This window comes from Verrucomicrobiota bacterium (assembly GCA_019247695.1).
In the GTDB taxonomy this organism is placed as follows: Bacteria; Verrucomicrobiota; Verrucomicrobiia; order Chthoniobacterales; family JAFAMB01; genus JAFBAP01.
The window spans coordinates 1-47,172 of record JAFBAP010000047.1 but is presented as its reverse complement, the minus strand read 5'-3'; the positions used below and the strand labels follow the sequence as shown (position 1 = coordinate 47,172).

The 47,172-nt window shown below is 60.4% G+C and carries 25 protein-coding genes and 2 pseudogenes; 13 read left to right on the top strand and 14 right to left on the bottom strand.

Annotation, left to right across the window (positions count from 1 at the left end):
* Positions 1-2: 2 nt before the first annotated feature.
* The 4 genes and pseudogenes from JO015_05055 to JO015_05040 all read left to right on the top strand — a co-directional run bounded on the left by JO015_05055 (position 3) and on the right by JO015_05040 (position 9,556).
* Positions 3-1,124, top strand: a pseudogene (locus JO015_05055) (IS4 family transposase).
* 1 nt (position 1,125) lies between these two features.
* On the top strand, positions 1,126-1,272 hold the full coding sequence (locus tag JO015_05050) for a hypothetical protein (protein MBV9998466.1): 147 nt from the start codon (positions 1,126-1,128) through the stop codon (positions 1,270-1,272).
* A gap of 342 nt (positions 1,273-1,614) precedes the next feature.
* A complete protein-coding gene (locus JO015_05045) occupies positions 1,615-3,576 on the top strand; it encodes a DUF4071 domain-containing protein (GenBank protein MBV9998465.1) in 1,962 nt (653 codons plus the stop codon).
* Positions 3,577-4,093: 517 nt separating this feature from the next.
* Positions 4,094-9,556, top strand: a complete 5,463-nt coding sequence (locus tag JO015_05040) for a PEGA domain-containing protein (GenBank protein ID MBV9998464.1) — start codon at positions 4,094-4,096, stop codon at positions 9,554-9,556.
* A 486-nt stretch (positions 9,557-10,042) separates the two neighbouring features.
* Here the strand turns inward: JO015_05040 and JO015_05035 are convergent, their stop codons facing one another.
* The 4 genes from JO015_05035 to JO015_05020 all read right to left on the bottom strand — a co-directional run bounded on the left by JO015_05035 (position 10,043) and on the right by JO015_05020 (position 17,590).
* Positions 10,043-10,918: a hypothetical protein gene (locus JO015_05035; protein ID MBV9998463.1), complete on the bottom strand. Its 876-nt coding sequence runs from the start codon at positions 10,916-10,918 to the stop codon at positions 10,043-10,045.
* A 146-nt stretch (positions 10,919-11,064) separates the two neighbouring features.
* Positions 11,065-12,306, bottom strand: coding sequence for a hypothetical protein (locus JO015_05030; protein MBV9998462.1), 1,242 nt, complete (start codon positions 12,304-12,306; stop codon positions 11,065-11,067).
* A gap of 203 nt (positions 12,307-12,509) precedes the next feature.
* Positions 12,510-16,103, bottom strand: coding sequence for a S8 family serine peptidase (locus JO015_05025; protein ID MBV9998461.1), 3,594 nt, complete (start codon positions 16,101-16,103; stop codon positions 12,510-12,512).
* A gap of 317 nt (positions 16,104-16,420) precedes the next feature.
* A complete protein-coding gene (locus JO015_05020) occupies positions 16,421-17,590 on the bottom strand; it encodes a DUF2236 domain-containing protein (protein ID MBV9998460.1) in 1,170 nt (389 codons plus the stop codon).
* A 269-nt stretch (positions 17,591-17,859) separates the two neighbouring features.
* Here JO015_05020 and JO015_05015 point away from each other — a divergent pair, with 269 nt between their 5' ends.
* The 4 genes and pseudogenes from JO015_05015 to JO015_05000 all read left to right on the top strand — a co-directional run bounded on the left by JO015_05015 (position 17,860) and on the right by JO015_05000 (position 25,575).
* Complete coding sequence (locus JO015_05015) at positions 17,860-21,510, top strand: protein kinase (GenBank protein ID MBV9998459.1); 3,651 nt, start codon at positions 17,860-17,862, stop codon at positions 21,508-21,510.
* 216 nt (positions 21,511-21,726) lie between these two features.
* Positions 21,727-23,430, top strand: a complete 1,704-nt coding sequence (locus JO015_05010) for a carbohydrate porin (GenBank protein ID MBV9998458.1) — start codon at positions 21,727-21,729, stop codon at positions 23,428-23,430.
* A 27-nt stretch (positions 23,431-23,457) separates the two neighbouring features.
* Complete coding sequence (locus JO015_05005; GenBank protein MBV9998457.1) at positions 23,458-23,643, top strand: carbohydrate porin; 186 nt, start codon at positions 23,458-23,460, stop codon at positions 23,641-23,643.
* 265 nt (positions 23,644-23,908) lie between these two features.
* A pseudogene (locus tag JO015_05000) lies at positions 23,909-25,575 on the top strand (IS1634 family transposase).
* Between the two features lie 238 nt (positions 25,576-25,813).
* On the opposite strand, the gene JO015_04995 reads toward JO015_05000, so the two are convergent.
* From JO015_04995 to JO015_04985, 3 genes are all read right to left on the bottom strand, one after another.
* Entirely contained in the window at positions 25,814-26,512 is a 699-nt protein-coding gene (locus tag JO015_04995; protein MBV9998456.1) for a hypothetical protein, read from the bottom strand.
* 154 nt (positions 26,513-26,666) lie between these two features.
* Positions 26,667-26,834, bottom strand: a complete 168-nt coding sequence (locus tag JO015_04990; protein MBV9998455.1) for a hypothetical protein — start codon at positions 26,832-26,834, stop codon at positions 26,667-26,669.
* 52 nt (positions 26,835-26,886) lie between these two features.
* Positions 26,887-27,930: a TlpA family protein disulfide reductase gene (locus JO015_04985; GenBank protein ID MBV9998454.1), complete on the bottom strand. Its 1,044-nt coding sequence runs from the start codon at positions 27,928-27,930 to the stop codon at positions 26,887-26,889.
* A gap of 345 nt (positions 27,931-28,275) precedes the next feature.
* On the opposite strand from JO015_04985, the gene JO015_04980 reads away from it, so the two are divergent.
* The 3 genes from JO015_04980 (at position 28,276) to JO015_04970 (ending at position 33,640) form a co-directional block, all read left to right on the top strand.
* Entirely contained in the window at positions 28,276-31,032 is a 2,757-nt protein-coding gene (locus JO015_04980; GenBank protein ID MBV9998453.1) for a hypothetical protein, read from the top strand.
* A 611-nt stretch (positions 31,033-31,643) separates the two neighbouring features.
* On the top strand, positions 31,644-31,934 hold the full coding sequence (locus tag JO015_04975) for a hypothetical protein (GenBank protein ID MBV9998452.1): 291 nt from the start codon (positions 31,644-31,646) through the stop codon (positions 31,932-31,934).
* Between the two features lie 206 nt (positions 31,935-32,140).
* Positions 32,141-33,640, top strand: coding sequence for a phosphate--AMP phosphotransferase (locus JO015_04970; GenBank protein ID MBV9998451.1), 1,500 nt, complete (start codon positions 32,141-32,143; stop codon positions 33,638-33,640).
* A 15-nt stretch (positions 33,641-33,655) separates the two neighbouring features.
* Here the strand turns inward: JO015_04970 and JO015_04965 are convergent, their stop codons facing one another.
* Positions 33,656-34,441: a hypothetical protein gene (locus JO015_04965; protein ID MBV9998450.1), complete on the bottom strand. Its 786-nt coding sequence runs from the start codon at positions 34,439-34,441 to the stop codon at positions 33,656-33,658.
* Positions 34,442-34,445: 4 nt separating this feature from the next.
* A complete protein-coding gene (locus JO015_04960; protein ID MBV9998449.1) occupies positions 34,446-35,645 on the bottom strand; it encodes an oligosaccharide flippase family protein in 1,200 nt (399 codons plus the stop codon).
* Positions 35,646-36,047: 402 nt separating this feature from the next.
* Between JO015_04960 and JO015_04955 the strand changes: the two genes are divergently transcribed.
* The gene (locus JO015_04955; GenBank protein ID MBV9998448.1) at positions 36,048-38,684 is read left to right on the top strand and encodes a TonB-dependent receptor; all 2,637 of its coding nucleotides are present in this window, start codon (positions 36,048-36,050) and stop codon (positions 38,682-38,684) included.
* Positions 38,685-39,082: 398 nt separating this feature from the next.
* Here the strand turns inward: JO015_04955 and JO015_04950 are convergent, their stop codons facing one another.
* From JO015_04950 to JO015_04930, 5 genes are all read right to left on the bottom strand, one after another.
* Positions 39,083-41,998, bottom strand: a complete 2,916-nt coding sequence (locus tag JO015_04950; protein ID MBV9998447.1) for a beta-propeller fold lactonase family protein — start codon at positions 41,996-41,998, stop codon at positions 39,083-39,085.
* 142 nt (positions 41,999-42,140) lie between these two features.
* Positions 42,141-43,601: a heavy metal sensor histidine kinase gene (locus tag JO015_04945; protein ID MBV9998446.1), complete on the bottom strand. Its 1,461-nt coding sequence runs from the start codon at positions 43,599-43,601 to the stop codon at positions 42,141-42,143.
* Complete coding sequence (locus tag JO015_04940) at positions 43,582-44,253, bottom strand: winged helix-turn-helix domain-containing protein (GenBank protein ID MBV9998445.1); 672 nt, start codon at positions 44,251-44,253, stop codon at positions 43,582-43,584. Before JO015_04940 ends, JO015_04945 begins: the two co-directional genes overlap by 20 nt.
* 161 nt (positions 44,254-44,414) lie before the next feature.
* The gene (locus tag JO015_04935) at positions 44,415-45,338 is read right to left on the bottom strand and encodes a CHAD domain-containing protein (GenBank protein ID MBV9998444.1); all 924 of its coding nucleotides are present in this window, start codon (positions 45,336-45,338) and stop codon (positions 44,415-44,417) included.
* A 310-nt stretch (positions 45,339-45,648) separates the two neighbouring features.
* Complete coding sequence (locus JO015_04930) at positions 45,649-45,957, bottom strand: hypothetical protein (GenBank protein ID MBV9998443.1); 309 nt, start codon at positions 45,955-45,957, stop codon at positions 45,649-45,651.
* Positions 45,958-46,129: 172 nt separating this feature from the next.
* On the opposite strand from JO015_04930, the gene JO015_04925 reads away from it, so the two are divergent.
* The gene (locus tag JO015_04925; protein ID MBV9998442.1) at positions 46,130-46,912 is read left to right on the top strand and encodes a UDP-2,3-diacylglucosamine diphosphatase; all 783 of its coding nucleotides are present in this window, start codon (positions 46,130-46,132) and stop codon (positions 46,910-46,912) included.
* Positions 46,913-47,172: the final 260 nt, after the last annotated feature.

Below are 47,172 nucleotides of genomic sequence, written 5' to 3'. Positions count from 1 at the left end.
CTGTGGTCGATGAGGATTGGGAACTGCTACGGACCTTTTTCCCGGCCGATTGGATGACGCTGGCCCAGCAGCATGGCGCCTTAAAGGGCTTGCGTCCAGACAAGTCGGCCGAAACGCTCTTACGGGTGCTGCTGCTGCACGTGGGCGCGGGCTTTTCGCTGCGCGAAACCGCCGGGCGGGCCCGGGCGGCCCACTGGGCCGAGCTATCGGATGTGGCCTTGCTCAAGCCGCTACGCAAAAGCAAGGCTTGGCTCTACCAACTCTGCTGTGCCCTGTGGCGGGAGCGGGGCGTGCGGCTGGAAGCGGCCGGCACCCCCGCCCTACGGTTGATCGATTCGACCCTGGTGCAAGAACCCGGCCAGAGCGGCAGCCTCTGGCGCCTGCACTACAGCTTTCAATGGCCCACGCTGGCGTGCGATTTTTTCAAGCTCACGGCGCGGGAAGGCAAAGGCAACGGCGAATCGCTGCTGCAGTAGCCCTTGAGGGCCGGCGATCAGGGGGTGGCCGATCGGGGCTATTGCCACGCGCGGGGCTTGCATTATGCCGCCCAGCAAGGTGCGGCGCTCACCGTGCGGCTCAACGCGCAAGGCATCCGGCTCCAGCAGGCCGACGGCTCGGCCTTTGAGCTGGAAGCGCGGCTCCAAAGCCTCTGCCACACGGGCCAAGTAGCCGAGTGGCCCGTCTGGATTGCCCACGATGGCCGCCCGGCGCTGGCGGTGCGCTTGTGCGTGGTGCGCAAGACCAAGGCGGCCATCGCCCTCACGCAGGCCAAGCTGCGGCGCGAGGCCACCAAAAACGGCTCGCAATTACAACCCGAAACGTTGTTCTCTGCCCAGTACGTCCTGGTGCTGAGCACCTTTGTCGCTGCGGCCTTCAGCGCCGGCCAAGTGCTGGAGGCCTACCGCTACCGCTGGCAGATCGAGTTGGTCTTTAAGCGCCTGAAGCAAATCGTGCAACTGGGCCACTTGCCCAAGCGCCAGGACGACAGCGCCCAAGCCTGGCTGTACGGCAAAGTATTTGTGGCGCTGCTAACCGAGAAGCTTTTGGCGCACGCGCGCGCCATTTCCCCCTGGGGTTTCGTCTCGCCCGAAGCGACGGGCGCCCAGTTCGTGGCGGGAATTTAGCTTGGCCTTTCCTCAAATCGTGCGGGCGATCGAACCGCGCCTGAGCCTGCGCGAGTTGATCGAAAATTGGCACGACTTGGCCGCGGCGCTACGCGAGTCCCCTCGGAAACGCCAGTCCCAGGCGCAGAATTTTCTCAAAACAAGTTAGCGCTTACGGGTGCCGGCCTCTACTACTTACATTTCTATATCAAGGATCAAGGAACGCTCGCTAAGCAGCTTCTTTTCGAGTGCCAGGAAGGAACCTCCATGGGAAAACGGCCTTCGCATGAGGTTCGTCCCGGTGGCCGGTACCCGGGTGCTATTCTGTCTCTCCGATTCGGCCCTGGCTTTGCTTGAAGAATCCATGATTTAAATCGAGGCGAGATATTCGGCCCGAACGCCTCTCACCTTCAGCCCTAAACTTGCAGTGCCCGGTTTATCCGGCTTAGCCTGCGTGCGTGGAGGCGACCGATTGAGTGCTGATCTTACGGGGATACAGGCGTTTGTGGTGATGCCGTTTGGCACCAAGCCGGGCGTGGACGGACGGCCCATTCACTTCGACGCCATCTTTGCCGAGGTGATCCAGCCCGCCTTGATTGAGGCCGGATGTGCGGTCATGCGTGCTGACGGGGAACAGCGCGCCGGCAACATTCGAACCGACATGTTCCAGGAGCTTCTGCTCGCCGATTTGGTCGTAGCGGAGCTGACGCTCGATAACCCGAACGTGTGGTACGAACTTGGCGTGCGCCACGCCCTGCGCGCCCGGGGCATGATCGCGCTGCAAAGTGGCCGCGGTCATCTGCCCTTCGATGTGGGGCCGGACCGAACGTTGGCTTACGCGCTCAAGGATGGCAGGCCTGACCCGGACAGGCTCACGGCGGATAAGGCCGCGCTGGTGACCATGGTTAAAGCGACCATGGCGGCCTGGCATGGCCGTAAGGTCAGTCCGGTCTACCACCTTCTGCCCAACCTGCAGGAGCCGGACTGGCGTTCGTTGCGCGTTGGCGACGTCAACGAGTACTGGCAGAAGCTTGAAACGTGGCAGGATCGGGTCGAAGTGGCGCGCCAGCGCGGCCGGCCCGGGGATGTGCTGGTGCTCGCGGGGGAAATGCCCACCCGTGTGCTGCGGCTGGAAGCGCTACGCACCGCCGGCAAGGCATTGATGCGTCTGCGCAGTTTCCGTTTTGCCTTGGAGGTGTTTGAGCAGGCGCTCGTGCTTGAACCGAAGGATCTCGCCTGCCGGCAGCAGAAAGGTTTGGCGCTTGAGCGCCTGGATCGGCACGAGGAAGCGCGCCAGTGGCTTCAAGCCGTTGCCCGGGACCACCCCGAAAATGGTGAGACTCTCGGGCTGATCGGGCGCACCTACAAGGACGAGTGGGCGGCGCGCTGGCGGCGGGATGGCGTGGCGGCTCCGCAAAGGCGCGAGGAGGCCATTTGGGAGGAAGCGCGCCTGCATGAGGCGGCGCGCGCCTACTCGGCTGCGTTCCGCGCGGACCCGCTTGGCTTCTATCCGGGCATCAACGCGGTCACGCTCGGCTGGCTCTGGCAGGAGCTCACCGGTCAGCGTGACCTTGAGCTGGACGTCCCTGCCATGGTGCACGGCGTGCGCTGGGCGGCCAGTTGCCGCCTGCGTCGCGACTCAAACGACTACTGGGCCAGGGCCAGCCTGGCCGAACTCGAGGTGCTCGAGGTGCTCGCTGCCGATAATACGACGGTCCAGCGCGCCTACAAATCGGCGGCTGCCGTCGCCAACAACGACTGGTTCGCGCTTGATTCCTCCAAACAGCAGTTGCAGCTGCTGCGAGACCTCGGGATTCGACCCGAGCTGGTCGGAGCGGCCATCGAAGTGCTCGAGCGTGAACAGGCCCGCACGAGCGCGGGGAATCCAAAGCTCGAGCCCGAACGTGTGGTCCTGTTCAGCGGGCATATGATTGATAAGCCCGGGCGGGAAACGGCGCGCTTTCCCGAGAGCAAGGCGGCGGCTGCGGCAGAAGCGATTGCGGCCGAACTCGACCAACTTGGGGTCCGGGAGGGGGATCTGGGGCTGTCGCAGGCCGCCTGCGGTGGCGACCTGCTGTTTGCCCGGGCATGCCTGGCCCGGAAAATGCATCTGGAGGTTCGGCTGCCGAAGCAGGAACCTGAGTTTCTGGCAGATTCGGTTTCTTTTGCCGATCCGCGGTGGCAGGCGCTTTACGATGAGGTCAAGGCGCATCCGGGCGCCGCCTTCTTCATTATGCCGGATGAGCTCGGGCCAGCGCCGGCGCACGTCGATGTGTACGAGCGCGCCAACTTATGGATGCTTTACAACGCGCTGGCGCGCGGGGCCACGCGCGTGCGTTTCCTTTGCTTGTGGGATGGGCAAGGGGGTGATGGCCCGGGCGGAACCCAGCACATGTTCGAGTTGGTCAGGAGACTCTCGGGCCGGGCGCCGACGGTGATCAATCCCGCTCATCTGCCGTCAACCGGCTCATAAATCTACCTTTTTAGCTTGGTCCGGCTTCGCTTATCAGACCAGCCGGACCCACCACGGCATTTCCTGGGCGGGTACACGAGGTGCAATCCCCAGCGGGCATGGTGGATCTCGGGCTGCGCGCTCGCCATTGGCTGCAGACTTCAAGTCCAAATGCACGAGGAATGGGAACAGGTTCCGATGGCGAACCTGACCTGAATGGGTAATGGACAGAGGCACCTCAGGTGGGGCAGCTTCCCGCTTTAATGCGGTCAATGGAGTGAATAAACGAGGATGGAACAACCGAGGCGCAATCGCGGGACGCGGACTTTGAGGCCGGCAGATCTCTGACTTGACGAGATAGCTCGGTTTTCGCTAGCTTCACGCTGGCGGTTTCTGCTTTAGATGCGTTCTTATCCGTTGCAAATGGCGAACGTGATTCTACTCTGCAGGAAAACCGCCGGCCGAGACGTGTACGTGATTCAAACCTGGATTTACTCAAACTGAACGGTTAGTTCGGAATCATCGCCGTAGGACTGTCATGCCAGAGGATAACCGCTACCAGCATTACGAGGTGCTCAAGCGGGCTGACGGCAGTTTGTGGGAACTGGGTCACGGCGCCATGGGCATCACCTACAAGGCCTATGACACCAACCTGCGTTGCCCGGTGGCTTTGAAGGTCATCAACGCGACGTACTTGGAAAACGAGACGGCGCGGCAACGCTTTTTGCGCGAAGCGCGGGCAGCGGCTGCTCTGCGCCAGCAGAACGTCGCGTCGGTGTTCCACCTGGGCACGGATCACGGCACCTATTTTTACGCCATGGAGTTCGTCGATGGGCAGACCGTCGATGAATACATGAAACAGAAGGGCCGGTTCACCCCGCTGGAAGCCCTAAACATTGCCTTCCAGGTCGCGCGCGCGCTCGCCGCCGCGGCCCGGCAGCAACTGGTCCATCGTGACCTGAAGCCGACCAACCTCATGCTGGTCGACGAGGACGGCGAACAGGTAGTCAAAGTCATCGATTTCGGCCTTGCGAAGAGTGTCAAGCGAGAAGGTGAGGATTCCGGGTCCCTGACCGTGGGCGGAGGTTTTGTCGGGACACCCCATTTCGCCAGCCCGGAACAGCTCGAGGACCGCGATCTTGACGTTCGATCCGACATTTATTCGCTGGGCAGCACGCTGTATTACCTGGTGACGGGACGGCCACCTTTCTCCGGTTCGGTGGCTCAGATCATGAGCCAGCACCTGTACAAGCCGGTGCCGGCCGAGCCGCTGCAGGGCCTCCCGCCTCCCTTTATCAACCTGATCCTTTGGATGATGGAAAAGGATCGGGACAAACGGCCCCAAAGCGCCACGGAGCTGCGGCGGGCCATCCAGCGCTGCGTTCGAGAGTTGGGCGTCACGGCGCTCAACGGATCGGCTTCGGCCGTCATCCGTGCCTTGCAATCCGACGTGACGGCGACCATGGGTTCAAGCCCCGCTTCCGAAGCGACGGTCGAGGCCGGCTCGGTCTTTGCTCGCAAGTACCGCGTGGATGAACCGTTACCGGACCACGTCGCCGGCAAGCGTTATCGAGGGGTTGACCTTGAGCGCCGGCTCACGGTGAGCCTTTTGGTCCTCAGCCGCGAGTTCCTGGCCGACGCCCTGCATTTTTCCGCTTTGGAAAGGGCCGTCGATCAGGCGCGCAGCGCGCCGCACCCGGGCTTGCGCCAGGTCATTGCTCTGGAAACGGCCGGGAACCAAACCGTTCTCGTGGAAGAATTCCTGAACGCACCCAGCCTGCAGGAGATCCTGCGGGTCCGTGGACGATTGCCGGCGGCTGAGGTCGTTGCGGCATTGGAACGGTTGGTGCCGGTTGCCGACCACGCGCGGCTCAAGGGATTGGAGTACCTGGATTTTACCCTGAGCGGGATCCAGTTGAGCGATCCGGGTCAGAGCCGGGATGGTGCCGGCCTGGAGCAATGGATTCAGCAGCCCCTGACGGAGTGGCCGGACCTGACGCCGCGGGTTGCACCGATTGACTTTGCGTTTCAGGCTGAGGATCCACTTCATTGGGCCGGTGAAGCAACCGTGGTGCAACCTTCGGGACCCCTGGCGGGACCGAAAGGCTCGTACGTCCGTCGGTTGAGCTTGTTGGCCTACGAGTTGTTAGGCGGCCCGCGCGGCGCGCTGGAGACCCAGGGGCGGTACATTCCGCTGGCAGCGCTGCCGGAAGGGGGTAACCAGGTGCTCCGGCGCGGTTTAGCCGACGAGGCTGGAACGGCGGACGAATTCGTGCGTACCCTGGCCGGGTGCCTGCCCGGCCGGGTCGCGGCTGCTGCAGGCCGCCCGATTCCCGCTCCTGCGACTGACCGGCCCGCTACCGTTGACCTGGAGCCAACTCCCCTGCAACCGTCAGGTGGACCAACCGATGCGGCTGAAACGAATTTACCAACTGTAAACGATCCCGCGTTGCCGCTGCCGGCACCTTTGGATGTGGAGACCCTGCTTGCGCAGCGTTACCGACTGGTCGACCGGCTAAGTGACACTCCTCAGGGGTGCCATTTCCTGGCGGACGATCTCCGGCGGCAGCGCCGGGTGAGCTTGCAGGTGTTGAACCGGGAGGTCGCCTCGGAGGCTGGCGGGGTGGCGCGACTGCAGGAGGCGGTGAACCGTGTATGGGAGGCACCGCACCCGATGCTTCGTGCAGTCTACGACTTGGAAACGATCGCCGGTTACTGTGTTCTGGTACAAGAGGACGTGGCGGGGGCATCCTTACTGGACGTGCTTCGGATCCGCAACGCGCTAAGCGCGCCGGAGATTGTTCAGTTGCTAAGCCTGCTGGCGCCGCTCGCCGACCACGCACACGGCCACCGGTTGCAGCACGTTGACTTCACCTTAAGGGGAATTCATTTAACCAATCGGCATTCTACAGGGGGCGGGACTCACGTGAACGCTTTAAAGCGGCCCCTCACGGCTTGGGAATCCCTGGGGCTGAGGGTGGACGCGATTGACTTTTTGTTTGTGCTTTCCCCCTCCGGCACGGGGTCAGGTCCGGCAACCCGGGTGCACGGCGCGGTGGAAGGTGGCTCCCGGGGCAGTTACGTGCGTTTGTTGAGTCTACTGGCGTACGAGTTGCTGGGGGGACTGCGGGCCCGGCTGGAGGCAACGGGGCAGTACACGCCTCTGGCAACGTTGACTGAAGGTGCAAACGCTGCGTTGCGGCGTGGGGTGATCAATGAATGGCCGTCTGCAAGCGAGTTAGCCCGGCAACTGGCGGCCGTAGTTGGCGTGACGGGGACGGCGGCATCCGCCTCTGAAAGCGTGAGGCGCGTCCCCCCGGGGCCGCCCCGGATAGCGCCGGTGGAAATTCCGGCCGAGCGCCCAGCCAAACCCAAGAAAGCGGGCGCGCGGCGTTTGGCGTTGGCAGCCGGCCTGATGGCGTGCGTGGGAATTGGTGGTTACGTCGTTTACCGGTCTCAGGCACCGCCACCGCCGCTTCCCGAGTTTGCGGATCTCGCGGTTGAAAGCGATCCGCCCGGCGCCGCCATTACCCTGGACGAAGGGCCCTCGTTAAGCGCACCGCACCGTTTTGCCCGTGTCCCGTTCGGGCACCATCGGCTTACCGCCAACCTCAAGGGATACCTGCCGGCGCGTCAAGACGTGCAGGTGGATGGAGTGACCCCACGAAAACTCGTTCTGGCGCTGCGGCCGGCTCCGATTGAAGTTGCCGCGCTTACGGTGCAAACGGAGCCGGCCGGCGCTTCCATTCTGCTGGACGGCAAACCGCCGCAGCAGGCGCCCGGCACTTTCACCCATGTGCCCTTCGGGCGTCACCGGCTGACGGTTAGGTTGGACCGCTACGAGCCGCTCAGCCAGGAGCTGGAAGTCCGTGCGGGCATGAGCCCGGAGCTGCGCCTGGCGCTGCAGCCCGTTCCGACTGAGTTGCCGGCCTTGGCGGTGCAGACCCAGCCGGCCGGTGCCTCGGTGTTGCTGGACGGCAAGCCGCCCCAGCAGCCGCCAAATACCTTTACCCGCGTCCCGTTTGGGCGCCATGAACTCACGGCCACTTTGCCGGGGTACCTGCCGGCGCAGCAGGAATTGCAACTGGATAGAGCGACCCCGCCCCGGATCGTCCTGACGCTTCAGCCGGTTCCGACGGAGGTTGCCGCGGTCTCGATCCAAACGGAACCGGCGGGCGGTTCGGTGTTACTGGACGGCAAGCCGCCCCAAAGCCCGGCCGGCACTTTTACGCACGTCCCGTTCGGGCGGCACCGGCTCACCGCCACGCTGGACAACTATGAACCGTTCAGCGAGGAGCTGGAGGTGCATGAAGGCATGAGCGCGGAGTTGCGCCTGACGCTGCAGCCCGTTCCGACCGAGTTGCCGGCCCTGACGGTGCAAACCGAGCCGGCGGGCGCTTCGCTCCTGCTGGACGGCAAGCCGCCCCAGCAGCTGCCGAACATTTTTACCCACGTGCCATTTGGGTACCACCGGCTCACGGCTGCGTTGAAAGGTTATTTGCCGGCGCAACAAGAGTTGAACCTGGATAGAGCGACCTCGCCCCAAATCGTCCTGACGCTCCAGCCGGTTCCCACCGAACTTGCAGCCTTATCAGTGCAAACGGAGCCGGCCGGCGCCTCGGTGTTGCTGGACGGCAAGCCGCCCCAGCAGCTGCCCGATACTTTCACCCATGTGCCCTTCGGGCATCACCGGCTCACCGCCACGTTGGACGGCTATGAGCCGCTCAGCCAGGAGCTGGAGGTTCGTGAGCGAATGAGCCCGGAGTTGCGCCTGATGCTGCAGCCCGTTGCGACTGAGTTGCCGGCCTTAGCGGTGCAGACCCAGCCGCCCGGTGCCTCGGTGTCGCTGGACGGCAGGCCGCCCCAGCAGCCGCCGAACACCTTTACCCGCGTCCCGTTTGGGCGCCATGAACTCACGGCCACTCTGCCAGGGTACCTGCCGGCGCAGCAGGAATTACAACTGGATCGAGCGACCCCGCCCCGGATCGTCCTGACGCTCCAGCCGGATCCCATCGAAGTTTTACGGAATGAGGTCAAAAAGTCTGAAAGAGGTTCTCCGCAATTCCTCAATGCTTACGTGCGGCTTGTGCAGGCCCTGACGCGGCCTGGACAGCCCAATCCCCAAGAGTACAACGAGCTTGGACAGGTTATCGAAGAGCTCCGAACCAAGGTGCCTCCGATCAGCGGGGATGAATTCAGCCTCTCTTACGGATCAAGCATCAGAGACGCGGCGAACTTGAATATTCTCCCGGCCATTCTGTGGCTGGCCGCCAACGAGAATGGGCCCGAGGCGTTTGACTTGTTCCTTCGCGCGGCCAACCTGGGCGATTCCTATGCTATGATGAGAGTCGGCCGATTCTATTTCAGAAAAGGGACTCCGGACGACGACAAAGAAGGGTTTGCATGGCTTAACCGGGCCTATACCGCCCCAAAACCAAATCTGGAAGCCGGCGCATACATCGGCGACTGTTACTTAAGTGGCAGGGGGACAAAGCAAGATGTACAGAAAGCTGAAAAGATCATCCTGCCTCTGGCCAGCCAAGGCGTCGTTCCCGCGATGGTGTTAGCCGGCCGGATACTCCAATACAAGGCGGAAGACAAACAAGTCGAAGCGGGACACAGTACAGGGTCACTCAAACAGAAGCTCATGGCCCAGGCAGACGCGTTTTACAGCCAAGCCAAGCCGTGGTGGGAACGGGCGGTCGCGGAGGGGGACTGGAACGCCGCGGCGCACCTTGGCCAGTTGTATGAGAAAGGCTTCGGCGGCATGCAAAAGAATGAAGGAAAGGCAGAGGAGCTCTATAAAGAAGGCATAGAGCATAGCAACGTGTTAAGCATGTATTTCTATGGCCTTCTGATCGCCGAGAAGCCGGGCCGCCGCACCGAGGCCGTAGGCTGGATAAAACAGGCGGCCACCGCGGGGATTCCGTCCGCACGGGAATGGTTGCGAGTGCATGAGGTAACTTTTTCTGAGGTGACGCCCCAGGAGGATCATCAGTAGGGCCTGGATGGGCTAACTGCAGTTGTCCGCCCCGGAAGAATGCTGCCCGGTTAACGATGATTCGGCTCCATTCGCGGTACTTGCACGTCAGGGTTACATGCGGCTGTTCATTTGGTTTTGTGCACTTTGTGTGCACCGCAGTCCGGATCGGTTCCTACACCCCTTCTCAGGATGGTTGAGCCGGCTTTAGCCCCGAAGGGGCGGCCCTCTTGCTCGTCCGAGGTCTGAAGGGCCGGCAGAAGGGGTCGCTCGCATTTTCTGCCGCCCCTTGAGCAAATCCAACCCGGCGGGGCGGGCGTTTGTCAGGATGGGCGTACGGACGTGGCGCCTTAGGAGGGCTCAACGGTGAGGGGGGTGGCGTTCCCCGGGTAAACCCTGGGCTAAGATCTCCCCGGCCCGTTGGGTCTACGAGCGATTCAACCGGCTACGGAGCAGCCTCGGGCGGCGGCACCCCCCTAGCCGACATTCTACCTTGTCGTACTCGACTTACAACGTCAACTCGATATCGATAATGGTACCCGCTGCAATCGCGTAAGGTCCCCAGAGTCTTGATTGGATGACCGCTCCATTCCGGTCGACTCCTTCGAGTTGAATCGCCCACGTTCCCGGCACAAGGGTGTGGCCGCCAGATCCCGGAAACCGGGCACGATCCTGGAAGAAGAATCGAAGGAGCGGATTGGCCAGTCCGGGGCCGGAAATCGTTCCGATCAGGCTGAAGTTGCCGTCCGGCCGGGCAAGGACGTTAACCATCCCCTCTGCTTTTACTCGCTTCAGAGTGACGGAAATCCACGCTACCGCCGGTGGAACCCTCGGCGGCGGCTGGGATTCCGTCTGGACAGACCGAAAACCCAGGGCCTGCAGCAATCTGTTTACCCCGGCACTACCACCCGCAATCACCAGGGCCGTCAGGAACTTCCCGGCAAAATTTATCGGGTAGCCTGCATTCGTGTAGATATTTACCAACCTGGTGACGATGTCCAGTTTATACCTGAAGACAAAGAGGCTCGCGACGAGGACGGCGATCAAGGGCTTGGTGGCCTTGGCGTCAAAAGTTGAGATAAACAGCTTCCAGTTAAAAATGATGGCGAGACCTGACTCAAGGAGTACGGCCAGGATGAAGAGAGTGAACAGCGCCTGAAATGAGGGCGTATAGACATCGTGAGCCGTGAGCGTAGGCGGGGTTTGCGCATCTTGAGCGCGGATCCCCGGCGTCGTTACGGCGAGGAGAACGGCGGGAAGGAGGAAGCTCCTGATCGACGAAAGGCCGGCGGACAAGGACCTTAGGGCTGAGCATTGACGGCTACCGGCCTGCCGATGCATGGTAGCATTGGCCTGCTGACGCCTGGTAATTTGGAGGTTCATTGTGCTTGGGAAGTCTTGGTGCGCCCTGGCGGCGGGTCGGGCGGGTGCCTCGAGTCACAGAAGAAGGATCCATGCGGGCGACCGCCCAGGTGATCCGGTTGAGCAGGAGGTTGTTTATCGGCCGGCCGTTGAGGAACATTGGGCGGTCAAAGCGTAATCTCAAAGTAGAGCGGGTCAACTTCCACCCCTTGGATCGGCTCTTTGGGATCTTCATCGGACCTCAGCACGCCTTTGGCGGCCCTCTCGCGCAGAGCATCGACGAGTTCAGGCAAAGGCATTCGCCCCCACCTCTTTTTGAGAGCCATCTCGTGGTTCACCGGAATGACGGCGGTTGCGAGCCGCTCCATCTGTTCGAGACCTTTCTGGCGAAGGGTGGCGTTATGGCTCCCGTGATGCCCGACTTTATAGAAGACGGTGCGCCTCAGGAGTTCAGGACCCGTGACCTCCCGGCCGCCCACGGTCCACTTGAGATCCTGCCACGAAAGCCAGTTGCCGACTTGCGCGTCGGCAGCAAATAACAGCACATCACCGTCTCGTAATTCGATGGCTAGAACGAGGCTGGTGTTGTTCGTTGCACTGTCCAGCGCCAACGCGAGCTCGGACGAACCGTCGAGCCAACCGCTGTCGATCCGGCGCCACTCGTCACCGCTGCGGCTTGCGCCAAAGTAGTGATTTTTGAAGAACGGTAAGCTGGAGGCCACGTTCATCGGGATCGCATGAAGGGTGCCGAACGGGCTCGCCGGCTCGTCTTTCAGCGTTTCCAAAGCGGCCGCCGCAGCGGACATTTGAGCCCTGATCCCGTACGTCTCCGGATCGCGTTTGGTATCCAGGGTTTGTCTGATGAGCTTGGGATCGTGGGGAGGGCCCAGTACGTACAATCGGACGTCCGGGGCTTCCAGATGAACGGGGCCATCCGTCGGATAACAGTAGCGAACGGGCGCTTTAGCCTTCTTTCGGAGCCGCTCGATGGCGTCTTGGGTGGACGCGCCGCCGGCAACGCCGAAGAGCCCCGCAAAGTCAGCCACCTCATCGGCTCCGTCCAAATCCCCTGAAATGAGCATGCCGCTTCCCGCAGCACGCAACGCCGTCAGGGCCGCATCACGGTCCCCTGCAAGTTGTTTTGCCAAGTCATCATCCGGGTTTTCGGTCCACGCCATCCAGACTTTTTTAACTTCCAACCGATCAAAAGTGTCGGCCGCTTGAATAAAGCCGGAAAGATGATCCCAGTGCTGATGGGTGGCAAGCAAGAGGTCGATCTGACCTTTTGATACTGCGACAACGTCTTTGAGGACCTCAGTCATCTTGGCCACGGCATCCGGGGTACCGAGGATGACGCCGCAATCTATAAGGATTCGATAATAAGCTTCCGGGGTACCGGATTTCGGCAAAGTGATAAGGAAGCAATCGCCTAATCCCTGCCGATACATCCGGATCGTGGCACGGAATGCGTTTTTTCGTCGCCGCGCGGACGCTGATGCTTTCCCGGTTGAGGCACCGGCATGCGGCTTTGAAGGCGTCGCGGTCCCGGCCTGACGGCCTTTCGGCGTCCGGGTTGCGGCTGCAGGTTTGGCCATATTTTCTATGTTCCTCTTCAAGCGTATCGATGCTGATGCAGCAGCGCGAACGGTTCCCGTCCGCCGTCCGGATCGTCAAAATAGGTAGCCCGGTGATTCTGGGTTATGGCTTGGGTGTAGTTTTGCTGACTTTGGATCCGGTCGGGGCTGCCGACCCGCTTACGAACGAAGTAACGCACTTTGAATTCCGGGTTCGTCTCCTCGAGATTGATCAGGAGCGTGCATCCGCCCCGGAACGTACCGTTTTTGGGTGGGGATGGCCGAAAGGTCTGAGTAAGTTCGACGACGAGATCCGTCCGGCTCTGGCCGTCGGGGCCGATCCGGCGTGCGGGCCTCACCGAGTGGACCTCAATACCGCCGAGCTTACCCGGTACGTCGCCGATGCTCATGTCCTGTGCGTCCCGGAAAAAGCCGAGCGCGGTGAGTTCATCATCCGGGACCTGATGCGGCGAGCGGAGCCAGTGCCAGAATTTACGGGCATTGTCTTCCGAGGTGTGATACGCTACCTCCCGCTGCGTGTTGAGATCCCACGTTAAGGTCATGTCACGCAGAACGTTGTCGATGTTTCGCAATGGCAGGGGCGGAGGTTCCCAAATCAGGCTTCCCTCCGAAAGGTGTTTAACCTCCGAGGGATAGATGCCGCGATCGCGGAAGGCAGAGACGAAGGCAACGCGATAGCCGCGCGTGTCGTTCGGCACGATGTCTCGATCGGCGGTGATGAGCGCTCGCAGGTACTCCCCGAACCTGAGGTCCACCGGAGGGCAGTAGTCCAAGGCCCGGATACACATGGTTAGCACGTGGCCTGCCACTTTTCCGGCTTCCTCCGTCAGGCGGTCGGCAAGGAATTCCGGGATCTCGCCTTCGGGCAGAATACCGCTACCTCCCGTGGCGAGCCTGACAAATTCGGCAGCCCGGCTGCGATAGATCTGCAGAAACGCGGCGAATACCGCGGATACAAGCACGGAGCCGCGCGCGTGAGGTTCACTGGACGCTTCGTAATCATTGCGGCCAGGTTCATGGGGAGTCCAAACCTGTTTGCCGTCTTTCTCCTCGAATTTGCCGATCGCATCACGAAGGGCTCCATAGCCGCCCTGGGTTGCCTGGCCAAACTCGACGGCAAGTTCAGCCAGCAGGCTGTGCCGTTGCAGGTCGCCGCGGGTACGCCGAATCTGGTGGCGCAATGCCTCTTTGATGGTGAAATGCTGAAACAGCGCAACGATGTCCGCAAATGCCTCATGGAACGCCAAAACGTCAGGGTTAGTCGGTTCGCTAAAGCGCCGGTGCAGCCCGTCGAGCAGTGCGTGCGTCGTCTCGTGAGCCACGATGTCGTGTGAGAGCGCGCCGAAGACCAATCCGCCGGGCAACACATTGGCCGGATCCTTTCCGGCGGCGGAAAAGTAGCCAAGCAGCAGCGCCTTACGGTCCGGGCTATAGAACGCATTCGCCATTCGGAGGGCATGGGGGTAAATCCGCAGGCGCCGCACAAAACGATTTTCACAGACGTGCCCGTCAGAGCCCCGCAACCGGCGTGGTGCCCACAAGGCCTTGCGGCCGAGTGCACGCTCGAACCGTTCGATCGTCTGCATGGCCACCGCGTAGGCCATTTGCTGGTGGAATTGCGGGTTTCCTTCGGACGGGGCCAAGCCGTTCTGGGTCAGCAGGTGGGGATGATTCAGATCAACCGGTGCATAGCAGCACCCGCTTGCAGGGTCCACGTCAACGACCTCGATGTACTCGCCTACCGGGCCCGGTTCCAGGTCTTCCCAAGGGATCTCGATCGTCGCCTCGTTGATGCCGAACGTTTCGATGCGGGTTGCGAGTGAGGGATCGTACGCATAGACCCGGAGCGGGCGGCGGGCGGGCACCGGCGGTCGAGGCTCGATGGCGTGCTCAAGATGAAGCTTCTCGACTGAGTTGGTGATAGGATGAAGGGTAGGTGGAAGGGCTACCACCGTCCGGTTTTTCCGCTCGGCGGCCCCGAGCGCGTCCCGCAGTGCGGTCGATGCGCCCGGTTGGGCGGCAAGCGCTTCGGCCAGTTGCTGCAGTTGGGTGCGTGTGACCGCCTCAGGCGGTAGTGCCGGGTCCGGTAAGACCGCCTCCAGGTCAGCCGATTGCGACAGTTGCAGCGCCTCAAGCTCGAGCATGCGAAGTTTCGGGTCCGTCTCCGCCTCAATTCCGAGGCCGGCTAACGTGCGCAGGAGGGGAAAGTGGGCGTTATCCGCCGGTTCCGGGTGAAGCTCTGACGCCTTGGCGGGAAGAACGTTGAGCGCGTCGCGCGCGCGCAGTTCACCTTGGCCCAGCCACCGCTCTTCGTCCGCAATCGCGTGCGCACTGCTGAAGAGCGCATGGCGGACGGCGGCCACCCGCATCCAGCCTTCCGGATAAGCCTCCCAGGCCCGCAGGTTTCGCTGAATCCAGAGAGCTGCGGTCGCAGCGATTTGCGGGGTGGCCGACGAGGTGCCGCTGCCGTTGTGGTCAACCAACTGCGGGCAACCCAGCCGCGCCCACGGCAGGTTCGGCGTGCACGCAGACAAGGCGGTCTTCATCTTGCTCTCCGGCCCGTAATTCCCCGCCATCAGCTTGCGATCCAGGTCCGCATACGGTTGATGGTTTTCCATCACCCCGCAGGCCGCGATCACCCGGCCAAAACGGGCGGGGTACACGATATTGCGAGTGGGAAGGTTACCGAAGTTGTTCCCGGCGGCCGTCACGACAAACACGCCGGCCTCGTAGAGGGCGTTCACTGCGTCCGCCCACGCCTGGGACGCCAAGCCCCCCATGCTCATCGTGATCACATGGATACGAGTGGCGGGATCCCGGCACAGCCCGTGAACGTAATCAAACGCTTTGGCAATCGCGCTGTTGTAGAAGAGCACCACGCGGTTGGCGACGCGAATAGGAACTACCTCGATGTCCGGTGCGGCGCCGATCGGTTTGCCCCCGTCCGGTGCTGAACCTGCCAGGATGCCCAAGGTGCCGGTGCCGTGACCAAGGTTGTTGAATGGGCCGGTGGTGTCGTCGGAAGCATCGTCCGGACGGCCGGCATCGACAAAATTACGTTGGAGGACCTTGTTCAAGCGGCGGGGCAGGGTGCGGTGCTCGGCGTCGTACCCCGTGTCAAGATGGGCCACACGGACTCCGGCCGCGCCGGTGGCATTCGTCCGAGCCGCGAGCGCAGCGTCGAATTGTGAGTGGTCAGCGTCACGGAACCAGAGAGGATCCGGTGCGGTCGGGTAGTGTTGGTCCTGATCCTGCGCGACCGCGCACGTCCTCGCCGTCGCGATCCCAAGACCTGCCTCTTCGCCCACGATCCATTGTTGCTGCAGATCGGGCTCCGCGAACTCGATCGCTCCGTCCGCAACGCCTAAACCGTTTTGCACCAGCGAGTGGCACAGGTCCCACAAATTCGGCTGATCCACCGGAACTGAGGGTTCGAACGCGTACCACGTTGTGTCACCGGCTGCGGCCCCCAGCGCACCATCTTGACCGATGCTTCGGAAAAGGGGTTCAACTCTAACGTTCACAGAGGATCGTCCCAGCGCAAGCTTGGTTTCTTTAAGGCCGGGCCGGGCTTTAACGAGAATGTATTGGGTGGAGGTTCTATCTGCCATGCTATCTTTCAACTCCCAGGCATAACAGGAGCCACCGGCCCGCAGGAATACGCAAAAATACGTATTGGCCCGAAACGTTTCGGCCAATTTCCGACAAGCCCGGAGGCGCCGGGCTGCTACCCTCGTGGGCTAAGGTCTGCCGGCCCGTTGGGCCTGAGACCAATTCAACAAGGTGCGGAGCATTCTCCGGCGCCGGCAACCCCTCTGAGCCGGCGTTCTACCAACATAACTGTTTGAATGGTACAAGATCATCCGGAAAGCATCTGAAGGCGGAAAACCGCGCACGAAGCGAGGCCCCGCGGCCGCGGGTGCTCGAATCAAGAGCGCCAGTTGATGCCCCAGCGCTGCCGAAGTTCCGTCGGGATGCTGAAGCTTGGCCGGTTGCCGCCTCGCGCGGTAAATTGGAGCCCCTCGAGGAGGTGCCTGGAAACGAGCGCGACCAGTTGTTGCATCCACCCTGAACTTTCGAGAAAATCATCCGCGATCAGATTAGCCGACTGCAGCGGCCGGAGTAACGCACGCTCGAACGGAACCGGTTTAACTCCCAGCAGGTTGGCGGTATTGTCGCCGATAAAATAATACGTAAGTGCTCCGGAAAGGCCGTCAAAAACGTTTCCCGGAAGAATGTGATCCATCGTCTCAAGCAAAGCCGTGGTCATGGACCGGCCTTCCTCACACGCCGCAAATTGCCGCCTTTCGAAGGCTGCCGTCAGCGCTTCAGCGTCCGCTAAATCAGCCGGGAGCAACTCTTGCCGAATCCCGAGAATATGCCCAATCGCATTCCAACAATGGAGGTAAGCTTCGGCTTCAGCCTCGCTGACATGGATCCCCAGCCGCCGTAGTCCGTCCAAGGTGATCCAGGTAAACGACATCAACGTTCCCGCAAGATCTTCCTGATTAAGCGGGTGGTCGAAATCCGGCTTCCATTGGTTCGAATGCAATAGCTGGTAACGCACGCCCGCGTGCATCAGTCGAACCTTCTGGACGGTTCGAATGCCGGTACCGGGACCGGTGAGCCCGCCTGGTGACAGTACATCCATCAACATTTGGGCGGTCTCGGTAATGCGTCGGCTGGGATTGGTATTCAGGCGTCCGGTCAGCGCCAAGGCCTGGACCCCTTTTCGGGCGGCATAACAATACGGCAGCGAGTAGCAATGCAAAAGGAGGACAATGGCCGGGCCATGCTCCCAGAACAACTGCTGCCCCGCCTGGATTTTCGCGACGTCCGCCCACGGCGGCAACACGGCGACGGATTCCAGAAATCGGCGGAGATCATCAGGAATTGATCCTGGCGGAATGGCTTCGTTTCCGACCAGGACACGCATCATTGAATTAACGGCGTCAACCTGCTGCGCGGCGAAGAGTGCCCGTACAAGTTGATCTGCGGGCTCGTCCCCAAGGCGTCGCATGGGATCGAGGAATTCATCGGTCCACCTAAAGTAGGTCATAGTCAGCGGGTTGAGTGCGATTGCAGATCCGCGATCCATTGGTGTTATTTGCCAAGCGGGACAAGCCCACTAATGTTGAATCGACGGCTCAAGGATTACAAAGTAATCGGGCCGGCAAGGTTTCAGCTTTTCAAAGAGGTTGTACCCTTTTGGGGTTGCGGCGGCGTTATGAAACGACCGGTTAGATCTGGTATATGGGCGATGGCCCGGGACCGAATGCGCAGGCGGGTCGGCGTGGGCCATGTCAAAAGGCGGGGGCCAACGCCAGGCCGGTCGTCGAACCTGGCAGTTTGCGGACAGCTTGCGCCATGATGAACCCGAGCCGGCCGCATTCGACCAAGCCCGGGGCATCTTCGGAAGCCTTAGGGATCGGACGGACCCGCTGCTGCCCAGCGTGCGGCACGGCCTACCTGCAGAAGAATGACGGGCCGGGTTGTCCCGTGTGCCTGTTCCGGCAAGCTTTCAACCCTGCCGCCGTCCCGCCCTCAGGCGGTGCTGCCTTTGACGAAGGTCGCTTTGACCATTACGAGCTTGGTGTACGCAAGGATGGGGCGTTTGATGAACTGGGTCGGGGCGCCATGGGGATTACGTACCGTGCGCGCGATACCATTCTGGATCGCGCCGTAGCTCTCAAGGTGCTCGACGCGCGGGTGGCGTCCCGCCCGGAGGCGCGGGAACGGTTTTTGCGCGAGGCGCGTGCGGCCGCACGGCTCCGGCACCCTCATGTGGCTTCGGTCTTCTATTACGGGGTGCGCAAGGCTGATGGCCAATGTTTCTACGCGATGGAACTCGTCGAGGGCGAGACCGTCGAAGCGCGCGTGCGCCGTGGCGGGCCTTTGCTAACATCGGAAGCTTTGGAGGTAACTGCGCAAGTGGCCCGCGCACTTGGAGCGGCGGAGGCACAGGGGTTGGTGCACCGGGATTTGAAACCCTCCAACCTGATGCTGGTCAACGGACCGGAGCTGTTTGTGAAGGTCATCGATTTCGGGGTGGCCAAGGCGGTGGCCGGTGCAGGTGAGACGAACCTGACCTACGGCGGGTTTGTGGGCACGCCCGCCTTTGCCAGCCCCGAGCAGTTCACGGGCGTCGATGTGGATGCGCGTGCGGATTTGTACTCTTTGGGCGCGACGCTCTGGGAAATGCTGACCGGCCGTCCACCCTTCCGTGGGTCCCGGGTTGAGGTGATGCGCCAGCACCTGCAGGCGCCCCTGCCGCTTGCCCGGCTCCACGGGCTCCCGGAGCCGGTCGTGGTTCTGCTTGAAAGGCTATTGGAGAAGGACCCTGCGTTGCGGTTCCAAAGCCCGGCGCAACTCCTGCAGGCGTTGCCGGGCATCACGAGCGCGATCCAACCGGACCGTTCCGTCCGGCGCCAAGGCTTGAACGGGGTGCTCCAGACCGGCCCGGGCAGCCTCACTCGCAAACAGCCGCCCTCGCGGCGGGGGCCAAGAAGGATTTCCATCGCCAGGTTGCCTGTAACCGGTAAAGAGATTTTTGGGCGCGAGGAGGACGTGTCGTTCCTGGATGCCGCCTGGGCCAACCCCCAGGTCCACATCGTGACGATTGTGGCCTGGGCCGGGGTAGGCAAGTCTACGCTGGTTAACCATTGGCTGCGGCGAATGGCCGCTGCGAGTTACCGTTCGGCTGAGCTTGTGTTCGGCTGGTCGTTCTACCGGCAAGGCACCTGCGGGGAAGCTTCCTCGGCCGATGAGTTTCTAGATGCGGCCCTGAACTGGTTCGGCGATCCGGACCCCCGCCTTGGCACAGCCTGGGAAAAGGGCGAGCGTCTAGCGCGACTCATCACCCGGCAGCCTACCTTATTAATCCTTGACGGTTTGGAGCCGCTCCAGAATCCACCCGGACCCCAGGAAGGGCGCTTGCGCGAGCCCGCTCTCCAGGCGCTGATACGCGAGCTGGCTGCGTCCAACCGGGGCCTTTGTGTCATTACAACCCGGATGGCAGTCACTGACCTGGGCGGCTATGAGTCCGGCTCCGCCCCGCGGCGTGACCTCGAACACCTCTCGGGCGAGGCCGGTGCACAGCTGCTGCGAGCGTTGGGCCTCAAAGGTGAGGAGCCGGAGTTGCGAAGGGCCAGCGAAGAGTTCGGGGGACACTGTCTGGCGCTCACCCTTCTGGGCAGCTACCTGACCGATGCGTATCACGGGGACGTTCGTTGCCGGGATGAAGTCTCAAGCCGTCTGACGTATGACGTACGGCAAGGCGCGCATGCGCGAACGGTCATGGCCTCCTACCAAGGCTGGTTCGGCGAAGGTCCGGAGCTATCCGTGCTGCGCCTGATAGGCTTTTTCGACCGGCCGGCGGATGAAAGAGTGCTTGCGGCCTTGTTGACGCCGCCGGTGATCCCAGGCGTGACGGAATCCCTGACGGATTTACGCCCCGCGGAGTGGCGGATGATTCTGGCCCGGTTAAGAAGGGCAAGGCTGCTGGCGGGCGAAGATCCGTATCATCCGGGACAACTCGATGCGCACCCGCTCGTGCGTGAATACTTCGGAGCGCAGCTTCAGTGCCAGCGAGCGGATGCCTGGAAGGAGGGCAACCGGCGTCTTTATGGGTATTACCGGACGCTGGCGCCGCAACAGCCCGAAACGTTTCGGGACATGGAGCCGCTCTTTCTGGCGGTTGCCTGCGGCTGCCGGGCGGGGTTTTATCGGGATGCGCTGCACGAAGTTTACCTGCCGCGGATTCAGCGGGGTGATGCTTCCTTCACGGCAAAAGTGCTCGGGGCACGCGGTGCATTGGTCTCGGTTTTAGCTAATTTTTTTGAAAACGGCCATTGGGGATCCCTGGCGCAAGGCAGTGCCGAGGGCCAGACCCTCACGGCGGAAGATCAGCTCTTCATCCTTATGCAAGCGGGGCTTTACCTGACGGCAACGCGAGGGTCGGCCGCACCGGAGGCCCACTGCTGCTACGAGCGCGCGGAGGCATTGTGCCAGGGGCTTGCTTGTCCGCTGCCCTTGTATTCTGCACTGACCGGCCAGTGGCGATTTACGCTTTGCACCGACAAGCTAACGGTCGCGATGCAGATCGCCCAACGGGTTCATTCGATTGCACAGGAGCAGAATGACGCTGCGCTGCTGATCGGCGCGTATCGTGCGTTAGCATGCACGCTCTACCGTCTAGGTGATTTCAAGGCTGCGTGCCGATACGCGAGCCGCGGCATTGAGCTTTGGCGTTCGGGAGATGCGCCGTCTTCGGTTGAGGAGGTAAGTGCGCCCGCGGTTCCGTGTTTTTACTTTGAGGCCCTTTGCAAGTGGCATTTAGGTGAGACTGCCTCCTGCCACGCGAGCATGATGGCAGCCATCTCGCTGGCAAAGGAGCTGAATGAGACGTTTGCATTGGCCGAGGCACTGTTTTTTGCAGCGGTCCTTGGGTACTGCGTACGTGACCATGCGCGAGTGGAGCGCCTGGCGGCAGAATTGATGGAGTTGTCGACGCGCCAGCATTTCGCGTTTTGGCTGGTTGGCGCCAGGATTCTCCGGGGCTGGGCGCGGACCGTTTCGGATAATCCAGCAGAAGGTATCGCGTGGATTGAGGACGGCCTGCGGGACTACCGGGCGACCGGCACGAGGTTGGGTCTGCCATCCTGGCTCGTCATAAAGGCGGAAGCTTTGCACCTTGTGGATCGTACCTCGGAAGCCCTGGAGGCGCTCAGGGAGGCGGAAGCAGTGGCCGAAAGCTCGGAAGAACGTTCGTGGTGCGCAGAGTTGTTCCGGTTTCGAGGGGTGTATCTGGCCGCGATGGGTGCCGACGAGATGGAAATCCAGGCCGCGTTCAGCAAGGCCATCCAAATGGCAGAGGAGCAAGGATCAATCTCCCTGCTCAAACGTGCAGAAATGAGCTACGCCGATTACCGGATCGCGAGGGCAGGGAAACCTTCAAGGCAATGCAGGGAAGCCGAACATGGAGAAAAACCGGGGCGGAGGAGAGGCGTGAAGGGCTGATGCCCGTGTGATACCGTTTAGATAGTTATTTCGGTAGAATTTCGACCGGGTTTCAGCCCCGAAGGGCGGGAGAACCTAGCCCGGGGTTTACGTACGCCGTGGAAGGGTTCATTAATTTTCCCCCTCGCCAAACGACCTCTATCTCTGCTGGCTATTTCGCGGCGGGATCTGATATCACTTTTGCCTCGACGGTCCGAGGACGGTCCAATTTGAGAAATGGAAAAGCTCATCGCCTTAAGCGTCGTGATGCTCGCGCCGTATGGAGTGTTCGCTGGTCAGCAAATCAATAACGATCTCGCCGCGCCCCCGCCTTCAGCCGGCTATTTCCGAAGTAACGAAATCAGCGTCGGAGTTTTCGGCAGTTATCTGGACACCTACGGCGAGAACCATCAAGGCATTGGGAATCACGCGTTGGGGGACGGTCTGGAAGCCAATTACTTCCACTTTAAGTATTTGGGCATGTCAGTGGACGGTGATGCGTTTAATGAGATGCCCGGAGGCAGTTTTGGCGGCACGATGACGGGCAACCTGATCTTACGGCTTCCACTGGACGATTATCTACCCAACTTTCATGTCGCTCCCTATGTGTTCGGCGGGGCCGCCAAATTTTATAGTGAACGGGTCGGTCTCCCGAGCTCCACGCCCGGCGTTCAAAGGTACGTTGAGAGAACCGGGATTCTTGCGGATGTCGGGGGAGGCATCGAATACCGTCTGAATCCGAATCTCGGGCTTTTTGCCGATGCGCGCTATAACTTTGCCGCGAACTTGCGAAACGAGCTTATCACGACCCGGGCCGGCATCCGGTACGCGTTGCCCAGTTTCGGGCAGAAATCCACCAGTGAAGAGACGCCACCGAAGGACAAGATACCGATCATTGAGAACGAAAATTCAGGGGAGCATCAAAACTGGGCGATCCACTTTGACGCCGTGGAAGTCATTCAGGGCCAACCCGGGTTTCATTCGCCCTACGAGGGGCCTCAAAGCCTGTATCCGAGCGATAACTTCCGTCAGACTTCCGATGTCGATTTGTTTTTTGCTTTTCGCGTTTGGCCTGGCGGAGAAATCTATTTTAATCCGGAATATTACCAGGGGTTCGGTTTCGCCGAAGCCCATGGGTTAGGCGCCTTTTCGAATGCCATGGCCTATAAGACGGGTCAATACCGCGGCGACTTTAACATTCCCCACCTTTTCTTGCGTCAGGTCTGGGGATTTGGAGGCGAGCAGGAGGACCTGGATGCGGGCGCATTACAGCTTGCCGGGAAGGCGGACATCTCTCGACTGACTTTGCAGGTAGGCAGGTTCGCCGTTACCGACCTGTTTGACAACAATCAGTACGCGCATGACGGGCGGGGAGATTTTATGAATTGGGCCGCTGTGGACGCTTTGGTTTACGACTATGCCCAGGACGCCCTCGGGTACGCAGAGGGCCTGACCTTGGAGCTGAACCAAAAAGCCTGGGCGGCGCGCTGGGGTATCTTTACGATTGCACGCGTGCCAGACGGGAGCGCAACGGACGGTCACTATCTCCGGGCGTGGCAACAGGAAGCAGAACTGGAAGGGCGGTACGCGCTTTGGGGTCACCCGGGGAAAGTGCGTCTCCTGGGCTATCTTATGAGCGCCTCAATGGGCAGCTATAAGGCCGCCATGCTGGACTACCCGACCGAGATGCCGGACCTGGCTGATACTCGACGGTACCGGTATTCCTATGGAATCGTGCTCAACGTCGAACAAGAGATCACCAAGGATCTGGGCGGCTTCCTCCGGCTTGGCTGGCGAGACGCAAATTACGAGACCTACCAATTCTCCGATGCCACGCGAAGCCTGGAAATTGGGCTCTCGCTCAAAGGGACTGGTTGGCACCGTCCAAATGACGCCGTCGGCCTGGCTGAGATGCTGGACGGTATCGGTCACGCGGAATGAGAATACCTAAGCGACGGGGGACTCGGAATTGAGGTCGGAGATGGCAAACTTCCCCATTACGGTCTGGAGAACGTTATCGAGACGTACTACAATCGCGAACTTTTCAAAGGTATCAACGTAGCGCTCGACTATCAGCTGGCAGTTAATCCCGCGTTTAACGAAGACCGGGGTCCCATCAATATCTTTTCCGCGCGGCTACGCCTTACGTTTTAACGCCTCTTGGCACAGTTTGCCCGGCAGTATGTACAGCGAGAATTATTATTCCACAGCCGCTCCTGCTCGAGCAGTTAGCTCAAGCCGATCTTGGACAGTTATCCGGCGGGCAAAATTGCGGGAGCCGTTCCCAGAGCGGGCTGGCGGGCGATTAGCGCGTTAGGAACTCGAAAATGTAGTGCAAATTCTTCGGTCGCTCTCTCCTTTTTCATTGCGTTGGCACGCGGGGTGTGGTTGCTGGGGGTAGACCCAAGCCGCTCGCCCCATGTTCTTCCGCGTCAAACCCGCCGGCACCTAGCGATACCTGCAGATTGCCCATAGCGTCCGGGAAGGGAAGAAAGTCCGCCAGCAGGTCATCGCGACGCTGGGCCGACTCGACCTATTGCAACAGAGCGGCCAGTTGGATCGGCTGATGCGCTCGGGGGTGCGCCACTGCGAGGGCTTGGCGGTGCTAGACGCCCATGCGGCCGGTGGGACCCAGCCGGTGGCCGTGCGCCGAATCGGGCCCGACTTGGTCTTCGGCCGTTTGTGGCAAGAAAGCGGCCTCCCGGAAGCGTTGCGCGCGCTGCTCAAAGGCCGGCGCTTCGAATTTGACGTCGAACGGGGGCCATCTACCTGACCGTACTCCACCGGTTGTTTGCCAGCGGCAGCGACCGCGCGGCGGAACGTTGGCGCGACGATTACCTCCTGCCGGGCACCGAAGGGCTCGGGTTGCACCACCTTTACCGGGCGATGGCCTTTTTGGGCGAGCCGCTGCCGGCCAAAGCGCAACCCGCAAACGGCCCGGTGCGCTGCACCAAAGACGTGTTGGAAGAGCGGCTCTTCGACCGCCGGCGCGACCTGTTCACCGAAGTGGAGTTGGTCTCTTTCGACACCACCAGCCTTTACTTCGAAGGCCAGGGTGGGGAGGAGCTCGGCGAACGGGGTTTCAACAAGGACCACCGGCCCGACCTGCGCCAGAGGGTCGTAGGCTTGGCCCTCGATGTGCAAGGCAACCCGATCTGCTGCGAGGTGTGGCCGGGCAACCCCGCCGATGTCACCACCTTGGTGCCGGTCATGCAGCGGCTGCGGCGCCGCTTCGGCCTGCGGCAGGTCACGGTGGTGGCCGACCGGGGCATGGTCAGCCAAGAAATCCTGGCGGCCTTTGAAGGCAGTCAGCCCCCGGTGGGTTACATCGTGGGGGTATGCATGCGCCGCCAGAAGGAGGTCAGTACCAAGGTGCTGGGGCATCGGGGCCGTTGGTTTGAGAGCGTGCCGGAACGGGAGAACCCCAAAGATCCGGCCCCGCTCAAACTCAAGGAAGTCTGGGTCGAGGAGCGCCGCTACGTGGTCTGCCTCAATGAGGAAGAGCGTCGTAACGACGCCCATGATCGCAAAGCCATTGTCGCCCACCTACGGCAGCAACTACGCCAAGGCGACAAGAGCCTGGTGGGCAACAAGGGCTACCGCCGGTGTTTGAAAGTGGAGGGCGAGGGTCACTTCCAGATCGATGAGGCCCAAATCAAAGCCGAGGCGCGCTACGACGGGCTGTGGGTTTTACGGACCAACACCGCCTATGACGCGGAAACCGTCGCCCACGTCTACAAGACGCTGTGGACCGTGGAGCAGAGCTTTCGCACGGCCAAGTCGATCTTGGAAACCCGACCGATCTACCACCAAAGCGACGCGGCCATCCGCGGGCACGTCTTTTGCAGTTTCCTGGCCTTGCTGCTGAAGGTGGAGTTAGAGCGGCGCCTGAAGCAAGCCGAGGCGGCGAGCGAATGGGCCCAAGTGCTTGGAGGCCTGGAGGGCCTGCAGGAAGCGGAGCTCACCTACCAGGGCCGCCGCTTTCTACTTCGGAGTCAGCTCAATGGGGAAGCTTTGGCGGCCTTGCGGGCCGCCGGGACGGCCGCGCCGCCGACCTTGCGCGACATTTCCGCCCCGGCCGCGTAAGGCGAAATGTAGTGCCAAAGCGTTTTTGCACTTTTGTAACCCTTTCTTGGCCAGTTACTTACAAATTTGTGGTGTCTAAGATGGGTCAAAGTAGAGCGGGTCAACTTCCACCCCTTGGATCGGATCCTTGGAATCTTCATCGGTCCTTAACCCGCCTTTGGCCGCCCTCTCGTGCAGAGCATCGACGAGTTCAGGCAAAGGCATTCGCCCCACCTCTTTTTGAGAGCCATCTCGTGGTTCACCGGAATGACGGCGGTCGCGAGCCGCTCATTGGCATCTTGGGTGGACGCGCCGCCAGCAACGCCGAAGAGCGCTGCAGGATGCCCAACGTGCCGGTGGTGTCGTCGGAGGCATCGTCCGGGCGGCCGGCATCGACAAGATTAGGTTGGAGGACCTTGTTCAAGCGGCCGGGCAGGGCACGGTGCTCCGCGTCGTACCCCGTGTCAAGATGGGCCACACGAACCCTGGCCACGCCGGACGCGCCCGTCCGAGCCGCGAGCGCAGCGTCGAATTGTGAGTGGTCAGCGTCACGGACCCCGAAGGGATCGGGTGCGGTCGGGTAGTGTTGGTTCTGATCCTGCGCAACCGCGCACGTCCTCGCCATCGCGATCCCAAGACCTGCCTCTTCGCCCACGATCCATTGTTGCTGCAAATCGGGCTCCGCGAACTCGATCGCTCCGTCCGCAACGCCTAAACCGTTTTGCACCCGTGAGTGGCACAGGTTCCATAAATTTGGCTGATCCACCGGAACCGAGGGTTCGAACGCGTACCACGTTTTGTCAGCAGCTGCGGCCCCCAGCGCACCCTCTTGCCCGATGCTTCGGAAAAGGGGTTCAGCTTTAAAGTTCACAGAGGATGGTCCCAGCGCAAACCTGGTTTCTTTCAGGCCGGGCTGGCCTTTAACGAGAATGTATTGGGTGGAGGTTCTATCTACCATGCCATCTTGTGATCCAGGGATAACAGGAGCCACCGGCCTGGAGGAATACGGAAAAATACGTATTGGCCCGAAACGTTTCGGTCCGAGTCCGAGCTTTCTAACCGGGCAGGCACCAGACGAAACAGGTGAGCCAAGCACGGCCGGTGGCCGTTAGTTACGGGGCAGATCCCGCCCCGGTCCGATCCGCTTTTACACCCATTCTCAGGAGGGTTGAGCTGGTCTTGTCAGTGACCAGCGCAGCCTTTGCCAGTTCCCCGCAATAGCACAGGAGGATGCCAAACGTGAGGTTCAGGAAGATCTGGAGACGGAATACGCCTTCCATCTATGAGGATAGGCAAAGACCCAGACAGGGGAAGGCCGACTACCCTGCGACATCACTCCGCCTGCAGTTCCTGAATGCGTGTTGAGAGCGCTTCACCCCTCAGACCTACATAACGAATATAACCCCGTTTATCCAAGAGCCAAGTCGTCGGGATGGAATTGATTCCATACGCGGAACTGAGCTTGTTTTGCCACCCTTGACCATCGCAGTACTGGTGCCACGTCATTCCCATCGACCCGGTAACCGACCGCATTTGATCAACGTCCGTATCAAGAGAGATACCAATGATTTCGAATCCACGATCGTGGAGGTTTTTGTAAGTCTCTACGACCTTCGGCACTTCGCGCATGCACGGGCCGCACCAAGTGGCCCAGAAGTCGACCAGCACGACCTTACCACGAAACGCCTGCAGATCAACCCTTTGGCCGTCGACGGCTTGGAAGCTGAGGTCCAGCGGCTGGCGCATGAGTTCGGCTTTCCTGATCTCCATTTTTGCCTCGGCAGCAATGTTCTTGTTGCTACTTGAGGTCAGGCTCTTCAGCAGGTTCTCCGACTGGGGGGGATCCATTTTGGCGATTAGCCGGGCCCGGTACAGATTCAGATCGTCGCTGCGTTGGTCTTCCGGGTATTTTCCTATAAAATTCCGGATTTCCTCATCCAGTCCCCTAACGATAGTTTGATCGGTCGAGCCTTCAGCCTGCCGGGCGTGGAGCCTGATCAATTCAAATGTCGCCTCTTGCCTGGCTTGTTCCGAAGCATCGAGAGCCTCTTGTATTAGGTGAAGAAGATTTTCCGTATCCTTATCGTCCGGAGCTTCCTTATTATCGAGGCGTGCCAACACCGGGGCGATCCGGACTTGAAGGATTTTTGCATCCCACCGGTGAGGGTCTTGAGGAAATCGGCGGCAGAACGCGGACGCAGCCTCTTCGACCGCGTGGTCCTTGTCGCGCAGCATTCTCAGGGCTTCTTCCCGGGAGGCGGCATTACCCAGGGGCGTCCCGTACAGCTGTTGAATGTACTGCCAAAATATCCCCGCATCCTTAAACTTCGAGAAATCCTCGGCAACCAAACCGAGTGGAAACAGCAAGACTGCCATGGACAGCTTCAGGGAACGGTTATGAGCAGGGCTTATCACCATAATATTTTAACGATTTAAATTCAGGCACTTCCACGAAATCCGACGTCTTTATTGTCTATGCAGAGTTGATTAGGACGGACGACAGAAATGACCGCGAGACGCAACACGGATCAGCTCGACGTGATAACATTCCCGCGGCCTGGGCCATACCACTTTCGGGTGAGAGTTCCCGGACGGGGTAGTTTCGGCATTGCATGTTCGAGAATTTCGATTCCAATGCGGGATGGTAACCGAGAGCGGTGCGCACGCGGCACCTTTGTGCGCATCCATTCGAATTGCGGTGGTTAGAACCCAGTTTTGGCTATGACGGAGATAATCTTCAGCTCAGGCGCGGCGGTCAGGATGCGCCTGGATCAGCCATCCTCTCGCGAGAGGCCAAGCGATGTTCGGGGCGTTTGGACGTTAGTTACGGCAGCACTCGCCGTTGCCGCTTTCGGTGCCGGCCCGGTCCTCGCCACTCAATCCCATGCGAGCGCGCAGGGAGCGGCGTTGCTCGAGTTGGCGAGAAAACACTTCCACGAGGAGAACTGGCCGGCGGAAGAGAAGCTCTTCCGAGCGGCGGCTAGCGGAGGAGAAGCTGATGGCCGGGAAACGGCTACGGATGATGTTGATCCGGCAAAGGCTGCCAGCTGGCGAAGTGGGCGGATGATCAGACCGGAGCGACTCCGGTGGTTATGTACCGACCCGGCAGCGCTAAAGCTCGTGAGCATACGCGGCATTTCTCTGTCCGGCGTCCGCATCAAGGGAACTTTAGATCTGCACGGCCTGCAAATCCCCTTTCCGCTGCAACTGGTGAGTTGCGCTTTCGATGGTGAGATCGTCCTCGGGCATAGCCAGTTGCGGTCCTTAAATCTGAGTGGCTCTTTCGTTAAAGGGGTGGAGGCGGATGGCTTGCACGTCGAAGACGGAATCAACCTTGGCAGCGGCTTCAACGTGGAGGGAAAGGTGGAACTCACGAACAGCACGGTCGGCAGCGACCTTAAGTGTACCGCCGGCAAGTTTCTCGGCGCCGCTGATGGGACCGCCCTTGACGCGAGCTCAGCCAGGGTTGGTGGCAGCGTGCTCCTGGACAACGCCCAGTTCGAAGGGGCGGTGATTTTCAACGGCGCAACGGTCAGCGGGATCTTTCAATGTGACGGCGGTCACTTTACAGACTCAAAGGGTAACGCTTTAAACCTCGACTCGATCCGAATCGATCGCAACCTCTTCCTGCGCGGCGCCACGTTTACTGGCCAGGTCTGGTTGTACAACGCAGCCATCGGCGGCAACTTCGAGTGTCGCGAGGGGACTTTCGCCAACCCTGATGATGGCAAAGCCTTGATTGCGAGTTCGGCCCGGATCGGCGGCAATGTGCTGTTGACCACTGCCCATTTCGAAGGGGCGGTGATTTTCAACGGCGCAACGGTCAGCGGGATCTTTCAATGTGACGGCGGTCACTTTACAAACGCAAAAGGTTACGCTTTAAACCTCGACTCGATCCGAATCGATCGCAACCTCTTCCTGCGCGGCGCCACGTTCGCCGGCCAGGTCTGGTTGTACAATGCGGCCATCGGCGGCAACTTCGAGTGTTCCAAGGGAATATTTACCGGGTCCAAGGATGGGGCCCTGGATGCCAGTTCGGCCAAGATCGGCAGCAACGTATCGCTGGGGCGAACCCAATTCAACGGAACGGTAGAATTCGTCGGCGTAACGATCGGAGGCGACCTCGAGTGTATTGCAGCCACTTTCGCCAGCAACCCTGAGGATGGCAGAGCCTTGATCGCGAGATCGGCCCGAATCGGCGGCAGCGTGGTATTGGTCGCTGCCCATTTCGAGGGAGCGGTAAACTTTATCGACGCAACGGTCAGCGGGATCTTTCAGTGCGACCGAGGCCAGTTTAAAAGTGCGAAAGACAACGCCTTAGGCCTCGACTCGATCCGAATCGATCGCAACCTCTTTCTACGCGGTGCCAGATTCAACGGCCGGGTCTGGCTGTACAACGCGGATATCGGCGGCAACTTCGAGTGTTCCAAGGGAATATTTATCGGGTCCGAGGATGGGGCCCTGGATGCCAGTTCGGCCAAGATTGGCGGCAACGTCCTGTTGAACCAGGATCTTGTGATGAGGGGGACGGTGCGTCTCCAAGGCGCAACGATCGGCGGAGATCTGGTCTGTGAAGGCGGGAAATTTTTCAAGGATGGGACGAACGTTGGTGCCCTCGAAGCCGATTCGGTGAGAATCATGGGAAGCGTCTTCTTGCGTGATCATTTTACTGCGGAGGGAAACGTGAGTTTCAAGAACGGCCGTATCGGGCACAACTTCATGTTGGAAGGTGTTGACCAGCGTGAGAAACTCACTCTTGACCTGCAGTTTGCAAAAGTCGGGACCTTCTTGAATGACAGGCAGAGCTGGCCGCAAAAGGGTAACCTGCTCCTTCACGGCTTTGTCTACGATGTAATCGATGCTAAAGCTCGACCGGACGATGCCCGTAACCAGGTCCAGTGGCTTCACCGGCAGCGGGATCAGTTTCTGTCTCAACCCTACGAACAGCTCGCCGCGACTTTACGCGGCATGGGGCTTCACGAGGAAGCTGTATACGTGATGATCGCCAAAAACAGGGATGCCGGGCGGCACTCGAATGGGCCTTGGAACTGGTTCTGGTATCACACCCTTGGGAAGCTCATTTGCTACGGCTATCGTCCTTGGCGTGCCCTTTTACTTAGTATCGTGATCGTCATAATCGGTGCAGGCCTGTTCAAGATCGGTTACCATAAACGAATTGTGATGCCAACCGCCGGTGACGCCTATTATGCCGACAGCGACGAGACGGAGCTAAAAGAACGTTATCCAAAATTCAACGCGTTGATCTATTCCCTGGAAACATTCGTGCCGCTGGTGAAATTGGGAATGGAGTCACATTGGATTCCCAATGCGAATCGGAGTTCAGACCTCCATCTGAGCAGGGTTGTTCTTCACCTGAACGGCAGCATGTTGCGCTGCTACCTTTGGCTTCACATCATCGCCGGGTGGATACTCACCACACTCTGGGTGGGCGGATTTACGGGCCTTCTTAAGACGTGACGTTAGATCAACCGTGGAACTACTCTGTTATTTTCGGCACCGCAGTGACGATCGATCCGGGCGATCCTTTCGTGCACCGGGACTAACGACGCGCAGCGACGAGAGGTCACGATAGCGGGTTAAGTCAGCAATCCCCCCGGCAGTATCGGAGCCGGTTTCGTGGTCTTGCCTGCGTACAACCTCCTCCAGCTGGCGGGCACAACGTAAGAGTTCACACGGTCACACGGCGGGCACAGCGGGGTTGGCGGGCACAACGTAAGAGTTCACACGGCGCCACGGCGGAACACGGCGACCACGGCGGGAAGAGAGGAATTATCCGCAGAACACGCAGAAGGACGCAGAAAAGAGAAAACATCCACGGATTACGCAGATTACACAGATTTAAGGGCACACGGCGGGCACGGTGAACTGGCGGGCACAACGTAAGAGTTCACACGGCGAACACGGCGGAACACGGCGACCACGGCGGGAAGAGGAACGGAAGCCTTGAGATCGGCGGCTCTGCCCCAAGCTCGCCCCCGACCCCCGACACCCGGCGCCGCGTTCAGTCCGGAGGGTATTTGGCAACGGCTTCACCGTCTTTACCACACCCGGAAAAGCCTCTAGCGTTTTTGGAATATCGCCTTGGCGCCTGGGTTCTCCCGGCGGTGGAGTCTGCTGATCTCGCTCGCGGGAATCATCAGGACATGAGGCTCGAGGCGTTCACAACGGATACGCCCGGTGGCGATGGCATTCAGGATGCTGCGTTTATGAGAGTGAGTGATCGCCGCAAACTGGAGCGGGGTGAGGTACTGAGGAAGCTCTCCGGCATTCATTTTCTTCTGGCACTGAACAGATCAACGGACGGCCGGGACGTGGATTTACTAATTTTTGTGAGTATTCCGCGATATTTTCCGGCCTGACCGTTCAATTCTGCGGAAACTTGTCGCCGCCGGCAGCGGGCAGGGAGTCGCTCCGGTGCGATCGGGTTTCATCCATGCCAACGAGTAGCGGGTTCGTTTGCGGGACGGCTTGCGCGGATGCAATGGTGTGATGTTAACTGCGTAAGCCGGGTCAACTTGCGTCTGACAAGCATCCGGCAAAACATAATTTTACCCCCCTTGGAACGATGCTCAGGAACATTGATTTGTCGCGAAAGGTCGCGAAACCGGAGTACAAGGCGCTAAAGGCTGAGGCGGACCTGAAACTGGCCGCGCTCCAACGAGAGATCAAAGCGCTGGGCATCCCCGTCATCGTCGTCTTCGAAGGGTGGAGTGCGGCCGGCAAAGGCACGCTTATCAATGAGATGATTCTGCCGCTTGACCCGCGGGGATTTACCGTGCATAGCGCCCGGGGCCCGACGGAGGAGGAGGAGGCGTTTTACCCCTTTTTGTGGCGATTCTGGAAACGGACGCCGACCCGGGGGCGGCTGGCCATTTTCGACCGGAGTTGGAACCGCCGGGTGGTGACCGACCGGGTCGAAGGCAAGGTCAAAGGGAAAGCACTCCGCCAAGCGTTCGAGGACATCCGTTTGTTTGAGCGGCAGCTGACGGATGAGGGGGTGATCATCGTCAAGTGTTTCCTCCACATCTCCAAGGGCGAGCAGAAGCGACGGTTCGACGCCCTGCGTGCGAACGCGACGACGGCCTGGCGGGTGACGAAGGCCGACCTGCGGCAGCACGAATGCTACGGCGGCTACCTGGAAGCAGCCGAGGACATGCTGATTGAGACCGATGCCGACTATGCTCCCTGGACGGTGGTCGAGGCTCATGACCGGCGGTTCGCCACGCTCAAGATTTTCTCGACGGTAATCGATGGACTCGAGCGGGGGATGGCGGCCTGGCTACGTAAGGCCGAGCCGGCGCCGGCGCGGCCCGTGGCCGAGTCATCTTTCACGGCCAAGGCGTTCAAGGCGAGTGCGCTCGACCAGGTGGACCTGTCCCTGTCATTGTCTCCCGACGAGTACGACGCCCGTGTCAAGGACGCCCAGGTGATGCTCCGTGAACTGGAGCATGAAATCTACCGGCGACGAGTCCCCGTCGTTATCGCGTACGAGGGATGGGATGCCGCCGGCAAAGGGGGCAACATCCGCCGGTTGACGCAGAACCTGGATCCGCGGGGATACGAGGTGGTGCCGATCGCCGCCCCGAACGACATCGAGAAAGCTCACCATTACCTGTGGCGTTTCTGGGCGCAGATGCCGAAAGCCGGGCACATCACGATCTTTGACAGGACCTGGTATGGTCGCGTCCTGGTCGAAAGGGTGGAGGGATTCTGCACCGAGGCCCAATGGCGAAGGGCCTACCGCGAGATCAACGGGATGGAACAGCAACTGGTCCATTTCGGCATGGTTTTATTGAAGTTCTGGCTCCACATCGATCCGGACGAGCAGTTGCGCCGGTTCCAGGCACGCCAGCAACTGGAGCACAAGCAGTGGAAGATAACCGACGAGGACTGGCGCAACCGGGAAAAGCTGGATCAGTACCGGGATGCCGTCGAGGAGATGCTGCACCGCACGACCACGCCGTACGCCCCGTGGACGATCGTCGAATCCAATTGCAAGCGGTACGCCCGCGTCAAGGTGCTCGAGACTGTCTGCGACGCGATCCGCAAACGCCTTAAGGAGTGACGGGGAGGCATTCCCTTAATCTGTGTTAATCCGGGTGATCTGTGGCTGTTCTCTCTTTTCTGCGTTCTCTGCGGGCCCGCCGCGCGCGTCGCGCCAACGCATCCAGCAAATTGCACCGAAGCTGAGGCATGCGTAAATCGCCGCAACGGCGGGTAAGCTGAAATCGCTCAGGTGCCTTCCCAGGCCGACACCTTTTATCAGCCAAAAAGTGCCAAAACTCGCAAATAAGATCCCCGCCCCGAGCTTCAGGAGCACGTCCGGGAGCCTGACCAGGTAACCATGGAGTAGCAGGACGATCGTGACGGCCACCCCGGCGGCGCAAAAAGCGCCCGAGATGGCTTCCAGCCAAGCTTTTGAACCGAGCGCGATGCTCATCACGATCAGGACGGCCTCGAACACTTCCACGGCGGCGCCCTTCATCATAATGATGAAGTTCAGGTGGTTAAACCGGCGCGAATTTCCGAGTGACTCCAGCTTCTTGCCTTTCAATGGATGCTCGATCCACCCTGCACGCTTCCCGCGTGCCAGGCGGAGGACCGATTTGGGGATCCATTTGCCGCCGAAGTAAAGCAGCGCTGACCCGGCAAGGCACTGCACCCAGCGGATCGGGAAGAGGGCCAGTCGTGGCCCGAGCAGGAGTGCCAGAAGCCCAACCAGGACAACGGCGGCCACGGTTCCACGCAGCGCCTCTCGAGGGAAACCCGAACGGGCGACCGCATACGCGATCGCCACCACTTCCAGGAATTCAACACCCGCGCCCATGAGCGCGCCGAAGAACACTCCAAAATTCCAGAAACCCATACCGTCACACGCCTTTTTGTTCCGGGAGAACGGCCGGCAGAGGAACCTGCGAGCCTCGAAATTCAATCGACCAGAGCCGCTGCAGTGCAACGGTCGAGACGGAGCTGATGATCAGGGCGAGGAAGAGCCCGCGCGCCCCGAGTAGAGGAATCGAGATCAGCGCGAAAACGAGTAACAGTAACGTGTCGACCAACACGGAAGAGAGCAGCAGCTGCGGCCGGCTTGTTGCTTTGAACGAAAGGTTAAAGTTCCAATAAACGGGGCGGATAAGGCACAAAGGCAACGCCCACCACCACAGGCGCATCGGGTTGACGTCTGCACCGGGGCTACCTCGCCAAGTTATCAGCACAAAAAGGCAGACGCCTGCCAGTGCCGCGAGCGTGCCGGAAAGGGTGAGTTTCAGGAAGCGGTCGACCGAGCGCCTGAGCAACGTATGTGATCGCTGCTCGGCGCTGTAGGTGGCGGCGGCCACTTGGTCGACTAACCTCACGCCGAGGGAGAAAACGATACCCAATACCTGTTTGACGCGCGCGTAATCGCCCAGCTCGCCCGGGTTTGATAGAAGGCGTAAGAGTGCTACGTCAGTATGTTCCCCCACGTGTTGGATCCAGGATTGGATCGTTAAAATTCTGGCGTACCGGCCGAAGTACCGGATGACCTTTCTCGGGACTGTCACCGGGCGCAAACAGGTATGCTCGAGCAGCAACAAACCCGTTCCCCGGACCAGGAATTCCATCAGGTTGGCGAACAGCAATCCGGCTGCGGTGCGGTGATAGAAAGAAACCAGCACGATCGTCAGCAACCAGCTTATCGCGGCGCAGACCTCAATCAACGCGATGGCCCGGAACGCAAACCGGCGTTGGGCGACGATTTGCGACGTATGATAGCCGGCCTCCGTTAGGATCAATGCAGGCATGAAGATGAATACCGGCTGCAGATCGATAAACCACGGGCTGCACCAAACCAAAGCCGAGATGATGCCACACGCAAGGACGCCCAGGGCAGCGGTGATCAGAAAATGAAATCGGATGTAGCGCCGGTTCAGTTCAGGCAAGCTCAGGAGGGCGGGATCCTGGCCCAGGTCGCGCAGCATGTTGCAAAAGCCGACGAGCATCAGCGCGCTCGCAAAGGTCGCGAATGGTTTTGCTCCGACCTGTGAAGTAGACAGGAAGACGCCAAAGACCCGAATCGTCTGGCTGACCACGCTGGAACTCGAATAATAGAGGAGGTGTTTCGTAGCGACCTGAGGTTCGGATCGCAGGGTTAACCCGCCCGGGTCCGTTCACAAGGGTGGAAATGTGACACTTTTGCCATGTTTCCGGCCGAAGCCACTCATGAGGCGCGCGTGCGTCAGCCGGCGAAAACATGACGTTCTTGTCACATTTCCGGCATTCACGGACGTCACGGTCCCCCCTATGAAACACAGGCGGAAAGAGGCAATATGCATCGAATACGCACCGTTCGGCTTCACAGGCTCTACCGGCGCCTCCAAAACCGGGTGATTGCAGTTGGCGGTACTTTTCTCCTTACTTGCCTGACGGCCCTATGTCAGCAAGCGTCCAGTCCACCGGATCCAGCAGACGCAAGTGGAATAACGGCCGAACAGATGCTCAATCCGATGGTGGTTACGGGAACGGCGCCGCACCCGGAAAACCAACCCATCGCTGAAGAGATCACCGAGGAAGCGGCTAACCTGGAGGTCGTCCAATCGCGTCAGGAAATCGCCCGATACCCCGACGTGAGGTTGGGCGAGTCCCTGAAAAGGCTGCCGGGAATCGGGCTGCAATACAACCAGGGACAGGGCCTGTATGCCTCGGTGCGAGGCATCGATCCCAACCTCGTCGGCGTCACTTTTGGCGGGGTCCGTTTGCCGGCGACCGATGCACTCGGACGTCACGTCTCGCTGAATCAGATCCCCTCTGACCTGGTGAGCCAGATCGTATTAACGGAATCGAATACTCCTGACCAGGATGCCGAGGCTTTGGGCGGCACCATCGAGCTCACTCCGCGCAGTGCCTTTGATTCATCTAAGGTCACCTTCGAAGGCCGGATGGGGTCCGGCTTCCTGCCGCTTCGACCGGGTTACCCGATCATCGACGGCTCAATCACGGCCGGAACCACCTTCGGATTTGGCGCGGGCGGGAATCCCTTCAGTTCGCACCGGGAGGGCACCGCTGCCAGCCGACGGGACCCGTCCGGAGATGGCAAAGGGCCCGGTAACCCCGTGCCGGCCAACGGCGAAAACGCGGCCGGTCCACGACCATTCGGTGTGCTTGGGGGAGCCGCATATTATGACGATCATGTCGGAGTTGACAGTTTTCAGGCCGCCTATAACGACGGCACGCCGGTCGCTTATGACACGAAACTCCTCAACGAGCTCGATTTCTACAGATTCACTTTCCACCGCCGCACGTATGGTTATGGCGGCTCGGTTGACTACCGGCCCTCGGAAAATCTTCGGCTTTACATCAATTTCGACGACGGCGGTTACGTCGAGTCGAACGTGCGTTACGGGTTAAGCCTGCTCAACCTGAATACCGCAGTCAGCGCCACGGATGCCCCCGCCTCAGACGGGCCGGACAGCAGGACCTTTCGGACGACCCGGGGCGAGCTTCTTTCAAGCCTCCGGTACAAAACTGAGGAACACCACGATAACCAGGTCCTCTCCGGTGGTGGCCGGGCGTTGTTGGGTCCGCTGATCGTGGATTTCCGAGGGTCGTTCGCTCAGGGGTATAGTTTCAGTCCCCTCGATTCGACCCTGAACTTCGCCACGCCGAAGGATGAGGTGATTTCCTACAATAATTCCGGGACCGCAGACCGCCCGACGATCATTCTGGGAGGTGCGCCCGGACTCACGAGGCCCTTTGATCCGACCCAGTACAAATTCAGCTCCCTGACTATCGACCGCAACGGCAGCACGGATACGGAAGTCGCCGGTGCCATCAACGTTACCGTTCCGATCACCCTCGCCGGCTACTCGGCCGCGCTGAAGTTCGGCACGAACCTTCGGTTCCGAGACAAGGATCGTTACGACGATCCGCAGACCTATTCTGCATACCACGGTCCTGCGGCGAGCGGAGAGAATAATTTAACCCTAGCCGACGTTGCGGGCAGCTCATTCTATTCGGTGTACGGAGGTTACTATGCCCTGGGATTTTCGCCAAGCCTTCCCAAGTTCCAAGCCTTCATGAAAACTTTCGGCGGCGGATTTGCGCGCAACGCGCGCGCCGATGAGGTGACCGCGCTTCAGGCTTACTTCGACGACACGGAAAATGTCTATGCGGGTTACCTGCAAGGAGACATCTCGTTCGGCCGGCTCAATTTGCTGGCCGGCGTACGCCTGGAGGCCACACAGGCTGACTATGGCGCCTACGCCAATGCGCCCGGGACCGACCCGGGTACACCATCCTCCTACCACTTTGTGAATCGTTACGCGAACTACGCTAACCTGTTCCCTTCGTTTCAGGCGAAATTCCAGTTTACCGACTATCTCCAGGCACGATTTGCGTACTCGACGGCGATCGGGCGTCCCACCTTCGGACAAGTTACCGCGGCGACAATCGTGAACCAGGTTGATCGAACAATCACCTCCGGCAATCCCGGCTTAAAGCCGACAACCGATAACAGCTTCGACCTGGCGGTCGATTTTTATCCCGTCAAAGGGGCTCTGTTTACGGTTGGCGTGTTCGATAAGGAGCTGGCAAATTACGTGTTTCAACGATCTCTTAACGTGCTGGTCAACAACGTTAACTATACGGAAACTACCTACTTGAATGGCGGCAGCGCCTACGCCCGTGGAATCGAACTGAACTATCAGCAGGAATTCGAATTCCTGCCGGGTTTCCTGTCCGGGTTTGGCATTGCCGCCAATTACACTTACGTCGACAGCAGGGGAAACGCGCACCCCACACAGGCCACGAGGCTCCCGTACACCGCGCCGAACCTTTACAACGTCAGTCTTTTTTACGATAAGTACGGGCTCCAATTTTCCCTTGCGGCCACATTCACCGACCGAAGCCTGGAGGCGATCGGCTCATCTACATTGACCGACCGATACTTCGATACAGAGTTTCACCTTGACCTTTCGGTAAGCTATCGGTTCTGCAACGGTCTAGGGCTCTACGTTCATGCAAAGAATCTTACCAACCAAGCGTTCAGGGTCTATGAAGGGTCTACAAACCGCCCCATCCAGCGGGAGTTTTACGGGGAAACCTACGTGGCCGGCGTACAATTCAAATTCTGAAACATACCGGTTGCGGATCAAAACGTGAACTTCCCACCGGCTGAAAGCGATCCGTTTGACCCGCAATCCGTATAGACATACCATTTAGACGATTATCCGGGTAACATTTCGACCGGGTTTCAGCCCCGAAGGGGCGCTGGAACATAGCCCAGGGCTTTACCCCCTGGGCTAAGTTCCTTTGGCCCTTCAGGCCATCAAACCGTCTGCCGGCCCGCTGGGCCTGGACCGTTGATACGGTCTAATAGGTGTAACGCCGGCATGGCCTGGGAAGGAAGACAAAAATTCTACCTCCATAGCCGTCGAAATGGTAACAGACCTTCCGTACGAGGGGGACGCCCGGGCAGGTGCGTTTCCGGCGGATATACCCGAGCGGTTCCCCCCCCAAACCACGGCTCAGACTACCTCCGGGACTGCTGCGTCTGAGTTGCCAATCCCGGCAGATGGGTTTCCAGGTCGAACAGAATTGCCGCCTGTTCGAGCAGTTTCTCCCGGTTCCGGCGCAGGTCGAGGCCGGTCCGGGCCGCGGGGTAGGGCGCCGTTCCCTTGAGCCCGGCCCAGATGATCCGGTTAAACAGCTGCGGATCGAAGAGGTTATCTTCCCGGCTGAAATCGAAGTCTTTCGTCTTTTCGGCCCAGTACGCCGCGTCGTGGGTCGAAATTCCGCCTGATACCGAAACCGGCGGATTCTGAGGCACGGGCAGGGTCGTGCCGAATACGAGGTACGCAGAGGGTTGTGCGACGAAGTCCCAGTCCTGCTGGTTAAGGTCGAAGCACGAGGTCATGGGGCGTGCCGTCGCAGTGTAAAGGTTCAGGTGCTCGAGGCCGAGGACGTCTTCGATCGTACGGATCAGGTTAACCGTGCTGTACCGGTCCGAGACGAGGGCGTTATGCTTTACGTACGGCCCCACGACGTAGGCCGTCGAGCGATGTGCGTCGACGTGGTCGGGACCATCCTGGGAATCATCCTCGCAGATGAAGATGAGGGTATCGTTTTTGTAACTGCTGTGGGCAACCCGGTCGACCAGCCGGGCGACGGCATAATCGTTGTCCGCCTGCTGTTTCTCCGGCGTGTTTACCATGTCGAGGGCACGGTTGAAGTTGCCCATGTGATCTTCCATGAGGCGCACGAAGCTGAGCTGCGGCAAATTGCCGTTCTGGTCAAAGGCTGCAAACTCGCGCTCCCACTCGGCTTCACGATAGAAATCCGGGAAGGCGGTATCGAAGCTGCGGAAGTAAGGGTCGAAGTTGCGGATCAAGGCCGGCTTGGTGGGAAAGGCGACCTGCAGGTTTACCGAGGCCGGGTTACGTTCGAGCGGGATCTGGTAAGCGCTGATGTCGGTGTTTCCCGACGTGGTGCCGTAACGGACCAGGTCACAGAAAAAGCCGTAGTCGCGGATGGCCAGCCCTGCACGCAGGGCTGCGTCCCAGAGATAACCTTTTCCTTTCTGACCTTCCGGCCCGTCAGGGGCGGCGACGTCGACGGCACCCGGGAGAATGTCCGGGTCATTCGTCAGGTAAGGCGCAGCTTGCAAACGCCGGTCCAATCTTGCGTAACCGACATTGACGTCGCGGTTAGTACCTTCGGTATCGTACGAGAATCCGCGGCCGGCGTAGTTTTCCGTGATGCTCTTCACGCCGTAATCGGTTTCCCGGCCCGCCGTGCTCCAGGGCCAGCCGTTGCCGCTGACGTCGCCCGGGGTGTAGAAATTATCCAGGAGGACAAAATCGGTCACGAGCCGGTGGAAATTCGGCGTCACATCGTACCCGAACTGGGTGATGAACGGGTCGCCGTTGCCTTCAGGCAGGTCGCCGAGAAGCTGATCATAGGTCCGGTTCTCCTTGACGATGTAGATCACGTGTTTTATCCGGTTGCGGAGCCCGGCCATCATTGTCTGATCATTGGCGTCCGGCTGCACCGAATAGCCGTTGTTAGCGGCCACGGTGCGGGTAAGTTGATCCAGGGTGCCCGGGTCGGTGACCAGCGGAATGGTAAGCAGCCCGGCTTTGTCCAACTGCAACACGTACTGGTTTGCCGCGTTGCTGTTTATCGGGTTGGTGAAATGTTCCGGGTTGGGACCGGCGGGGCTCTTCCAATTGGTCACGAACAGGAAGTTGCCATCCTGGCTCGTGGCGACGGCCGTGGGCCAGAACGAGGTAGGAATCAGGCCCGTGACGCGTCTTGCGCTCAGGTCGATGACGGCGAGCGAGTTGTTGCCGGCGTTGGTCACGTAAAGCGTTTTCTCGTCGGGCGAGAGCGCCAGATTATTGGGGATGCTGCCCCTGTAGGGTTGAAAGTTGCCTACCGCGTAGTCCGGACCTGTGGTTCTGATGGTGTGCAGCAAGGAATTCGTGTTAGCGTCAATGACGTTGACCACGTCCTCCATGTCCGCCGTCACGAACAAACGGGTCTGGTTCCGGTTCAGCAGCAGCGAGTTGGGTGAACCCTTGACGTTGATGCGGGCAACGACAGCCGGCTGCTCACCCAGTGTCCCCAGGCTGACCGCCACGATTTCGCGGTCCCTGAGGCTGGAGACGTACGCAAGGTCATTGCCCTTGATCACCACGCCATAGGGGTACTCGCCGCCGGGCACGCCTTGCTGAGCCGGATTGATCTTACCGGGGCGCAGGTCGACCTCGCCAACCACCGTGCCGGCGTGCGGGTCTACGATCGAAACGGAATCGTTTTCCAGGTTGCAGACGACCAGTCGCGAGCCGTCCGGAGTGACCGCCAGGCCCGCGGTTTCCGGCGGCGCATCACTTGGGGTGACGCCGTTGATTCCCTTGTGGCCAAGGCTGACCGGCGTGCCTGTGTCCGACCACGTACCGTCATCCGAGCGCGTGAAAATGTGCACGTCGTCGTCTTTACCACCTCCGACGTAGAGGGTGTTTCCTGAGGGATCGAACGCTGCGCCGACAAAGGTGTTCGGAATCTGGATAACCTGTTTCTTAACCGGTTTGCCGCTGCTTACGTCGTAGACAAAAATGTACTCGGTGGAGGCCGCGGGATCCTGTTTACCGGTCGGGTCATACCACAGGTTGTACCCCGAAATGACGATCACCATCGTCTTTTTGTCAGGGCTGAGGACCGTGGCGGCTCCACCGCTCGGCCGGAAGTCAGGGTACTTCGATAATTCGGGGTTGAAGTATTCGAACGCGGACCCCGGAGCAGCCGTCGGGGTGAGAAGCTGTCCGGCGGGGGTAACGTTGTCGTTCTGATCCTGCGCCGAAGCTGAAAGTGCAGAACCGAGTGCGACCAGCAGGGCCGCAACCTGCGCCGCAACCGGATGCACGGCGCCGCAAAATGAAGGCCTCATTTTCATTGGGGTAGTCCTTAGGGTGCTGAAGCAGTCAACCTGTCGAACGGCAGGTGAATTCCATCAGGCCAGCACTAAAGGCCAAAGGGCGGGTGAGGCAACGAAAGTTAGTTAACAGTGTCGTAACAAATTAACCGAATTGTCATGATTGCACCGTTTGGGCGTGCCGGGTGGCGAGTTTTTTGGGCAAAACTACCTGCACGGCGGTTCCCTGCCGGAGCACGCTTTCGATACAGATAGTTCCGCCATGCAGTTCGGTGATCTTTTTACAAATGGCGAGGCCCAGGCCGCTTCCGTTTCGATGAGCCCGTGCTGCGTCGATGCGGTAGAAACGATCAAACAGCCTGGGCAAATGTTCCGGCGCGATGCCCTCTCCGGTGTCCTGAACCGTCAGCGCCACCACGGTTCCCTGGTCTTCACATCGGACCTCGACTTGCCCGCCTGAAGGCGTGTGTTCGACCGCGTTCGCGGTGAGGTTGGACAAAAGCCGGCGAAACAGGTCCGGGTCGGCCTGCAGTTTCGCGTCTCCCTGCGCTCGCAGGGTGACTTCCCGTTCGTTAGCCCACGGCTCGAAAAAGTCCAGCAACTCCTGCACGACCTCCGAAACGGGGATCTCGGCCCAGCGCAACGGGATGGTCCCGTGATCGGCGCGGGCAAGGAAGAGCATACCTTCAACCATCCGTGCCAGACGTTCACACTCCTCCAAGCCGGACTGCACGACGCGGCGGTAATCCTCGGCGGTGCGAGGTTTGACGAGCGCCCACTGTGCCTCACCCAGAAGGTTGTGGAGGGGAGTACGGAATTCATGGGCCAGATCGGCAGAGAACTGCGAAAGGCGGGTGAAGGAATCCTCCAGGCGTTCGAGCATGTTATCAAATGCCTGCGCCAGGGGAATCAGCTCCCGCGGCCAGGCGGTAGTGCCGATGCGTTCCCCAAGGGCGGTCGCACTGACGCGTTGCACGGCGCGGGTAATCTTCTCGAGCGGCCGGATTCCGCGCTGTGCGATCAATGCTCCCAAAAAAGCCGAAAGGCCGGTGAGAATCGAGAGGGCGAGCAGCAGCTTTTCCTGGAACGCAGCGAGGACACGTTCCTGGCCGGACACGTCCAAACCCAGTTGGTAAACATAGGTTTCGTGGTCGGGGGTTTGCGCGATGGCCGACGTCAGGAGAAGCGCGTGACCGTCCCGGCGCCATCGGGCCGTCGCGCCAAGGGTGCGGTCGACCGGTGCAGCGGCCGGGAAACGGGATGCCGGCGGCAGTAAGGCATCCGCCCCTGCAGACGCGAGCTTCACGGTTCCTTCGGCGTCAAGCAGGCGTGCGTAGTAGGCCGAGTTTTTGCGCGCGGCACTTTCCCATTCGACCTCCTCTTCCAACGCCTCGCGCTGGTGCGGACGTTCGCGGACGATCTGGCGCAGGACCGCGACCTTGTCGGCCAGCACAGTGCCCGCCTCGGAATCCAGGGTCTCGCCCAAGGCGCGGTAAAGGAACGCGCCAACGGCTCCGAACGAAATCGCTGAAGAAAGGCTATAGAGCAGGGCGAGCCGAAAGACGATCGACCAGCTGCGCGCCGGGCCTGGAGCCGGTTCAGCTGCCTTCAAGGACATAGCCTACCCCGTAAACCGAGCGGATCAGCGGTCGCATGGACGGCAGATCAACCTTGCGCCGCAGACGCGTGACCGCGACGTCCACGACGTTTGAGCCGCCATCGAACTCCAGTTTCCAAACCTGCCGGGCGATCTGCGTGCGTCCGAGAACCTCGCCGGCATGGCGGGCCATCAACGCCAGAAGGGCAAACTCCTTGGGTGTGAGATGCAACGGAACGCCGCCCCGGCTGGCCGTGTGCTTCAGCAGGTCGACTTCAAGGTCAGCCACCCGCAAGCTCAGCGGCGGGCGCTCGAGCCCGCGCCGCTGGATGGAACGGATTCTCGCGAGCAGTTCCGGAAGCGCAAACGGTTTTACGAGGTAATCATCCGCCCCCAGATCCAACCCGCGCACCCGATCGCCGACGGCATCACGCGCCGTAAGAAACAGCACGGGGGTCGCCTTGCCTTTCTCACGTAACGAGGTGAGGACCGACCAGCCGTCGCCGCGCGGCAGCATGACGTCGAGCAGGATGAAGGCGTAATCTCCAGCCAGGGCCTTTTGCAGACCTTCCTGCCCGTCTCGCGCCGTATCCGGAAACCATCCGGCTTCACGGAGCGACTCACAGAGGAACGCGGCGGTTTTGGGATCGTCCTCGATAATTAGTGCATGCATGGACGGTTAGCCAAGTGCGCCGCAGCCTTTGCCGTCGCAAGTGTACGAGCCGGTTTTGCCATCCTGGCGGCCAGCCAAAGTCAGGAGGTGTGTGAGGAACAGCACCCCCCGCGAGGGTGGTCAGAGATCTTTCACCGCCCCTTTACCTATCGGTGTTGCCCCTACCCCGTGTACCAGGAGCGCCAGCGTTTCGTCAGCCGCGTGGTGAACTTTTTGCCTCCGCGCCGGTATACGCCCTGGGCAATCTTCAACGCGCGCTGGTGCAGTTGTCCGCGCTCGAGGTCAATGTGCGCCAGGAGGCGCCGGAAACTTTGTTGTTCTTCGGACGTAAGTTCACGTTTGTCGGGCACCTTGTTCAGGTAGTCGCGCAGGAGGGTCAGATCGCGCGCGTCGCCGAGCGCTTCGCCGACCTCGTCAAGTTTCGCCAGCAGCGGCTTGACGCCCTTAACCTTCCTGATCAGCGCCAATTCGTACCCGAGATCCTTGACGCGTTTGCGCAGTTCATGCCACTGCGCGTCGGGTGCATCCGGTGTGTTTTGGATGTCGGCCAGAAGCTGGCGGCCCTGGCGGTAAGTCTTTCGCAGGCCGGTTTCGACCGTATCGGTCCAGTCGTCTTTCCGGGTGTCATCCTCAAAGGGCAACACGTTGCCGGCCAACCGTTGCACGCCTTCAGCCGCGTCCCGGTAGGTTTCGGCCTTGACCGGCGCGTGGGCCTGGCCGCGCAAGGCCTGGCGCACCTGCGCCACCCACCGGAGCCGGACCCGCGGACGCCGACCGGCGTCCAGGCTTTCACGGTAGGCTTTCTCAAAGGCAGCCAGCGTGACCGCGGCATCGCGAGGCCCCGAGAGCCGGCCCGCAAAATCCCGCAACACCTGGTTGCGCTCTTTGCGTGCCTCGGCCGGGAGCGCTCCGCGCGTGAGCCGCAAGGTCGCCCTCAGGTGCTTAATGGTTTTTCGGGCTGTGTGCACGGGCTCGGCCGTGAGCCCGTCTTTGCCTACAAGTTGCGATACCTCCCGGAGCCGTTCTTCGGCAATTCGCCGGAGTCCCTGTCTCAAATTCTCACTGCGCTTTAGTCGTAAATTCATCGGACTTAATCCGCACAAGGGTCTGAGTGCTTAGCCTGTTTCGGACCGGGTGGCAGGGCCTCGCGCTTCGGTCCGCAAACGTGGGGGGAACAGCGGCCAGCGCGCGCTTGATCCCGTCCCGGCTTGCCTCAAGCGCGTACGGTCACAAACCACCGCGGCATTATCGTCGCGGTTGCGGACGCGTTCAAGCGACGGTTCGGGGGCACGCAACGGCCTTCCCGGGGCTCGAAATCTTCGCTCCCGGGTGATGCGCCAGCCAAACCAGAGGGCTGCACCCGACCACCAACCGGGCCAGGCCGGCCTGCAAGGCTCACCATTGCTCCGTCAGGAGGCGGAGTTCTTCGATCAGGGTCTCGATCTTTTTGAGGTCTTTACGGCGACCCTTTTCCGGTCGCAGGTTGAGGCCGCGGCACATGGCGAGCATGTCTCGCAGATCCCCTAACTTGCTGACCGGAAGTTTTCGCGCCCTTTGCTGGCCCCGGACTGAGGCTTGAACCTGGTCGAGGGTGGCTTCAACGCCGGACGCATAGGTTTCGATGCACTGGCGCCAGAGCAGGCGAACGGTTTCGAGTTCTTCAGCCAGGGACTTTACTGGGGACGCTTCCGGAAGCGTGGTCATGCAGGAACGGCATGATGGTGGAAACGTCAAGAAAAGTCACGCGGAATTCGGTCTATCGATTCGATCTATCCACGACGCGGGTGTATCTGTCGAAATTGTAACAATCGGCGGGTTGCTATTACCACCGCGGTATGAAATGAAGCCGGTGCAAAGAGTAACCCGGACAAATTGCATGGCCCATTGGCGTACCGGCTGGATTTCAGATTTTCACCTCGGCATGAAAGGAAGCAAGGCCGGTGTGCTGCTGGACTTTCTCCGTGAAAACGACTTCGACAGGTTATACCTCGTCGGCGACATCATCGATGTCCTGGCATTGCGGCGCGGGATTTTCTGGCCCCAGGAACATAACGACGTCATCCAAAAACTCCTTCGCAAGGGCAGGAAGGGCACCGAACTTATTTACATTCCCGGAAATCACGACGGATTCGTGACCGGCTATTTGGGCACGTATGGAAGCGTCACCCTGCAGAAACACGCGATTCACACCACGGCCAACGGCAGGCGCATTCTGGTGTTCCACGGGCACGAACTCGATGCCCTGGTGCAGAACCTTGGCTGGCTAGGGCATGCGGGCGATTTCGGGTATACGGTGCTGCTGCGAAGCAACGGGATTGTTAATCTGGGCAGGCGCCTGCTGGGACTCGAGCCCTGGTCGCTGAGCGCTTATGTAAAAGGGCGGGTAAGGAACGTCGCCACATTCATCAGCAATTTTGAAGAAGCGGTTGTCCGCTATGCGCAGGATTATAAGGTGGATGGAGTCATCTGCGGCCACCTCCATACGGCGACGGTACGAAGGATCGGGGCAACCGAGTATTACAACACGGGTGATTGGATAGAGAGTTGCACGGCCTTGGTAGAAGATTGTGACGGAACGATCAAACTAATCCGCCAGGCAGCGGAAACCCGGCCCCGGGAACACGCCGCCGACCTCGATCGAGAGTCAGTCGGCACCTGACTTAAGTTCCTGCTGTGAGTTAACCCACTTATGCCGTCGAGCTTCGACGCCGGCGACAAAGCGGTTTTCAGACCCGAAGGGGCGGTCGGTAGAACATAGCCCAGGGTGAATCCCTGAGCTTTACCCACATTGTTTGAGGGCAGCGCGGGACAGCCGTGACCGTCTTACGGCCCGAAGGGCCAAGAGAACATAGCCCAGCGTTTACCCCTCGACCTGACCCGCAATTCTGCCACCGTCAAGCAAGACCCGGCACGCGCCAC

What these genes read in the sequence shown, in the direction of transcription:
- JO015_05045 (MBV9998465.1), top strand. Translation starts at nt 1,615, where the DNA reads ATGCCGTTTGGCACCAAGCCGGGCGTGGACGGACGGCCCATTCACTTC.
- JO015_04935 (MBV9998444.1), bottom strand. Translation starts at nt 45,338, where the DNA reads ATGAATTTACGACTAAAGCGCAGTGAGAATTTGAGACAGGGACTCCGG.
- JO015_05040 (MBV9998464.1), top strand. Translation starts at nt 4,094, where the DNA reads ATGCCAGAGGATAACCGCTACCAGCATTACGAGGTGCTCAAGCGGGCT.
- JO015_04965 (MBV9998450.1), bottom strand. Translation starts at nt 34,441, where the DNA reads ATGGGTTTCTGGAATTTTGGAGTGTTCTTCGGCGCGCTCATGGGCGCG.
- JO015_04995 (MBV9998456.1), bottom strand. Translation starts at nt 26,512, where the DNA reads ATGGTAGATAGAACCTCCACCCAATACATTCTCGTTAAAGGCCAGCCC.
- JO015_04925 (MBV9998442.1), top strand. Translation starts at nt 46,130, where the DNA reads ATGGCCCATTGGCGTACCGGCTGGATTTCAGATTTTCACCTCGGCATG.
- JO015_04985 (MBV9998454.1), bottom strand. Translation starts at nt 27,930, where the DNA reads ATGGCAGTCTTGCTGTTTCCACTCGGTTTGGTTGCCGAGGATTTCTCG.
- JO015_04945 (MBV9998446.1), bottom strand. Translation starts at nt 43,601, where the DNA reads ATGTCCTTGAAGGCAGCTGAACCGGCTCCAGGCCCGGCGCGCAGCTGG.
- JO015_04970 (MBV9998451.1), top strand. Translation starts at nt 32,141, where the DNA reads ATGCTCAGGAACATTGATTTGTCGCGAAAGGTCGCGAAACCGGAGTAC.
- JO015_04990 (MBV9998455.1), bottom strand. Translation starts at nt 26,834, where the DNA reads ATGGAAGGCGTATTCCGTCTCCAGATCTTCCTGAACCTCACGTTTGGC.
- JO015_05015 (MBV9998459.1), top strand. Translation starts at nt 17,860, where the DNA reads ATGATGAACCCGAGCCGGCCGCATTCGACCAAGCCCGGGGCATCTTCG.
- JO015_04930 (MBV9998443.1), bottom strand. Translation starts at nt 45,957, where the DNA reads ATGACCACGCTTCCGGAAGCGTCCCCAGTAAAGTCCCTGGCTGAAGAA.
- JO015_04980 (MBV9998453.1), top strand. Translation starts at nt 28,276, where the DNA reads ATGACGGAGATAATCTTCAGCTCAGGCGCGGCGGTCAGGATGCGCCTG.
- JO015_05025 (MBV9998461.1), bottom strand. Translation starts at nt 16,103, where the DNA reads ATGGCAGATAGAACCTCCACCCAATACATTCTCGTTAAAGCCCGGCCC.
- JO015_04950 (MBV9998447.1), bottom strand. Translation starts at nt 41,998, where the DNA reads ATGAGGCCTTCATTTTGCGGCGCCGTGCATCCGGTTGCGGCGCAGGTT.
- JO015_05035 (MBV9998463.1), bottom strand. Translation starts at nt 10,918, where the DNA reads ATGAACCTCCAAATTACCAGGCGTCAGCAGGCCAATGCTACCATGCAT.
- JO015_04955 (MBV9998448.1), top strand. Translation starts at nt 36,048, where the DNA reads ATGCTCAATCCGATGGTGGTTACGGGAACGGCGCCGCACCCGGAAAAC.
- JO015_05020 (MBV9998460.1), bottom strand. Translation starts at nt 17,590, where the DNA reads ATGGATCGCGGATCTGCAATCGCACTCAACCCGCTGACTATGACCTAC.
- JO015_04940 (MBV9998445.1), bottom strand. Translation starts at nt 44,253, where the DNA reads ATGCATGCACTAATTATCGAGGACGATCCCAAAACCGCCGCGTTCCTC.
- JO015_05010 (MBV9998458.1), top strand. Translation starts at nt 21,727, where the DNA reads ATGGAAAAGCTCATCGCCTTAAGCGTCGTGATGCTCGCGCCGTATGGA.